Raw genomic sequence first — 57671 nt, forward strand, 5'->3', positions numbered from 1 at the left:
AGTCACCTACCGGCAGATTCTGTATTTCAGTTGACAGCCTGGCCCCTAAAAATTGTATTTCACGTTTTAAGTAAACTTCATCTGGTTTAATGACAATTCTTACAGGTTCTGGAATGATAGTCTCTTCATTTTTTTTGCATGAATTAAATAAAAAGCACAGTAAAAGTAAGTACGAGGAGATTTTGAATGAATGAAGCATTTATATGTTATAATTCAATTGATTTTTGTGGTATATATAGACTTATTTGTGTTACCAAATAAGTTTTTGTATTTGTAGTGAAATCGAGTGCAAATTAAATAAATATTGACTATTAATTCTCTTTATTTATTATTTAATTTTAGTTTTTGTGTCGATTGCCCTTATATTTCTTTAATTATGAATATAATTCTCCGTAATCAGTAATTCGTAAACATTCACCTCCCCATTCCCGCCATTCACCGAGTTTTCCCGATCGTTAGTCTAAAGCCCGTAGGCTAAGGGCCTATTGTGTTGTAGTTTTGAGTCAACAAATAAGAACAACAGAACTAACACAATAAAATAAAGACATTATGAGAACACTAGTAAAAACATTCGCCGCAGCAGCCTTAATCGCAGTATCAACTTTCGCTATGGCAGCTGAAGGACCTGGAGCAAAAGCAACAAAAGCTAACATCAACCTTTCTACAGCAGATTTCGCTTTAGAGCACTATGTTGCGGTAATCACGGAGGGCGAATCAGCAGGCCTAGAGCAGTTATTTGCAGAAGATTTTAATCAAAAGATCCAAGCTACCAATGTACAGTCTAATAGCCGTAGCGAAGTGGTTAAATCCTTGAAAAAACAAAAAGGCGAAAAGCTAAACTGTACAGTAAGCACAGCTATCATCGAGGAATCTGCAGATTATATGGTGGCTAAAGTAACGTTGAAATTTGAAAACTTCACCAAAACAGATTTAGTTACTTTGGAGCGTGTGGGCAATGACTGGAAAGTATCCAAATCAATCAATTCGTATAAATAGTATCTAATAACTAGTGGTTTGCCGTTAACAAAAGACAAACCACTAGTGAATCATATGTTTATTTAAGGCCAGGTCGAGAGATGTGGCTTTTTTACGTCAAAAGGGCCTGATTCTCATCAGACCCTTTCTCTTAGCGTTTATTTGTACAGCAATTTTTATGTTTCCTATCGTTTCCTCTTTTTTGTTTCGTCATCCAATGTTTTTAAAGACTATTGGATTTTCACTGTACGACGCCAATTTTTATGTTGAACCCTTCTTTCGAAAGGTAGCTTGTAGCCGTTTTGTATTATAAGAACAGCTGTCGATTTAAAATAGTTTTAAAAATAAATGTTTCGATGTTTTAAATTGACATTTTTGAAATAAGCTCTTACTCGTTAGACATTATTATCGAATTTCTAATTTAAATATCTCTTCGCTGTTTTTTCTATTAGCAATTTGATATCATCATAGCGGGCGATGCTCAAAAGCCAATCTTCAGGTATACTTTCCAGCCCATAGTACAAACCAGCTAATCCTCCCGCAATCGCAGCCCCGGTGTCTGTATCTTCACCAAGGTTTACAATAGATAATACCGTGTCTTTATAGTTGTCTTTTTCCATAAAAAGCCATAGGCTTGATTCTAGACTATCGATCACATAACCGCTGGACCTTAATTGATTATGTGTCTTAGATCGGATGTCATGCAAAATGGTGCTATTAAAATGAGTTATTTCCGACTCAGGGAAATTGATGTCCGTCCAGAACTTTGAAACTTGATTCCGCATTTCAGCATAAGCCTGCTCCTTGGCCAAACCTAGCAAAATGAGTTCGGCTAATTTAAGATAGATAAAACATGCCATTGCAGCGCGTATGTGCTTATGCGTTAGGGCGGAAATTTCCCAAATTTTCTCGAATTGTTCCGACGGACTAAGTCCCTTGATCTCAAATAAAAGGGGTAATATTCTCATTAACGAACCATTGCCGTTGTCTTGTTCTCTCGCCCGATATTTTAGCAAATGTAGCTCTCCGATTTGCCCGGATCCGATAATATCTTTAAGCTCACCAATCGATTTAGCCGTGGTGATACCGATATCAAAGACTTCTCCTCTTGCTGTCCATAGCTTACCTTCCCTCCAAGCTATAAATTTTTTGGAGATATCTACCAAATCATATCCAGCTAACAGCGAGTCTGCAAGACACAAGGTTAAAGATGTATCATCTGACCAGGTACCCCTAGGTTGATTATGGCTGCCAAATCCGATCATTTCGGTAGCTGGATTTTTTAGCATTTCTTCTTTCGACCTGAATTCAAATGGTACACCCAATGCATCACCAACCGCAATGCCAAACAATGCTCCATACATTTTATTTTTCGCTTGATTAGCAGCTGTATTAGACTGTATATTCATAAATAATTTGATCGTTGATTCATATCAATATAATAAAAAATATTCACCTCCCTATTTCCGCCATTCACCGAGTTTTCCCGAGCGTTAGTCTAAAGGCGATAGGCTAAGGGCGTATTGTGTTGTAGTTTTGAGTCATCAAATAAGAACAACAGAACTAACACTATAAAATAAAGACATTATGAAAACGCTAGTAAAAACATTCACAGCAGCAGCTTTAATCGTAGTATCTACATTCGCTATGGCAGCTGAAGGACCTGGAGCGAAAGCAACAAAAGCAAACGTTAACCTTTCCACAGCAGATTTCGCTTTGGATCACTATGTAGCGGTAACTACGGAGGGAGAATCAGCAGGTGTAGAGCAGTTATTTGCAGCTGATTTTAATCAAAAGATCCAAGCATCCAATGCACAAAGCAACAGCCGCAGCGAAGTGGTTAAATCCCTGAAAAAACAAAAAGGCGAAAAGCTAAACTGTACAGTAAGCACAGATATCATCGAGGAGTCGGCAGACTATATGGTCGCTAAAGTAACTTTGAAATTTGAAAACTTCACCAAGACTGATCTGGTTACTTTGGAGCGTGTGGGCAATGACTGGAAAGTATCCAAATCGATCAATTCGTATAAGTAGTATCCAATAACTGGTGGTTTGCCAGTAATAAAAGACAAACCACTAGTGAATCATATGTTTATTAAGGCCACATCGTAAGATGAGGCTTTTTTACGTTTGGAAATTTGGAATTAAATAACGGTTATTGTTTTTGCATAATTCCATATTTCTTGTTTTGATCACCTTTGGCGTTTGCTCCCGCATAGCTATTTAAAATTCGTATGGTAGCCGCTTTTAGGGAACGTCCGAATTCCGTGGGATGATAACCCGGTCCAGTAAAAAATTCCACCTCATGATTGATTTTTGAATACCATACTCTTCCTACATCCTTGGAACCTAGGGTATCTGGTCTCGTTATTTTCACAAATCCCTCGAGTTTGTTTTTATCTAAGCCTATCACTTGATAGGGCTGTGTCTTACTCTGACAATCTACCTCAATATATTTTTCTCCATTCCAGCACATGCAATCTTCAGGCGTCAGAAAATGCACGATAGTTAATATTGCCAATACCAAAAGTGCCACAGCAGAAAACCTCAATACAAGTTTATTTTTATAGAAAAATGATCGTGGATCATTTTGTTGACTCGCATTTCCTTTATTGCTGTTATCTAAAATTATCTCATCCGTATTAATTATATCACTTACAGGTCGAATTTCTTCTGTTTCTGAATTTCCACTGTTTTCATTTTTACTCTCACTTGAATCAATAATGTCTTCGATTTGATCTTCCGATTTTGTCGGAATGATATCGGGTATATGTTCAAAAATACTCACGCTACAAGTGTCTTCAGGACATAGAGGTCCTTGCGAATGATCGAGTGGTATGTCAGAGGCTAGCTCATTTATATCATTGACGTCAACTCCTAAGTGGTCCGAATTTTTGTCGTAAACTAATTCATCTTCGTTGTCTTGGTTAGAAGGTGGGAAAGTATTATCGTGAATGACCGCATCATCAACTGGTGCTGCACCATCTGTTTGGGCTTCGTTCCCATAATTAAAGTCGTAGGGTCGCGGTTGAAAATTAATTAGTACAGCGAGAAATTTCACGACGTCTCTGTCTGGGCTGCGTTTTGTATCTCCAATGATAAAATTTCTTAAAGCCCTGAATTTATCGGTATCCGAATCTTTAATTATTTCCCTTAGTGACTTACCAAGCTGCTTTTGTAATTTCTTTTCATTTTTTTCTCTGAAATAATCAGTGAATACAACTTCATCCGCTTCAGAGAGTCCCTTCTCAAAACATTGAATACACCAATTCTTAAGGTCCCCTGCTGAAGGCCATTCGCGGGAGAAATCAAGCTGTCTGTTTTTCTTTAAATCTAGGTAGCTGTCTCTTACAGCTTTTTGAAAATTCTCAAACATGATTCCAAAATTAATATCTATTCAATAATGAAAATACGGGAAACCGTACGCTTGATAGCGCTATAAATCATCTCGACCGTTTGGAAAAATTTGGAAGACCTTCCAGAGTTTTTGAAACATCATGAAATATCATGAAATGTTGTGAAGCATTGGAAGCGTTTGATAAAAAGGGTTTTAACGGCTATAACTTTGTTCTCGAAGTCAGATGATAGATCGATTAAAATATAAACTAAGATACTAATCTGATTTCACAATGAGAAGATCTCGCGGTAGTCTTTAGCCGGTTTGGGAAGCAGCTTCTGCCTCCCGCGATTGACACTCTTACTTCCCAAAAAATTCAGAAGGCCTTCTGAAAACATTTGTAGCAATCCCGTGCATGGTGCACGGGGCCTACCAGGTTTTTGACTTTTAAATTTTTTGAGTTATGTTCAGCTTATTATTATACCTTTTGTTCGGAATCGGTCAACCGTCGAATTCTCAACCAAATCCGCAGCAGCCAACAGTACAAACTACTAATGACGACGGTAATGATGGCGATGGAGGGGAAACCAGTACACCGATCCCACCTCGTCCACCAAAATCTTAATTTAAGTTTGTAATAGTGAGAAGACAGTATAAACTGTCTTCTCTTTTATTGCCAATTCTTTGATTTACCTTCTAATTTCAGTAAATTCGGGAAAAAGAAGCCATCTTGAGACCTTTACATATATTTCTTCTTATTCTTTTTCTTTCTTGTTCCAAAAAGGAAGCTAAAGAACGTTCGGTATTTAAAAATCCTTATTATGACGAAGCATATAATTTTCTTGACAAGGGAATATATGATAGCGCTTTTTTTTATTTTAATAAGGCCAAAGATGTATTTGTTGAAGTAAATGATAGCTTAAATGTAGCCAATTGCTTCATTGTAATGGCAATTGTTGAGAAAGATCAAGGCGATAATTTTGGCGCACAAGAATCTTCTTTGACGGCTATGGACTATCTTAATGAAAATAATCTAAACCATCATATTTATTTGGGGGCAAATTACAATAGTTTGGCTACTGCTACTTATAATTTGAAGGAATATCAAAAAGCAATCGGATTTTATGAAAAAGCATTAGAGTTTTCAACAGATACAGCTACAATAATAGCTATAAAAAATAATTTGGCATTGACATATCAATACCTTCATCGTTATGAAGAGGCTTTTAAATTGTATCATACTTTACTTAAGCAGACCAAAAATAATCCAAACGAATATGCGCGAGTGATATCCAATTTTGCAAAGGCTAAATGGCTGAAGGATAGTTCATATGTTGCGGCCCCCGAATATTTGACATCGTTGAAGATTCGGCAAAGGAGCGGTGATCTTTGGGGACAGAATGCGAGTCTAGCACATCTAACGGATTATTACACTCGGGATAAACCTGATTCAGCTTTATATTATGCTCAGAAACAATACGATGTTACGAAAAAATTGCACAATGCGAATGACGAAATTAGAGCATTATATAGATTAGTTCTGCTAAGTCCTTCTGAACAATCGAAGCATTATTTTACACGATTTAAGTATCTTAACGATAGTATTCAAGATGCCCGCGCCGCTGCCAAAAACCAATTCGCCCTTATCCGCTATGAAGTCGAAAAAAACAAGGCCGATAACCTGCGGCTAGAAAAAGAAAATTCCGAAAAGCAAAACCGTCTTGTCAGACAACGAGCCATTACTGGAGCAAGTATCTTTTTACTGCTGTTGGCTGTTGGTGGGGGAACCCTCTGGTACAAACGACGCAAGCAGCGTCTTGAACTCGAAGCCGAGAACAAGGTTAAAGAAACGCAACTTCATCTTTCGAAGAAGGTACATGATGTTGTAGCAAACGATATTTATCATGTGATGACGGAAGTTGAATATCGAGATGATCTAGATCGTGAAGTGCTTCTTGATAAATTAGAAATTATTTACAACCAATCGCGGGACATCTCACATAATGTCGAGCAACGATCTACCGTTGAAGTTCCATATAATGAGCAAATTTCTACATTGCTTAAACCCTATGGTACAAGCGATCGTCGTATATCGATCGTTGGAATTGACGCCGAACAATGGGTTGATGTTAGTAAGCGCATTAAAGAAGAAATAAAATATGTACTACAGGAACTGATGGTCAATATGAAGAAGCATAGTAGGGCCGAGCGGGTCGTCGTGCGCATTGAAAAATCAGACCAACAGCTTAAAATTTTTTATAAAGATAATGGTGTTGGCCTACCAGCAGAAAGACCTCAGGGAAAAGGTATGGCGAATACGGTTTCCCGTATTGAAAGTCTAGGTGGCGGAATTATCTTTGTCAGTGAACCGGGAGAAGGGCTCAGCATTACTGTCAATATCCCATTAATATAAAGATGATTGTTGTATGTTTAAAAAAGTACTTATTGCCGAAGACCACGATACAGAAAATTTTGCAGTACAAGTAACACTGCGTGACTTGGGAGTAGTTGATCCCGAATATGTTTATTATTGTGATCATGCCCTCGCTTGGATCAAGAATGCTATCCGTGCCGGAGAACCATATGACCTACTTATTACCGATATTAATTTTAAGGATGATGGTTCTGATCAGGAGATTCAGGATGGACTTTCGCTGATTAAAGCAGTTAAATCTATTCAGCAGGATATTAAAGTTGTTGTAATGACCGTGCAAGAGATCACGACAGTAGTCCATGAAATGTTCAAAGAAAAACAAATTGATGGTTATGTTTTGAAGGCACGCCGCGGAAGAGAGCATCTAAAGGAAGCCCTCCAGATGGTGTATCAAGGTAGAACATATCAATCTGCAGATAATAAGAAAGCTGTCCAAGATCTAAATGCATTTGAATTCTCCCAGCTTGACTTACAGATCGTTAATTTATTATATCAAGGTATTCCACAATATCAGATGCCTGAAATACTCAAACAGTTAGGTGCTAAAGCTTCCAGCCTGAGCACAATCGAGAAGCGCCTTAATCTGATGAAAGAATCTTATGGTTTCACCAACAATGCCCAGCTAATTGCACACTGTAGAGATGCTGAGCTGATATAACTTTTTCCATTACGGTTTTCCGTAAAGACTCTTGGGGGTATCGTGCTACCTTTGTGAAAGCAAGATAAATAACGAGGTAGGAATATTTGCTGAAAACGATATCTACTGCATTCAAGATATTTAATGCCATATTTTAACCAATAAGATGATGAGAAAAGGCTATCGTAGGATAGCCTTTATTTGTTTCATGATTATATGTGAAGGCTAGGCTTATAAGCGGCCTATCTGAATGCAATACTTTTAATCAGCCGGATTTGAAAAGGTATTTATTGAGTTTAGTGCATAGTAAGCGATTCCATTGTTAGGATATTGTTTCAGAATTTCTTCGTAGAGCGCTTTTGCTTTTTCGGCTTGCCCGGCCTGCACATAGCAGAATGCAATATTACAGAGCGCCATTTCCCGATAACACATTTTTGACGCACTCAACATCGTCACTGCACGATACTTGTCTACCCATGCGTTTCTAGTAAAAAAATCAAGACTCAGCTCAAAATGTTCTAAAGCCGCTTTGAAATCCTTCTGTTTGATAGCCTTCATTCCTTTGTTATGGCTTGAGGGAATAAGCTGTTGCAACAAAATAAATAACCCAGAAAATAAAACCACACCTATGAAAATTCCATGTTTTTGGAATAGAATAGTAAAAAATGCTATAAAAACAGCCCATACCAAGATGATGATTAGTATAGCAGACTGGGATACTTGCCGAACAATAGGAACATTTGCGCTCATACCGATGAATATATTGTTGGTTTTTATTTTTTTAAAGGTATCAAAATTTTCAAGAAATTCTCTCCTTCTTATCTCGATTACCTTAAGTTTTAAAGATTTTTTTATCTGATGTACCTCATGAGGTGTCTTTACGGGAAACCGTAGAATTAACCCGTAAGCATCCGCTAGATTTGCTGTCAACGTAGACTGATCGTATAAAATTAATCTAATATGAATATAAGCAAATACGGAATAATGGCATCGCTGGCTCTTTCATTGGGTCTCCTCTTTTACAGCTGTGCCCCAAAATCAAAATTGATTGAAAAGTTGGAAGAACTAAGTGCGGATGGTACGCTGGATTGCCAAGATTTGGAGCAATTAACAATGTATGTTCAGCAGAATAAAGAAGACCGCTCTTTTAAAAAATTAATCAAGAATGGTCAAGCTGATAAAATAGCGATCCAAAACTATATGCGCAAAAATGCGAATAAAGCTAAACTAAATATTGATCAATGTGGAGAAGTCAAAACAGCACCCACTTTCGCCATTTATTTAGAAAATTCAGCAAGTATGGATGGTTATGTCAATGGTGTTTCCAATTTCGAATCTGTCTTGTCGGATATTCTGATAGGCTTAAATTATCATTATGATAAGAATAACATCAAGTTCAATTTTATCAACTCAGAAATATATCCAACCGAAGTAACGGATGTCAACACATTCTTTAGTTCACTTGAGCCAGGTAAACCTCCTTTTAAAGTGGGAAATCAATTTGTATCCGAATTAAATCAATGTTTTGAAAAGGTGTTGTCGGAGACAAAGGATAATGATGTATCCATTTTCGTCTCCGATTGTATTTATTCTTTAGGAAAAGGACGATCTACACAACAAGGATTAATTTTAGAGGAAAATATGACCAAAAGTGCATTTATGCAACGTTTGAAACAATCGGATCTTTCAACGTGCATCCTTCAGTTTACCTCCGGTTTTAATGGCACATATTACGACTATAATAATCAAAAGACCAAATTGCAGCAGGCCGAGCGTCCTTATTATATCTGGATCATAGGAGCTGACAATAGCGTTCAGAATCTTCTCAGCAAAGTTCGATTTACTGACATGAAAGGCTATCAAAATAGCTATTTCCTAAAAGGGAATCATGGCACGGAGCCCTCCACTCAGTATCTATCAGGTACAAATAGAATTGGACGAGCAGTATATCGCTCTCAGGAGCCTAAGGATATCAAGGATATTCAATTTGCGAATGGTGTATTTCAATACAGCATTGCCGCAGATATGAGTTCTTTCCCTGATAGAAAGTCTATCCTTGAAAATCGCAATTATGTCTTAAGTCCAGGGGCGACATTGGTCAATGTCCAAGAAATTCCAGTCAATAACCAGTCTACTTTAATCCACCAAAACGATTGGCAGCGTATTAAAGACAATGAATTCACCCACCTGATCACAGTAAAAGTCAATCAAAAGAAATTTCCTGATGAACTGACTATTGCTTATAAAAATACCATACCCTCCTGGGTGGAAAGCTCTTCCAATACAGACGATTCAGCTATCAGCCAAACCACACAACAGACTTTTGGATTGCGAAATCTAATTCACGGAGTCACTGAGGCTTACAAAACGCATAACAACAATCAAGACATATTATTTCAAATTAAATATAATCTAGCAATTAAGTAATCATGAACGATTTATTTGCCCTATTTTATGAGAAGTTTTATTACGAGACAGACTTCTCTCTAGAAATGTTTGATAGGTTCCTCTATCAAAAGTATGCCATTATAGCCATAATAAGCGCGGCGATATTTTCACTGGTCTTTTATTTTTTATTGGATAGACCTCGCTTCGCTAAAATTGGACTGTGGTTTATTCTCCTTACGGTCGCATCATTTGTAAGTGCGGGATACTTGTATAATGACTCTAAGTCAATCATGGAGCGGGATAATCTTGTTTTCTCCAGTGAAGCCTATTTTGGGGTAGCGATTGGAAGTTTTGTGCTTACCTTATTCGTATTCTTTATCCTCTCATTATTTCTCAGAAAACTATCTAAAAACCTTTCTAGGACACCATTTTAGTTATGCCAAAATTATACGTATTTGCTATTGGCGGGACGGGGTCCCGTGTAGTCAAGTCATTGACCATGTTATTGGCTTCTGGAGTTTCAACAGGATACGAAGTTGTCCCGATCATCTTAGATCCAGATTCTTCTGCGGCTGATGTCGCTAAAACCGAACATTTGCTCAATGAGTACCGGAGTATTCATAAAGCTGTAGCACCTAATAATGAAAAGGTGTTTTTTAAGAATAAAATTGAATCTTTGGGCGAGGTGATAGGTGCTGTGGGTGCAAATGCATTATTTAATGAATTTCGTTTGGGAATTGAAGGGCTTAATGGCGGAAAGTTCAAAGATTTTATCGACTATAATTTATTGGAAGATGGTGGTAGTAATCAAGCTCTCGTTGATGTACTTTTCTCCGAATCCAACTTGAATCTTGATTTAGAAGTCGGTTTTCAGGGTAATCCGAATATCGGATCTGTTGTGCTCAATAAATTTACCGAATCGGAAGAGTTCAACCTCTTTGCAAATAGTTTCAGTAATAACGACCGAATTTTTATTATATCTTCCATATTTGGGGGAACGGGAGCCGCTGGATTCCCTTTGATATTAAAAAATATCCGCCATGGGCTGGTCAATGGGAAGCATTATGATCATCTCCGTAATGCGGTCGTTGGTGCTATTACGGTTATGCCTTATTTTAAGCTGGATGGGGACAATACTGATAACATTCAAAGTTCGACGTTTTATTCTAAGACCAAAGCGGCGCTGCACTACTATCACAAAAATATTAGTGAGAGCAAAGATATCAACGCCCTATATTATATCGCCGATGATAATAACAATGTGTACAAAAATGTTGTCGGTGGTACAGGACAAAAAAATGATAGTCATTTTGTCGAGCTTGCCGCTGCTTTAGCGATCGTAGACTTTGCAAATGATGGTTCTTTAAGCACACATGAGGCGAATGCCCAGAATCCTAAATACAAGGAATTTGGTGTCAACGATCTCTCGGCGTCAAATCCGGTGATTACGTTTAAGGATCTTTCCCATGAAACCCAAAATCAGATACAGCTCAATTTGACACAGCTCCTATTTTTCTCTCTTTATCTGGAGAGTGAACTAAAAGATAAATTGAGCGCTCCTTTTGCCAAAGAGACTGCACCAGTTATTGACCAGAACTTTTTGAGCTCGGTATTTTATGGAAGGTTGTTGCGCTTCTTAGATCAATACCGTATCTGGCTTGGAGAGATGAAACGCAATAAGATCAGCTTTTCACCTTATAACATCGCCGAGTTAATCGACAATCAGGGCGCTATTGTCGGAGTGACCCCTCAAAATGCAGATTTAATGCAGCTTGTTTCTGGTTTTGCCCAGCGGAGTAGCATATTCAAATTATTCAAGGAGAAAAGCTATGACCTGATGACTGCGGCGTTAAATGAACATCGTAAGAAAAAATACCCTACCGTAGAAAACAAACTGATGGTTCAATCGCATGATGCGACTGCAGAAATTATAACCAAATATTTATTCTAATCAACATGGCAAAAGTTTTTAGACTTTTTGACGATACGCCAATGACGCATTGGCAATCTCGCAGCACCGACTACAGCAGTGTTATTATCGAAAAGATCATTAGTCCCGATGGAGATCAAAGTTCGATATTGCCTACTTCGATACCTTCGCCGTTTGCTCGTCTAGATTTATTTAATACTGCTTTTCGTTACTTTAACGATGCAAATAATAGGCTTGATGGCTATACGAATAACCATAAATTGGTCAGCGACTGCCTTGATTTGCTTGAACTACTTTATAATAAGGATTCCATCAACGGAGAGTTGACAATTAAGGTGTGGGACAAACAGCGTGATTTGGCTAAATTAACTGATTCCAGCTATTCCCGTCACCAATTACTTGGCCGTACTTTGGACCTATTTCTTAAGCAAGATGATGAAGCATTCAATTTCAATCAGCTGCATCGCATCTATATTTTTTACTTCAATCATAAGATTATCGGTGCGACATCGCCTAAGACAATGGTGTTCACATCTGCTAATGATCTGAGTTTCGCACAGGTTACTTTGCATGACCGTAAACTATTCACTGAACCAGCATCGCTCAAGAATAGAGATGAAGATTTTATTTTCTATTTGATGGCTCTTTTCAAAGAAAATTTGTCGTTGAGCAGATATATGCCAACGTTTTACGATTACGTCAAACGTAATGTCAAGGAGAAGATGGAACAGGATAAGACTTTTATGACTGCAATAAATGCGCTGGATGTTCAATTTTTGGAAAATAAGACGACGATTGATGGAAATGATTATGTAGTTGAAGTATTTAATGTACCGTTTCGGACCAAAAGTGTAAAAAACATTCAGGAGCGTATCGGTCGAGAATCACAGTTTTTAATCCATGCTTCTAAAACAGTGTCGGGACTTCCTCCCATGGTACTCGCGACGAACGGGAATTTAGGGATGCTGGATTATTTGTATCAGGGCGTCAAATGGGATGTCAATACCAAAGTTCAGCATCCTGTAGATCAAATTTTGGATGTGCGGATCCTGCCGGGAAAAGATGTCAAATATCCTTATTTGACTGTCGATGATTTTCTGGAACCGGAGATTTATGAAACACCTTATGAGATTAATAAAGATGTTTTCTTTGATGGAAACTTCATAAATGAATCCGATCATCAGGAGATTGGTTATCTGTTACCTTTGAAAAGTACTTTCTTTACCTATTTTACGGAAGAGGACTTGATCAAACGTAGCTATTCAGGAAAGAAAATGATTGAGATCATTAAAAAGAAGAGCACAGTCAATGTTAAACTTCGAATCCCCATTGACGGAGGTCGACATGTGGTGGAATTGGAGAAGAAATATGAGGAAACTGATACCAATCCTCAAAAAGGGAAGATTATACCTTGTGCTAAGTATTTTCAACTATTTCCAATTCAAAGAGCAAATGTTAATCCCAATTACTACATGCAGGTGGTTGATGAGGGGTTGAATGATTATAGTCATTCCTTTCAACTTGCTTTTGATGGGAGACAGGCCGATTTTCGAAGTATGAAAGCAAAGCGTGATAGTCGTAATGGATCATTTTATAATACCTACTATTTCAGATGTAAAAAGGACTTTAATGCCATTTCTTTCAAGGAAGAAGATAGTGATAATGCTAATTATCTTATACCGCTATGGCGGAATGAACGTCATACAGGAGGGGCGTACACCTTTGCACTTGACTTTGGAACATCGAATACACATGTAGAGTATTCAGTTAATAATAGTGCCCCTTCGCCTTTAAATCTCCCATCAGATAAGAACGGTTTCGCAACATCATTTAATAAACTTGACACCAGCATTAGTAGTTTACATGAGATCCAAAATCACAAGGATATTGAATTCATTGTTGAAAATATTTCGAGCGAGTCGAATTACAATTTTCCGATACGCACCGTAATATTAGACTATAATAATTTTGATCCGACCAATTTCCAGACAATTCTGGATTATAACATCGGTTTTACTTATGAAAAAACTAGTATGCCGAGCCTCAATAATGTAAAGGCTATCACTAATTTAAAATGGGTAAATGGAATTGAGGATATAGAAGGTGAAGCTAGAATGCGTTCTTTTTTGGAACAACTTATCATCATGTGTAAAACCAAGGTACTCGTAGAGCGGGGAGATATCTCTAAAACCAGATTTACCTGGACATATCCATTAAGTTACGGACAGTATAAAATCAATTTGATGGCTGGCTTAATGGAGGAGCTTGCCGAACAGCATTTTGGTCCAGGGATAGAGTGCATTAAGCTTTCGGAATCTATTGCTCCATTCTATTCCATCGCAAGTACAGGTAAGATTTTGGGAACTTCAAATACCATCCTATCGTTAGATATAGGAGGAGGAACTATTGATAGCGTTGTTTATCAGAATCGTAAAGTTATTACTATTTCATCCGTCCTATTTGGGGCTAATTACCTTTATTCTGCAGGCTATACTACTGATCTAAGATCCAATGGGTTTTATAGACTTGGGTCGAAGTTTTTTACGGGATTATCAAATGTCAATAGCTATCATAATTTGAAAGAAATAGGGGAGACAATTGAACAGAGTGGAAAGATTGATGATATCATCGCTTATTATTTTTCTCTCGATAAAAAGAAAGAGCTGCAAAATGTAAATAATAAAAGCTTCAATGCTTTCTTGGCGATGCATGCCAATGAACGAGCTGTATTCCTGTTTTATCTTGCGACAATAATTTATAACAGTGTTACTGCTATGAAAATTGCAGGCATATCTGCGCCTAGCTACTTGACTTTTTCGGGTACAGGATCGAAGTTCCTGTCTATTATTGATAAATCAAGTTCAAAAGAAAGCATCGTGATCTATGCGACGGCAATTATTAATGCAGTATACGGATTGCAAGATTCTTCTGAAAAAATGAGAGTGAAAGTACTCGTCCCAGATAGTCCCAAAGAACTTACTTCTAAAGGAGCAATAAATGTTCTCGAAGAAGGAGAAGAGGTGCTTGCAGGACTTTCTATCAATAGTTTGGATGAAAAGTTTAGGAGCTATCTAGGAGACAAAGAGCAAACTATAATTTCGAATGATAATCGATTGACCTATGAGGATTTGGGAAGCCAGTTCAATGAAAGTGTATATCAAGCATATTCAGAATTTGTGTCTTTATTCTTTCAGCTACCGGGAATTAATTATAAAAATGATTTCGGTATCGATTATGATCTTAAACGGAAATTCGAAAGCATCCTGTTAGACAAGAAGGTCGCAATAGAATTCTTAGAAGCAGGTTTAGCGCAGCGTACAAAGCAAGTTTCAGCCACAGATATCGTATCGGACAATTTGTCTTTCTATATAGTGAGAGGCATGCTTGGTGAAATGTTAAATAAATTACAAGAAGATGAAAACTGGTAAAATATATAAAAGTTTAATCATACTAGGATTTCCATTGATTATGGCGCCATGTATGGTCATTGCCCAACAGGCCGGTGCACAGGGGCGAACAACATTTGTATCCGACTCGACTCTACAGTGGATCGTGATCGTATTGTTAATAACAGTATTTGTTATTTTGATGATGTTAATCTTTCAGGGAATAGGCAAGAACAAGGCAATTTCTAGATTAAATAGAAGGATTGACGTAATTGTAAATTTACAAAATAGCGAAAACCAGATGCAGCTAAGACCCCAGGTATCCTCGAGTTTACCTCGATATAACGAAGTGGCGGACGAAAAATTGAAAAATCAGCTTAATGAACTGACGCGAAAGCTAGAGGAATTGAATAAAAAGGTCGATGCAAACCAAACAAAATCTATGCAGATAAACTCTCTGGATAAACGTAATGCTGATGAAATCCAATCTGCTGATCTGGTTTTGGAAGCAGTCGTTCCGCAAGATCAGGATACCCTATCGGAACCGATAACACTTTCGATCCCTCAGCAACAAGAATTTGTTTCAAATTGTATGACAGCGGGTGCCTTTCAAGAACTGCTTCCGATAAGCAAAAAGAGTAGACATACGCCTTATATTATTTCAAAACGGGAAAATGAATACTATTTCCGTTTGGATGAGTCTAATTTGGATGCGATAACAACTGCAATCCAATATCGAAACAGTTATATAGATGGCTTCTGTGAATCCCTGAATAATTATTTTCCTGGAGCAAAATCCTTTACACAGGAATCTAAACTCGGTAAACTCCAACTTGTGGAAGACAAGCTGCAAGTAGTAGAAAAAATAAAGATCAGATATAGTTAATAACAGATGGACTGGATACATATTATTTTAGAATTAGCGGTTGTTGGTTATTTTATTTCGCAGCAAGTTAAGACAGGGATTCAGCTTCGAGCTGCCATCGTTCAATTTGGTCGTTTTATTCCATACAAAGATTATTTTAATACCCAAAGCATCACGGTTTCCAAGACACTTTTACAAGAAGGCCGGGTCGCCGAAATTTTCGAAACAATAAAAACCGATGAACGTACCGATTCGATACCCCAAAAAGGTTCGGTAAAGGTTACACTCATCAATCCAAGGGATAAGTCGGGGACCTACTTTGACCGCATTATTGAGTCACTGAATATCTATTTACTAAAAAACAATGGTGGTATAGCCGATTTTAATATTGTTAAAGATCTCGTCGAACGTAATGTGAATGTGGAAGAAGATGAGATTAAGGAAACTATCAATAAGCCCCTTTATCTGGGGCTTATGGCAACCATCGTCGGGATTATTTTTGGACTATTTGCCATGTTGATTAAGCTTTGGAACACGGATAATTCAGCGACTTCAGATTTGGTCAAACAGCTTGACCTGAATGATTTCCTTTTGGCAGTGTGTATTGCCATGGTTTCCAGTTTTCTGGGATTATTTATTACTTCGTTTATCGGATTAAATTCTTTTAAGAAAGCAAAGCGGGCAGTGGAGCAGAATAAAAATGAATTTTACAATTTCGTACAGACGGATTTGCTACCCGTAGTAAGCCAGGACTTTGGTTCATCCATCACCAAATTGACTAATACCATGAACTCATTCAACCTGGAATTTACAGCTAATATCAATACCCTGAACCATCTGTTTCAGAAGAATTATGATACCTTAAAAGTTCAGGATACAGTTTTGGGTCGGCTAGAACAATTGAATGCCAATGATTTCGTTAAGATGAACGCTAATGTATTGCTGCGTCTTGAAAAAGCAACCAATAGTTTTGACAAGTTTAACGTTTTTATGGAAAGTCTCAATAGCAGGCTTTCAGAAACACGTGTACTGAGCGATAGTATAGCGAAGTTACTTGACCGCGCAAATAATTTTGATAGTATTGCACACAAGATCGATGCCCGGGTAGATGATACTAACGCGATTATCTCATTCCTGAAACAACAGTTTTCAAGTCTGGACGATATGTCTTCAAGATATAAAGAGATGATCCTCCGTGTGGACGATAACCTGGACGAGACACTCAAGGTTTTTGAAAATCATGTGATCATGAAACGGGAAGGACTGACCAATCTGATTACTGAGCAGCATGATCTCCTGGAAAAGGCCTATACTGAAAACGTGACCAAGTTCGATAAATTGGACCTGCTTGAAAATCTGACTGTCTTGCAAGCAATCAAATCTGGTTTTGATAAGCATCAATCGGACATGCGGTCAGAACAGATCAATCATATCAATACCGTCAGCAAACTTGGAGCAGAAGTAAAGATCAATAAGGAACAGATCAGTACAATCGAAAAAACGCTGAAAGAAGTTAATGCTAAAGTTTCGGAAGCAACGGACCGGCGGGATGAGATAAACAAGTTGAATACCATATCGAATGTGCTCAGTAAATTGAAAGAAGAAGTCGAGAAAAGCAACGAGAGTATTTTTAAACGCATTTTCGGAAAAAAATAGGTCATGGCAAAAAAAGAAGGAAACAATATTTTCTGGGTCAGTTTTTCCGATCTGATGACGAGTCTGTTTTTTATTGTACTGGTTCTATTTGTTGTAACTTATGTAAACAACCGCAATACAATTATTGCCCAGGATGAACAGTTACAGGTATACAAAGAAGTCGAGGATTCACTAATGCCGTTGAAAAATAACAGTTCATTTCGGTATGAGGATAAGTACAAGCGATTCCTGCTCAATTTTGAAGTTAAATTCAAGCCCTCTGCTTTCGAGATTCAGGAGGGCAATTTGGAAAACTACGCGGTCACCCGCGCGAAAGTCATTGATGCCGGTAAAAAGCTTAAGGAAGTACTTGATGCGGTCGTCAGATCCGCGAAGGCGCAGAACCGTGTCGATGGAGAGAAGGTATCTTACCTTGTTATAATTTCCGGTTACGCCTCCAAATTGTACAATGCGGATACCTCGCCTCTGGGACGGAAAAAAGAGTATGAGCTGAGCTATAATCGGGCCTATGCACTGTCTAAATTCTGGAAAGCCCAGGGAATAGATTTTGAGGAGCAAGCTTACGGTGAATTGATTGATCTCCAGTTGTCCGGAAATGGCTGGGGCGGAGTGGGGCGGGATCAAGCTAATGAGGATAATAACCAACGCTTTATTATTCAGATCGTACCAAAAATATCTAATCGAAACCTCTAAAAACTTTCAAAAAAAATAGCTTAAGTAAACACTTAAGCTATTTTTTTACTCTTTCTCGTCCGTCGATTTAAGTTGAGCAATAGCCATATTGCCGTAGCGACATCAACGATGTTCCAGATTAATCTTCCCAATGGTAACCGAAGGATCGGTTGAAACAAAATAATCAGTATGATGCAGATTATAAATTCACTGTTTCGGGAATGTCGCTTGGTTTTGGGGATATTGATAAGCTGTAGGATAAAAACCAAGCAACCAAATATGCGAAGAATGGTAAAGTAACCATATGGTAAGGGTAAGAGGGCCAATATGAGGCCGCAGATCAAGGCAATTTTTAGTGATTTCAGATTCATTCAGTGATATTTTTAGACCAGAGTCCCAGACCTTTTTCCCGCGCATAATGTTGAGCCTCCTGAAAGCGCTGTTCATATTTTACATTAGGAGCAATCGTCATCAGGATGGCATAGCCATCTTTGACGATTTTTTCATTGATAAAAGTACCATCTATTAGATAGGCATAAGCCAAGGTTCTTCCATATTGGTCGAGCGAATCTACATCAAATTCCAGTCTGATGGTTTTATGCAACAGTAGATCTGTGGCGTACCGGGATGCTTCTTTTCCGAAAGCCTGCTCTTTTTTGCGAAAGTAATTGCGGGGCTCCGGTGCATCTATTCCGATGAGCCGTATTTTGATTCGTTGCTCCCTGTCGTTTTTGCACCAAAAAGTATCCCCGTCAGATACCTTTGTGACACGGTATATGTCATCTGGGAGACTTTTATTGTCCGTGATTCCACTGGATGAGAACCCTAACATTTTCTGTTTGTAATCTTCTGATTTTGAATGGCAGCCGACCAGGGGAGTTGATATCAGGAGAAGAGAGCAGACTACAAAGCTCCATTTTCGATAAGTACTTTTCATAGGACGTTTTTATTTACCTTCTTTTTCCTTTTCTTTTTTCTGCCGAATTGCGGCATCTTTCAGAGCAATAAGATTTGCCGAACATAAACGTAAGTACCTTCATAGCGAAACCTTTCCTTTATAACTCTTTTTTTCTTTTCCAGACTTAATTTCTTTGTTGCACCATGCGCATGGATCATACATGTTTTAATTATTTAAAGGTGAATAATAGGATGAATTATATGGCTCAAAATTAGGATTTACATTTTCCTGGATTTATGGTTTCCCGTAAAAAGCCCTCAGAGTGAGTAGCTACTTTTGAAGAATCGGAAAGCAATACACTTCTCAGGAAAAGTAGGGTAAGTTTTTCGAAAAGATATTTTTAACCTATTTATCATGATTTCATTACAAGAATTAGTTTCAGAAGAACAGGACCCTAAAGTCATTGAAAAAGTATTGCCTAAAGTACGGGAGTTTTGTACGGCCAACGAAGAAATCAAATATATTGCTGTCCAGAAGAAAACCATTGGCATAAATTTTTCCCCGGATTGCATCGTACTTACCGACCGTCGTATCATCTTGATACGTCCAAAGTCTTTTGGTTTTACGCTAGAATTTGCAGATTACTCCTGGATACAGGTAGCAGATGTACATCTCCGTGAAGGTGTATTTGCTGCTGATATTACGATCAAGACAATCAATGGTCGGATGGATAAGATGGAAAATATTCCTAAGGCTCAGGCGCGCAAACTTTATCGTTTTGCCCAGGAAATGGAAGAAATGAAGAAGGATGAACGTAGACAACGTGATCTTGAAGATAAGCGAGCGTTAGCCGGGGGCGGTATAGTTATCAATACTCCAGTTAGTCAACCTGTAAGTTCCCCGGTTTCTCAAACACCAATAGAAGATCCAATGGAGACACTCTCCAAATTGAAACGCATGGTCGATGCTTCATTGATCAGTCAGGAAGAGTATGATGTTAAAAAAGACCAGGTATTAGCCAGAATGTAGCGAAAAATAATAAAAAGACAAATATAATCATGGATTTTAAAGATGAGATTCGTCAATTTGCCAAGCGCGTTGACCGACTTTTACCACAGATCAAAACAGAAGAGGCTACAAAGACATCCTTAGTAATGCCATTTTTGAAAATATTGGGATATGACGTATTTGATCCCTTCGAAGTGCAGCCAGAATTTATAGCCGATATTGGTATCAAAAAAGGAGAGAAAGTTGATTATGCGATATTGCGTGAAGACAAACCTGTTATCTTAATCGAATGCAAACATTATGCGGACGGGCTTGATCCACACAATTCACAATTATTCCGTTATTTCCATACCACAGAAGCTAAATTTGGTTTGCTGACAAACGGCGTAGAATACCGGTTTTACACCGATCTGGTTACACCGAATAAGATGGACGAGAAACCATTTTTCGAGTTCAAGATTATGGACATCAAAGACAATGAGGTATCCGAATTGCGCAAATTCCATAAGACAGAATTTGATCTTGAAAGCATTTCCAGCGTTGCGAGCGAATTAAAATACTTTAATGAGCTGACGATTTTAGCGATGGCAGAAATGCAGAATCCGAGTGATGATTTCGTTCGTTTTTTTGCGAAGCAAGCCTATCCGAGTGTTGTTACAGCAAAGGTTTTGGAACAGTTTACGCCATTGGTAAAGCGCGTGTTTACACAGATTGTCAATGATCAGATTGCAGAGCGACTTAAAAGTGCGCTCAAAAAGGAAACTGAAGTCGAAGAAAAGAATGCTGCAATTGCACCGACAGAACCCGATGCCTTGGTTGTTACTACCGAGGAAGAGATCGAGGGGTACTTGATCATTAAATCCATCTTACGGAAGGATATCGAAGTGGGACGTGTATTTATGCGTGATAATCAGTCCTACTGCGGCATCTTACTAGATGATAACAATCGCAAACCGATCTGTCGATTCTATTTTACGCCCAATCGCTTACGCATCGGATTGTTTGACAAAGACAAAAAGGAGGCTAAATATGATCTAGATTCATTGGATGATATCTACAAATATTCAGAGCAGATCGTGGAAACCGTCATTAACTATTAATCAGGTGTGTTATGATAAGATTCTATTGTCTATTTTCGCTATTATTTCTATTTGCTTCCTGTACAACAAATTATTACTCGGTGTATCTCAAAGAAGATACACCGATCTACCATAAGAAAGATACCACAAGTACAATCTATACCGTCATCCCAAAAGGAACAAAGATCTCTTATACCGATGGTCCACGTAATTACTCAAAGATAAAATGGAAAAAATATAAAGGTTGGACAGCTCATTTGGCCTATTCTTATGTACCGGTTTCTGACTCTTCGAAGGCAGTTGTAAATGGCAGTTCCTATTCATCTGGATCAAGTCGCTTTACACCGAGTTCATCGACATCAAGTGGTGGAAGTGTTCATGTCAAAGGCTACTATCGAAAAAACGGTACCTATGTGAGGCCTCATACCCGAAGCTCGGGAAGAAGGAGGTAAAAACAGTTATAAATATATTGAAAGTATATTTTAGCTATACGGTTTCCCATAAGATTTAAAAATCAGACATAACTATGTTTGTTAGGTACAAATAAATCATATATTATGTCAAAAAGTCCAATTGGAACAAAGGTGAGTACAGGACATACTTGCCCCGAATCTGGCGTATGGAAGGTTGTCGGAACGCCTTCAACGACTGCGCCTATCGCAAAAGGCAATACGATGCCACCTTACGATGGGAAAGGTGTAACGTGGGAATTGATCCGTTACGCTTAGTGTTTTTGGTAGACCACGTCAGTGGTCTACCATTTAAAACGGTAAGAAATACATTAATGCCAGTTTACTGTTTATGATTAAGAAACAAAATGGGTATTAATTGTATCTTTATCCCACGGACAAGTGTTCAATCCCAAGCGCTGTGTTTACAGCGGTCACTTTAATTACCATTATTATTCAGCATGGTAGCAATATCGAAATAGCAAGCCAGTATTAAATATGTTAAGTTACGAAGCATACGAGAAGGGTGTTTTTGATTGGCTCATGGCCAAACATCAGGCAGATACCAATTTTACGTTTACAGTAAGGCAAAGTGCCACCAGAGATTCCGAGACCGACTATTTTATCGGGACCAAACGTTCGGGCTATTTTGCAACCACCTTTTGGTCCATCCCGGTCAATTTTCCCGGTTCTTCGGGCGATGCCATCAGCTTAATTTTTGTATTGGGCGAGTCTGCATACGCATACTATTTTGAATTTACGCAGACCCAAGATCCCAAAGACGATCAAAACCGAGCCGTACTTGAACTGATCAAGACCATCAAAAACCCTTTGGTCGAAAAGTATAAACTGGCGCGTAAGATCAATGAAAATGCCAAAATGTATACGGTTCGTATTGCAGGTTTAAAAGAAAACTATGCTTCCCTCGAAGATATGTGTCAGGATATCGATGCCCAGTTGTTCGATATAATCGCCATCGTAGACCAAGGAATTTTGAGCGTCAAGCAATCTATGCAACGGTTTACAGCCCATCGCGTTACACCACAGGAATTTGTCAGTCTGATTAATAGGCTAAATCAACGCATCGAAAAGCATCGCAATATCGTTAAGGAAATCGCAGCTGCGGAAACATCGGTTGACACTGAAAAAGCAATAAATTCCACCACTATGCCACTCAATCAGATTTTGTACGGCCCCCCAGGTACAGGGAAAACCTACAATAGTATCAATTATGCATTGTCCATTATAGAAGGTAAGCAAGATGAAGAACTTGCGCAAGAAGACCGGGCAACACTCAAAGCGCGCTTTCAGCAATATGTAGACCGCGGACAGATCCTGTTTACCACTTTTCATCAAAGTATGAGCTATGAGGATTTTGTCGAAGGGATAAAACCCCGTTTTGACGAATCCGAGGATGGCAGCAAGCAGCTTATCTATGAAGTGGAAAGCGGGCTTTTTAAAATCGCCTGTGCCCATGCGGCATATCACAAATATCAGGCGGCCCAGGATAATAGTCAGCAAAAGCGGCTTTACACCTTTGATGATCTATATACGAGCTTTATTGACTATGCACAGGAAAGCCTAGATAATGGCGAGCGGCCGACCTATAAAAGCCTGAGCGGTAAGGAAACCAGTATTGTCAAGATCAATCGAAATGGTTCAATCCATGCACTATCCAAAAAATCCTCAGGCAGTCGTGCACCAGCACCTTTGACAAAAGAAAATTTGCAGAAGCTCTATGACCGCTATGCAGATATCTCCGAGATAAAATCACTGGCCGAGGTCAGGGAAGTCGTTGGCGTAGTACCGCGGACGACAGAATTCTATGCCATATTTGGCGGGATCAAACAATACGAACATGATCACCTCAAGTCACTAGCAGAGACTGCCGAAGAGCAGCATTCCAGCGATGAGATTCCGGCAAGTACCGAATTGGTCAACAAGTTTAATTCAGGTGTGTTCCAAAAGGCCATGGCCGATCCAACGCTCAAGGCAAAGCCCGTTGTTTTAATTATCGACGAGATCAATCGGGGAAATGTGTCCGCCATTTTTGGAGAATTGATTACTCTGATCGAAGAATCCAAACGCGCAGGCCGGGACGAAGCACTTGAAGTTATCCTGCCCTATAGCAAACAGAAGTTTTCCGTTCCATCCAATTTGTATATCGTGGGAACCATGAATACTGCCGACCGTTCCGTTGAAGCACTGGATACCGCCCTACGCCGCCGATTTGCCTTTGTGGAGATGATGCCCCGAGCCGAACTACTGGCAGATATCCTTATCGAAAATATCAATCTCCAGCACATCCTGACACGGATCAACGAACGTATTAAGGTGCTATTGGACAAGGATCATCAGATCGGACATTCCTACTTGGTGAACGTGAAGTCGGCCAAAGATCTGGTCCATACGTTCAACAATTGTATTATCCCTTTATTAAAAGAATACTTCTATCGTGATGAGGAGAAAATAGCGTTGGTTTTGGGGGCAGGCTTTGTCGCGATTGAAAATGAAACAATGGGTGGCGATCTGTTCCCTGATGTCTTCAATCTCCGCAAGCCACAGTCGAAGCCAAAGATCCGTATCCTAGAAGTTTCCGAAGATCGTATTATCGATGTAGTAAACCAGATAATAGGCTAGTATGCAGTATGTCCTTCAAGTATATGAGCATGATACGCTATATCTTAATCAGTCTTATACAACTGTAACCGGAGACAATTTGCGTTTTGCAGAACTTTATTTCAATGTCCTGCTCAAATACAACGAGCTGCACCAGGGCAAATACTTTGCACCGGTCTACCAGGGAATCCGCTTTAAGAGCTATGTCGGTATTCTTCAGGTGGACGATCTGGTTATCGAAATCCTGCCCAAGATCCAGCGGACACCAACGACGGTCAACTGGCGTGATGTATTGATTGAGATGCTTCGCGAGACCGATCGATTAAAAATTACCGAGGTCGGCGAGGCTTTTGTAGATAAACAGCAGATCCATCTGTTGGATATATACTTTGATTGGTTTTTGACCGAGGTCGAAGAACTGCTGCACGGGGGACTGGTCAAACAATATTATCAGGAAACTAAAGATACTCTAGCGCTCAAAGGGAAGCTCGAGTTTGTCGGGCATCTACAACGTAATCTCATTCATCAAGAGCGTTTTTACAATACCCATCAAGTTTATGGGACAGATCATCGGTTCCACCAGATTCTTCATCTGGGATTGGAAGTTGTCGCACGCTTATCGCGTGGAACCTACCGTTATGGACGTTGTAAGACGGCCCAATTAAATTTTCCAGAGGTCAGGGAGATCCGGGCGGATGAACAACTCTTCGAACGACTTTCCTATAGCCGTAAGACAGAATCTTATCGCACTGCAATTGAATTAGCAAGATTGATTATCCTAAATTACGCCCCCAATGTCAAAGCAGGACAAGAAAATATGCTGGCCCTGCTTTTTAATATGAATGAGCTCTGGGAGCAGTATGTGCTTACGCAGCTGCTAAATTATTCGAAAGACTGGACGATATGGGGACAGGAGAGCAAACGGTTTTGGCGTGACAAAACCCTGCGCCCCGATATTCTGCTTAGACATCGCACTAGTGGTAAGCAGTTTGTTATTGATACCAAGTGGAAGAATTATAGCTACGATACGATTTCCTCACAGGATCTGCGTCAGATCTATGTGTATGCAGACTATTGGGATGCGGTAGGTGGTATGTTGCTTTATCCACATACCGAAACTTTAAAGAAGGACGAACTTTGCGCTACCTATCATGGCAAGGCGTATGTTGCGCAGATTGGCCTGTTGTCTATTTTGGATGAGGGGGGGAGTTTGAATAAGAATTTGGGAAAGGATATTCTTGGACTGATTGATTTTACCTAGTTATTCCCGCCATTCACCGAGTTTTCCAGTCCGTTAGTCTAAAGCCCGTAGGCTAGGAGCCTATTGTGTTGTAGTCTTGAGTCATCAAATAAGAACAACAGAACTAACACTATAAAATAAAGACATTATGAACCATCATGAGTGTATTCAAAATGCACTCATGATAGCTTTATCATCAAATAAAAAACAAATAATTTCGATAAAAAACGCTAGTAAAAACATTCGCAGCAGCAGCCCTAATCGCAGTATCTACATTCGCTATGGCAGCTGAAGGGCCAGGAGCAAAAGCAACAAAAACAAACGTTAACCTTTCTACAGCAGATTTCGCTTTAGAGCACTATGTCGCGGTAACTACCGAAGGAGAATCTGCAGGTGTAGAACAATTGTTCTCCGAGGATTTCAACCAAAAAATCCAAGCTTCCAATGCACAGAGTCACAGCCGTAACGCTATTGTTAAATCCTTGAAAAAACAAAAAGGTGAAAAGCTAAACTGTACGGTAAGCACCGAAATCCTTGAGGAGTCGGCGGATTATATGGTAGCCAAAGTGACGTTGACGTTTGAAAACTTTACCAAAACAGACCTAGTGACTCTTGTACGTGAAGGTAATGACTGGAAAGTATCTAAATCGATCAATTCGTATAAATAAGAGCCATCTCAAATAAATATATAAATGTTGTAGAGCCATGTCGAGAGATGTGGCTTATTTTCTAGCTATTTCATGATCGATCATCTCTCATGGCTTATGCTAATAGCATCATTTGCGTAATTGGGTTTGCGTTATCCTGTAGAGGCTGACAACAATAATAGCTGCAGCGACCGTCAGCACATGATGTGTTCCCCTGATAGAATAATGTATAAATCCACCGAGCCCCTGCAACATTAACACAAATTCATTCAAAAAGATTCCAACAAGTAAGCCATAAACGCCATAGTGAATGCCTTTTTCGATTTTTAACATACAAATCTGAAAAGCATACCCAATTAAAAAGAGTGATATTACCACCAAAAGGACGAGGTGAAGATAAGCAATAACAATTGGTCGAAATCCATAAGCTTGTTGGCTCAGAGCAGGTATGACCGATATGCCTTGCAATATCAGTTTGAGAAAAATGGCAAACAGGACACATAACCAAAGTTTAGATGTATCGGGGCTTAAGCGGAGTGAAATATTGCTTCGGACCAGTCGGACGACTCGTTGTGCTAATGTTCCCCACAGGACAAATTGCAATCCGACTGTAATGACTATAATAATATATAGCCACAGGGGTAAACCCTTCCACCATAGAACAGATAAGAAATAGGTTGGTATAACAGTCATGACATACACGAGCGAAAAACGCGGACTTATTGGTATTTTACCAGTACGTTTATACAGCCAACTGGCAAACAGAGCAATACAGCCAAAGAAAAACCAGCCATTATACTGAAAATGAAGATAAAAATAGACTGATGCAAGCTGTTTTAATGGATCCAGTTGGTGGCTCACTTTGAGATATGCCAGAAAATAGGTCCCTAGTGAACTAAATATATTGAAAAATAGTGCCGACTTAATTAAGATCGAAATGGCCGGAGGAAGCGTCGATGATTTAAGATCCCGCACTAATTGAAAGCAGAACCAATAAGAGACAAGTATCGATAAAAAGGATAATATAATCGAACATAGGTTATAGCCAGCAGCTGAAAAGGAAATAAGCATGCCTATCGAAACCGTCCAATTAGCCCATAGGATATGCTGATATTTCCTGCACAAAATCTGATTGGTTTTTATTCCCAGAACGGTCATTATGAGAAAAATCATAAGAGCTTGGGATACCCAGGCGGAAAAAGCAAAATGCGAATGCGCATGCATGAGGTTTTTCTGGTCGATCCAAGGAATGGGAAATAAAAATTTTAAGCGCATAATCAACCCGAAAATACCTACAATAAGTAAATTGAATAGGGTGATGACGATCCATTTCCTGATACTTAAATAGCTACTGATTTTATTCATACGTTGATTTCTTTCCGATAGCTGAAACATCGTTGTTTCAAGCTTCAATCAATACCATCGGCCGGAACAAAAACTTTTCCGCGGATAATGTTCAATTTATCTTCCTTGTCCATTTGCTTCATTGTCCGGATGATTGTTTCTACTCTTAACCCGGTCATATTAGCCAATTGTTGGCGCGTAAGCATAAGTCGGTTGCATTCCTGACAAACGAGTCTCTTGCTTTCATTTAACTTTTGGATCAGATTGGAGAGGATCTCCTCCGGTGAACGATTGTAAATTAATTTGATCATAAAGAGTTTAAAGTGTAGTTCGCGCGCCATCTTTTGTGATACCAAACGATGTAGGTTGCCATATTCATATATGATTTCGATGAATTTTTTCGAACTGATCTTCAGTAATGTACATGAACTGTCGGTAATTGCCGTCACTGTATAAACGCCATTGTCCAATATCGCTACTTCTCCAAAGCCCTCATTGGCACAGATAACATTGTGGAGGACCTCCCTACCGTCTGATAAGAAATTAGAAAGACGAACTCGCCCGCTTAACAACTGATAATAAAATGTGGCCATGCTATCCTCATGAAAAAGTATTTCACCAATATCGGCATGTAGGCTGCTCGCTCCCTTTTCGAGAAGTATTGCGGTTGGAATCATCGTTCGATATAAGTTAGTTTTTACTACACAGCGTAAAGATATAGTAGTGTCACAAAATAGATCTTGATGTTGATCACGGGAATGAGTGATGAAAATCAATATGGTGTTAATGTGCTTATATATAGTGTTTTATTGTTTTTGATTGATGGTTTGTTCTCACCGGAATCATTTTATGATTTGCCTCATAAAATGGCTACACGCTTCGATAATACCTTTGGATTAAGTAAAACACAATCAAGTTTGAACACAAAACCAAAATAAGATGAGAAAGCTAATTGTATGTTGTTTGATGGGATTATTTATCTATTCCTGTTCCTCAAACAATGGCGAGAAAAAGACCGTTGCCAACAGTGTTAATGAATCTGGGGCTTCGGCAAATGACGCCAGTGGATATGATCCTCACCGCGGTGAGGGAAAATTTGACAAAGTGGAAATCGCTGACCATTTGGATGCACCAATGGCCGCAGCCGGAAAATTGATTGTTGACCTGAAATGTGCTTCCTGCCACAAGCTAACCAACGAGAAACTAGTCGGGCCAGGATGGAAAGGTGTGACACAACGGAGAAAACCACAGTGGATCATGAATTTTATCACTAATCCTGATCCGATGATCGATAAGGATCCGGAATTACAGGCGCAACTTGAACTATGCATGGTCCGGATGCCTAACCAAAATCTAACGGACGAGGAAGCCCGAAAGGTATTGGAGTTTATGCGACAAAATGATGGTGTAAAATAATAAAAGCTGAATAAGAATCAACAAAGCTGCATAGGTATTAACCTTAAAATAAGAATAGAATGACTTTAACAAAATACATATTGACGAGCCTAATGGCGAGCGCGATGTTATCGACTTTCCATGCCTGTAAACCCAAAGGAGCGGGAGCCGCCGTGAGTGGTGATGCCGCTGAGAAGGTATATGTTGCCCCAGGGAAATACGATGAATTCTACAATTTCGTATCCGGGGGATTTAGTGGGCAGCTCTCCGTTTATGGACTTCCATCCGGCAGATTATTGCGTGTAATACCCGTTTTTTCACTAGATCCCGAAAAGGGCTGGGGTTTTAGTGAAGAAACTAAACCGATGCTCGAAACGTCCCATGGCAATGTACCTTGGGATGATTTACACCACGTGCAGCTTTCGAAAACCGATGGAAACTACGACGGCCGCTGGGTATTTGTCAATGCCAACAATACCCCCCGTATTGCCCGGGTGGATCTGACAACTTTTCGTACGGCTGAAGTACTCGAACTCCCCAACAGCGGTGGAAACCACTCTTCGCCGTACATTACTGAAAATACCGAATATGTTGTTGCAGGAACGCGATTTTCGGTTCCGCTGGACGGTGAGTCGGGCGATGTACCTATCAATACCTTTAAAAAGAATTTTCGCGGAACATTGAGCTTTGTCAGCGTCAATAAGGATAATGGCAACATGGAATTGGCTTTTCAGATTGAGACACCCGGTGTAAACTATGACCTGAGCCGAGCCGGTAAAGGGACTTCTCATGGTTGGTTCTTCTTCTCCACCTACAATACCGAACAGGCAAATACATTGCTGGAGGTCAATGCATCCAAAAATGACAAAGACTTTATATTGGCCGTCAACTGGAAAAAAGCCGAAGAGTATTTGAAAGCCGGAAAAGGGAAAAAGGTTACCGGGTTGAAGTATGCCCATAACACTTACGACGAGAAATCACATACCGCAAAAACATCTTTTAATACAGAAACGATCGTATTGAAGGCAGAGGAGCTGGAGGGGCTATGCTACTATATCCCTTGCCCAAAATCTCCGCACGGTGTCGACGTTGATCCTACAGGCGAATATATTGTAGGGTCGGGTAAACTGGCTGCGGTCATACCTGTATTCTCGTTCGCTAAGATGCAGAAAGCAATCCAGGAAAAACAATTCGAAGGAAAATTCGGTGGTATCCCAATTATCAAATACGAATCTGCGCTGTACGGCGAAGTCCAAAAACCTGGCTTGGGCCCACTGCATACAGAATTTGATGGCAGAGGAAATGCAATCACGTCATTCTTTGTGTCTTCCGAATTGGTGAAATGGAATATTAAGGATTTAAAGGTGCTCGACCGTACACCAACATTTTACTCAACAGGCCATTTAATGATACCTGGTGGAGATACCAAAAATCCAGAAGGCAAATATGTCATCGCCTATAATAAGATTACGAAAGACCGCTTTCTCCCTACAGGACCGGAGTTGGCTCAGAGTGCCCAATTGTTTGATATCTCGGGAGACAAAATGCAATTGTTGTTAGACTTTCCGACCATTGGTGAGCCACATTATGCGCAAGCTATCAAAGCGGAGAAAGTGAAAGACAAAAGTGTGAAGATTTTTAAAATTGAAGAAAATACCAGCCCATTTGTTGCCAAAGGAGACAAAGATGCACGCGTTGAACGTAAAGGTAACCAGGTACATGTATACCTGACATCCATCCGTTCACACTTCACTCCGGACAATATCGAGGGTGTACAACTAGGCGATGAAGTCTATTTCCATGTGACCAATATTGAGCAGGACTGGGATATGCCGCATGGCTTTGCTGTCAAAGGCGCAAAGAATGGAGAATTGCTCATTATGCCGGGAGAGACACAGACATTGAAATGGGTTCCAGATAGAGTAGGTGTATTCCCGTTCTACTGTACGGATTTTTGTAGCGCGTTACACCAAGAGATGCAGGGGTATATCCGTATCTCAAAAAAAGGAAACAATGTTCCGTTGATTTATAGTCTGGGAACCAATCAACCGCAAGAGAAGACCAATTAATATAACCTACAATGATGAAAACTACAAGTCACCTGTCAGCAGTACATCGGATTCTTTTGATCCTGAGTGGCCTGGCCCTGGTAGCGGTCATCTTCCTACCCATCTGGCGTATTGAGCTCGACGCAGCACAATACCCAGAAGGGCTAGAACTACAGATCTATAGCAACAAGTTGGCCGGACAAGTTGATATTATCAATGGACTGAACCACTATATCGGGATGAAAACGCTACATGCGGAAGATTTCATAGAATTTAAGGTCTTGCCCTATATCATCTTATTTTTTGCGCTTGCTTTTTTGCTTACCGGTTTCGTGCAGAATAGAAAACTGCTCTATGGCTTATTCTTTTGTTTTCTGCTTTTTGGAGTCGCAGCCCTGGTTGACTTTTATATCTGGGAATACAACTATGGGCATCAGCTCGATCCATCTGCACCGATAAAAGTTCCCGGAATGTCTTATCAGCCACCACTGATCGGATACAAACAGCTTTTAAATTTTGGCGCCTATTCTATACCTGATATCGGGGGATGGATCTTTATACTCTGTGGAATTATCTTGGCCTTTTGTACAGTGCGGGAGTGGCAAAATAATAAAACCCTAAAACTAAAATCATATGAGAAACTATAAATTATTTGCGTTGATCTGTAGTAGTATATTGCTGGTTCTATGTAGTTTGCAGGCCTGTCAGGGCAACAATAAACCCAAGCCTATTAAATACGGTAGCGAGCAATGTGCCCACTGTAAGATGACAATAACGGACGCGCGTTTTGGTACGCAGCTGCAGACAAAAAAGGGACGGGTCTTTAATTTTGATGACGTACAATGTATGATCGCCTTTGTCAAAGGGAACTCGGTCAAAAAAGAAGAGATTGCCGTTTATTACCTGCCGGATTATGTTAGCCATAAGCTCGTACCGGCTGAAGGTGCATATTATCTCAAAAGTGAAGCCTTGAAAAGCCCAATGCGAGGCAATGTTGCTGTATTTGAAAAACGGGTGGAACTGGATAAGGTCAAAGCAGAGATCGGTGGCACGGTGATGACCTGGAATGATCTGTGGAAATAAATGAATAACAATGAAGAATCTAGCTTTAGCGTTGTACTGTGCAATGGCTTGTCTTTGGCTCGTAAACGTGCCTGTATCGGCGACAACCATCCAGGTAGGAAAGGGGCAGTCGGTCAGAACAATAAAGGCTGGCTTAGCACAAGCGAAATCAGGTGATACCGTTTTAGTAGCGGCGGGTGTGTATAAGGAGGGGAATATTGTTATTGATAAGGCAATTTTCCTGAAAGGCCTGGGAAAACCTGTGCTGGACGGCGAGAAAAAATATGAACCGCTCTCGATCAAATCACCGCAGGTTACTGTTCAAGGCTTTTTAATACAGCATTCGGGACATTCTTCCATGAATGATATTGCCGGTATTAAAATTTACAATACAGCGCATATCAAAATTTTTGACAATGAGCTCGTGGACAATTTTTTCGGGATTTATGCGCAGAATGCTACAAACGTTGAAATACGGGGCAATATCCTCAAAGCTTTTGGTACAGCGGAGCAGCTGATTGGTAATGGTATTCATGCTTGGAAATCAGATAGTTTAAGTGTTGAAAATAATGAAGTGTCTGGACATAGGGACGGTATTTATCTTGAGTTTGTGACCCATACTCGAGTACAGGGCAATCTTTCTGAAAAAAATCTGCGCTATGGTCTCCATTTTATGTTTTCCCATGAGAACAGTTACATCTCAAACACCTTTCGCAGCAATGGTGCAGGTGTAGCTGTTATGTATACCAAGCATGTCCATATGGAAAACAATAATTTCGAAGAGAATTGGGGCGATGCCGCCTATGGATTGTTGCTCAAAGATATTTCCGATAGTCAGATCATCAACAATCAGTTTAGCCGCAATACCACGGGTATTTTTATGGAAGGATCGAATCGTATCCATATTGAACATAACAATTTTAAGAGCAACGGATGGGGGCTCAAGATTCAGTCGAGCTGTATGGACAATGTGCTTAAAGACAATAATTTTCTTCAGAATACCTTTGATGTTGCCACCAATGGTACCCTTACACTCAACAGCTTTGTGCATAACTATTGGGACAAATACGAGGGATACGATCTGGACAAAGACGGATTTGGGGATATCCCTTTTCGTCCCGTAAGCCTATTCTCGATGATGGTTGAGCGCTATCCTTCGGCGATGTTACTTTTTCGAAGTTTTATGGCCATGTTGTTCGACCGGACTGAAAAGCTATTACCAAGTCTGACACCCGAGGGGCTTAAAGACGATAAGCCTCGCATGAAATCAATAAAAGTATGATTAGTATCCAGCAGTTAACGAAAAGCTTTGGAAAATTCAATGCATTAAAGGGCATTGATCTGACCTTGAATGGCGGCGAATGCGTTGCCTTAATTGGCCCCAATGGCAGTGGTAAGACTACTTTGATCAAGTCTGTCCTAGGTATGGTCATGCCGAGTGCCGGACGGATCACTTTTGAAGGACAGGACATTGGACAGCAATGGGCTTATCGGAACCATATCGGCTATATGCCGCAGATCGGTCAATATCCTGAGAATATGTCCATCAAACAGGTCCTGGATATGATCAAAGATATCCGTAAACAGCCCCAGACGGATTCGGATCTTTATCAGGCTTTTGGCGTGGACAAGCTGTTGGAAAAACGGATGGCAACGCTTTCCGGTGGCACAAGACAAAAAGTAAGTGCCTGTATCGCATTTATGTTTGACCCCAAAGTACTCATCCTGGATGAACCTACAGCAGGACTGGATCCTCTGTCTACCGAAATTCTCAAGGATAAAATCAAAAAAGAAATCGGACGCGGTAAACTGATCATCATCAGTTCCCATGTGCTTAGTGATCTCGATGAATTTGTATCGCAGATTGTCTTTCTGCAGGAAGGAGAGCTGAAGTTTCATAAGAGTTTGCAGCAATTAAAAGAAGATACAGGTACTGAAAAGCTATCTAAAGCAATCGCTTATTTGATGCAGAACCGCGACCTGTCTAATTAGAGAAAAGATGAATAAAATTATACGCTACGTTTTTGTGGATCTCTTGCGCAACAAGACCATTTTATGCTACACCATATTACTCTTTGTACTTTCCATGACGGTCTATAGCATGGAGGACAACTATGAAAAGGGATTACTCAGTCTACTGAATATTGTGTTGTTTGTAGTTCCGCTGATGAGTATCATTTTTTCAGGCATCTATATCTACCAGAGTTCCGAGTTTATCAATTGCCTTGTCAGTCAGCCTTTGCAACGGCAAAGCATTTGGGGCAGCCTGTATGTGGGTCTGGCAGGTGCACTTAGTTTAGCTTTTTTTATTGGCGTTGGCATACCAACTTTTATCTATGCATTTAGCTCTTCGGGAATTACTTTGGTCGGTTGCGGACTGTTACTTTCTTTGATTTTCGTTTCGATCGCGATGTGGACATCTGTATTGATCAGAGATAAGTCGAAGGGGATAGGATTGGCAATTTTGCTTTGGCTTTATTTCACGCTGCTTTTTGACGCACTGGTGCTTTTCATCCTATTTCAGTTTGCGGATTATCCCATCGAACATGGAATGGTTGCACTGTCCATGCTCAATCCCATCGATATCTGTCGCATCCTTATTTTATTACAGGTCGATCTATCCGCGATGATGGGCTATACAGGGGCGATATTTCGGGATTTCTTCGGTAATACATTCGGCATTGCGATCACCCTGTTGGTCATGTTGCTCTGGTGCCTCATTCCTCTAGGGCTATCTATTCGCTATTTTAAGAAAAAGGATTTATAATAATTTATTGACCATTTAATACTATTATCATGATTAAATCACCGTTATTGGAGGTTTTCAATATAGAACCTCGACTTAAACACCCGACCATATTTGATCACTTCGATGCCCTGGATTCGGGCGAGTCATTTATTATCAAAAACGATCATGATCCTAAACCGCTCTATTATCAGTTGCTGGGTGAACGTGGAAAGGATCTCATTTGGAATTATCTTGAATCGGGGCCCGAATACTGGCAGGTTCGCCTTGGCAAACCGCTCGAAAGCGAAACACTGGAAACCGTTGGCCATATTGCTGCCAAGGATATCCGCAAGGCCGAAGTTTTAAAACAGCTTGGGGTAGATTTTTGTTGCGGTGGTAAGCAGACGCTTAAGGAGGCCGCTCATAGTGTTGGTCTCGATGAAATTGAATTGCGCAGACGGTTAAACCAATCCGAAGAGCTTCCTATAGCCGGCCCACCGCTAAATTTTAAAGATTGGGATATCGATTTTTTAAGTGATTATATTAAGAATGTTCATCATCGGTATGTCCGGGAAAAAGGACCGATTATTCAGGAACTTGCACATAAAGTGGCCGATGTGCATGCACAGCAGCATCCCGAGCTGGTCAACTTGTCCAAAGAACTCGATGCCTTTCTTGATGACCTTTACCATCATTTGGATAAAGAGGAGAAGCAGCTCTTTCCGGCAACCAAGAATGAACAAGAATTGACCAGCAAACAGGTAGAGCAGCTCATTCAATTTTTGATTTCCGAACACGAAGATTCAGGAAAGGAACTTCAGCAGTTGCGCAAAATTACCCAAAATTACACATTGCCAGCCAATGCCTGCAATTCCTACACGTCATTATTTTCACAGATCGAATCTTTCGAATCCGATCTTTTGCAGCATATCCACCTGGAGAATAATATTTTATTTCCAAAGTTGCTCGCGAGCTACGGTGTTCAAATGAATTAAAAACTAGAAAAGCCATGCGGATAAACCAGCATACCAAGATTTCAGAACTGATCAGCTATAATGACTTAAGCATTGAAGCCATTGCAGCTATTGCCAAACCCTTGCGTAAGATCCGGATCCCGGTGTTGCGTCGGATACTGGCCCCTCGGGTCTCCATAGGCGAAGCAGCAAAAATTGGCGGATGTTCGGTTGCAGATTTTCGTGCTGCGCTGGTACCGCTCGGCTTTATTTGGATGTCAGATGGAGCTGAGAAAGTCAATGATCCATTCGATGCAGCAGAGCGGCCAAGTTGGATGGATGATGCAGCAGTGACGGTTGTATTCGATGTGAGACCCCTATTGGAAATGGGGCAAGATCCATTAAAAGATATTTTTCAGTTGTATCGCTCACTCGTCGCAGGAGGGATTCTTTGCATCAGCAATTCATTTGTCCCCATTCCATTAATTAGGCGTATGGAGGAGCGTGGAGTGCCAAGCTATAGCCACGAATGGGCGGAGGGTGAATTCAGAAGTTACTTTTATAAAAAAGATACAGTGCTGTCCGTTCAGCCTGCTGAGGGCGATCATATTTCATTTGTGCCGAAACGACTTTTTGAGCAGAAATTAGCGCGACTTTCCGCGCTTCAACTTGTTACATTGGATGTCAGGACATTGCCTATGCCGCAGCCCATGGAATCAATTCTTGAGGCCCTTGCTCAACTGAAAGCCGATGAGGTTGTCTATGTAAAACATCGGAAGGTTCCGCTCCATTTACTAGAAGAACTGGATCATTTTTCTTATCGGATTTTCATCCATGAACAACATCCTGGAGATGTCCATCTGTTAATTTACCCCGTTAAATAAAATGGCACATATTGCTATTCATAAGAGCCCAGAAGCGTATGCTGTATTGCCGTTTTTTATCACTGCGGGCATTTTTTTTCTACTGTTCAGCTTCCTCTTGGTTTTTAGCGGGGGGCAGCTCTTTGGGCACCATTTTCAACCAAAAGTGCTGGCAATCGTCCATAGCCTAGCACTAGGTTGGGGCACGATGGTGATTTATGGAGCGGCGTATCAGCTGGTGCCGGTTATTTTTGAACGTTCACTTCGCTCTTCCAAATTGGCATTTTTCAGTTATATCCTATTGACATCGGGAACCTGTGTGTTGATTTATAGTTTCTGGTATTTCAAGATCGGTTTACTCATGTGCGTTGGAGGGCTATTGATTACGCTCAGCTCCTACCTGTACTTCTACTTGCTGTGGATGACGACTAAAGATGTGGAGCATCTATTTGAACTACGCCTTTATTTTACGTTCTCGGCCTTCTGGCTTTGTTTTACAACCACCTTAGGCCTTTTGCTTGCCATTAATTTAGCCCATGGTTTTCTAACAAAAAGTCACGTCGATATCCTAAAGCTACACGCCCACGTCGGTATTGTTGGTTGGTTTTTGCAGTTGATCCTGGGAGCGGGAGCGAAGATGCTGCCGATGTTTCTCTTGGGACAATCCACCAAAACAAAGTGGCTTTATGTTTCGGTCATTTTGATAAACCTTGGATTGGTACTTTTTTTATTGGACGGATACAGCCATCCTGTGGGATTAAGATCTCTTACCTTTGGAGCAATAGTGCTATTGGGAGTAGTTTGCTGGGCCGTTTTTGTCGTGGATTGTTTTGTGCACCGGGCGCGTAAGGTACTGGATATTCCGATGAAACATAGTTTCATTTCCTTTTTGAGTTTATTGTTCGCGTTTCTCACCTTACCTATGGTTGTCCGGCAGGAGTCTGGTAATTGGGTGAATTTATATGCCGTATGGGTGTTTTTTGGATGGTTAACGGGTATTATTTTAGGGATGACCTATAAGACCCTGCCTTTTATGATCTGGAATTGGCGCTATAAAGATCTCAATGGCATCAAAAAAATACCTTTGCCCAAGGAACTTTATAGTCAGCGATTACTTTCTATACAATATTATCTTTACCTAGTGGCGCTTGTCGTCATGGCGGTTGCTGTAGCCGGTCGATTCAGGTGGGCATTATACTGTGCAGCCTGGCTTTGGGCAGCACTTGCTGCTGTTTATGTTGTCAATGTCGGAAAAGTAGTTTTTCATCAAAGAAAAAGTAAATAAACTACGCACCTCGCCTATATATTTAATGAAAGATACCATGAAAATTGATCTAACAAAACCGGAGGCTTCCGATCAGTTAAAAGCTGTTCAGGTATTGATGCTTGTGATGGATCCCGAATTGGGGATCAACATCGTAGATATGGGCTTAATTTATGATATTAATTTAACCGATCCCAGTCGTATTGTTGTTACCATGACGTTATCTTCATCCTATTGCCCGATGGGCGACTCTATCGTTCATGGCGTTGAAAAAACATTGCAACAGCAATTTCCACAGCGGGCAATAATTATCGAGCTCGTTTGGGATCCTATTTGGACTCCCGATCGGATCAGCGAAGAGGGAAAGAGCCTATTGGAACGAGAATGATTTCTTGAAGAATAAATTCACCTCCCTATTTCCGTCATTTACCGAGTTTTCCCGATTGTTAGTCTAAAGTCAATAGGCTAGGGGCCTATTGTGTTGTAGTTTTGAGTCAACAAATAAGAACAACAAAACTAACACTATAAAAAAAGACATTATGAAAACTTTGGTAAAAACATTCGCAGCAGCAGCCTTAATCGCAGTATCAACTTTCGCTATGGCAGCTGAAGGACCGGGAGCAAAAGCAACAAAAGCTAATATTAACCTTTCTACAGCAGATTTCGCTTTAGAGCACTATGTTGCGGTAACGACTGAAGGAGAATCAGCAGGTGTAGAGCAGTTATTTGCAGCTGATTTTAATCAAAAGATCCAAGCTTCCAATGCACAAAATAACAGCCGTAGCGAAGTGGTTAAATCCTTGAAAAAACAAAAAGGCGAAAAGCTAAACTGTACAGTAAGCACCGATATCATGGAGGAATCGGCAGACTATATGGTGGCTAAAGTAACGTTGAAATTTGAAAACTTCACCAAAACAGATTTAGTTACCTTGGAGCGTGTGGGCAATGACTGGAAATTATCCAAATCGATCAATTCTTATAAATAAGAGCCATCTCAAATAAATATATATGTTGTAGAGCCATATCGTGAGATGTGGCTTTTTCCTTTCATTCCTAAACAATATTTCGGATATTTGGACAAAGACCAGTTTTTAGTTAAAAGATTTATCATGTCGGATATTCAGCAGTTAATAGCACAGATGAGAGCATTCAGAGATGCGAGAGATTGGGAACAGTTTCACAATTCTAAGGACCTCGCAGTTGCATTGAGCATTGAAGCGTCTGAGCTTCTGGAGCTTTTTTTGTGGAAAGGAAATGAAGATGCCAATCCTGACAAGTTGAAAAATGAGCTTGCAGATGTACTGATGTATGCGCTATTGCTTGCCGATAAGCAAGGGCTTGATGTTAAGCAGATCGTGGAGGACAAGATGAAACTCAACAATGAAAAATATCCAGTCGAAAAAGCCAAAGGAACTGCTAAAAAGTATAATGAACTGTAATTAATAACGCATGTCAGAATTGGATATTAAAGAAGTTCATATTGTTCCCGTCGGTAGCACAGGAGAGGTTAAGGATACAGATAGCAAACTAGATTTTTATAACAGCGCACTGGTTTATCTGCTCAACGATAAAAGGTCAATCTATATCGGTGAATCTATCGATATCAAGAACCGCTTTTCAAGCCATAATAGACACGACAGCAAGAAAGACCTATTAATCCGACATGCGATATATTCGCATTTGTTCAACAAATCCGTTACCCTACATTTAGAAGCATTCCTGATCAACCTTTTCTCAGCAGAAAAAGGCCTGAAACTGATCAATGCCAACCTTGGCAATAACGGGCACTACTATCACCAGAAGAAAGAATATGAAGTATTGTTTCCACAGATCTGGAAACAACTTGAAGAACTTAAAATAGCACGCACTTCTTTCGAAGAGATCATTAACAGCAACGTTTTTAAGTACTCACCCTACAAGAGTTTGAACCTAGATCAGCAGCAGGCAGTTCTGGCCTGTTTGAAAATGCTCGTGGACGACAAAAAAGGTATCTTTATACATGGGAATGCAGGTACTGGTAAGACTATCATTGCGATTTATGTGCTTAAATTGCTTGTTACGCCCATACGCTATTTTGAACAGTTTGAGATGAAGGATGAATTCTCTATGGAAGCATTCGGGTTGCTTAATGCATATCGAGACAAACATGGTATTACAGTAGAAAATGAAAAAGATCTTAAAGATCAAGTCGCTCTTGTCGTATCGATGACCTCCTTGCGCAGTACCTTGCAGAAGGTGTTTAAAGACATTGATCAGCTCAGTTCGAGTATGGTTATATCGCCAACAGATATTTCAAAACGAACATACAAGGTGGTTTTAGTGGATGAGGCCCATCGTTTGCGCAGACGCAAAAATATATCTGGTTATGGAGATTTTGATAAGAGTAATATGCGTCTTGGATTTGATATCAACGAAGGAACAGAGTTGGATTGGGTTTTGAAGCAGTCGGAAAATCAGATTTTCTTTTATGACAACAACCAATCTATCCGTACGACTGATTTACCTCCTTCAAGGTTTGAAGTTTTAAAGAACTCTAAGGCATATGATAGTGTACGCTTGCAGACGCAGATTCGCTCTGAAGGTGGTGACCTGTTCACTGATTTCGTCCATCGGTTGTTTGACTTGGAAATGTTGCCTAACGAAAGATTTGAATCGAATGATTTTGAGCTTAAGCTGTTTGACAGTTTTGTAGCGATGCGAGACCAGGTTTTCCACAAAGAAGCAGAGACGGGATTGTCGAGATTGGTTGCGGGCTTTAGTTGGGAATATAAGACCAAGGATAAAAAAAACAGGCATCTGTATGATATGACCATTGAGGGGATAGATCTTCGTTGGAATTCGACAGCTAAAGATTGGATCAATTCAAAAAATGCGATAAATGAAGTAGGAAGTATACACACCGTATTTGGCAATGACCTAAATTATATCGCCATTGTTTTTGGTAGAGAGATCGACTATGATCCTATTGCTAAAACTATCGTGGTGTATCGGGATGAATATAAAGATACGAATGGGAAGAATAGCACCGATGACCTGGATTTATTATTCTATGTTAAAAATATATACAAAACATTGATGTTTAGGGGGATTCGTGGAGTATATGTTTATGTGTGCAATTCGAATCTTAAAGCCTATTTAAGTCAACATATGGAGGTTGTGACAGGAAATAGCGGAAACGAGTCAAAAGTTATTCCTTCACGTCCTATTAGTTATGAACCTACAGCGAGTTCTATACCGTATTATGATCTTGAGATTGCAGCAGGCAATTTTTCCGAATTGCAGCAAAGTGAGACTTTGCAGTATATTGAAGTTGAAGGACGCTATCAGGATCCAAAACGTTATTTTGCCTGTAAAGTGATTGGGGAATCCATGAATAAGATTATTCCCAATGGTTCGATCTGTTTATTCGAGCGCTATCAAGGTGGTTCCAGAAATGGTCTGATCTGTCTGGTTGAATCCCGTAGTTTTGAAGATCGCGATTTTGGAGCAAACTATACCATTAAAGAATATTCGAGTAAGAAGACCATTACGGAAGAGGGCTGGCAACATCAGGAAATTATCCTCTTACCCAAATCTTCAGACGACTCATACAGTCCCATTGTATTGAAAGATGAGGAGGCTGTAGATCTCCAGGTGATCGGCGTATTTAGACAGGTGCTATAGTAAAGTTGCTTCATTAATCAATAACAATTGGAAGTATTTCCTTAAATTTGTATGATTAATCGATGTAAAGATATCGGTACATGCCAATTGTAAATAATTCACTTTAATGAATACCCACGTACTTGAAACACTCTTAAGTTTATCCTCGGAGAATGAGGTCGTTGAGTTTAAGGAAGCCAAAAATAACTATGACTTCACTAAACTGGGAAAATACTTCTCTGCTATCAGCAATGAAGCTAATCTTTGTGGTAAACCATTTGGATGGTTAGTTTTTGGTGTTGAGGATAAGAAGCATACTGTTGTTGGTACCAATTATCGGATAGGGCGCTCCGATCTAGATAAGCTTAAGGGAGAAATAGCAAGCAAAACCACCAATCGGATTACCTTTATCGAGATCCATGAGGTTATTAAAGGAGGAGGACGTGTGCTCATGTTTCAGATACCAGCAGCGCCACGTGGTATTCCTGTAAGTTTTGATGGGCATTATTATGCTCGAGATGGCGAAGAATTGGTGCCTCTTAATCTTGAAAAGATAGAACGAATTAGAGCACAGGCGACTCAACATGACTGGAGCGCAGCGGTAATTCCAGATGCTACGATAGAAGATCTTGATGAAGAAGCGATAGCTTTAGCAAGAAGAAACTATAAGAGTAAGTTTCCGGACAAAGCGGAGGAAATGGACAAATGGGATGATATCACCTTTCTCAACAAAGCTAAAGTAACCGTCAAGGGGAAAGTCACTCGGACTGCTGTTATCCTGTTGGGTAAAGACGAGTCTGAGCATTTCTTAAATCCAGCGGATGTCAAGATACGTTGGAAGTTAGTGGATACGGAAAATAACGATATTGATTACGATATATTTGGCCTTCCACTCATTCTTTCGGTAGAAAAAGTATTTGCCAAGATACGAAACATTAAATATCGCTATATGCAAGAGGGGACGATTTTCCCTGCCGAGGTTTCTAAGTATGAGCCTTTTTCCATTCGCGAGGCTATAAACAATTGTATAGCCCATCAAGATTACACAAAAGGAGCACGCGTTAATGTTGTCGAAATGGAGGATCAGTTGGTTTTTACCAACTATGGTAATTTTATTCCTGGTAGTGTAGAAAAGGTTGTCATTGAAGATGCACCAGAAGAATTCTATCGAAATAAGTTTTTAGCCACCGCTATGTTCAATCTTAAGATGGTCGATACTGCGGGAGGGGGGATCAAAAAGATCTTTAATTTTCAACGGGAACGCTACTTTCCTCTGCCCGACTATGATCTGTCGGATGACAAAGTTAAGGTCACTATCTCAGGTAAAGTCTTGAATTTGGACTATGCCCGTTTATTAGCGCAGCATAAAGATCTCTCCCTGGAAGATATTATGGCACTGGATAAGGTGCAGAAGAAAAAGCCTTTAAGTAACTACGAGGAGAGTGAGTTAAGGCGTAAAAAACTGATTGAGGGGCGAAAACCTAATTATTTTATTGGCTTACATGTCGCTCAGAAATCTGGTGATAAAGTAGGCTATACGAAAAATAAGGCCTTTGACAATCAATATTACAGAGATCTTATCTTAAAAGCAATATCGCAGCATCATAGTATGTCACGTTCGGAAATAGATGAATTGTTATGGAATAAATTGCCGGACTGGATGACGGATGAGCAGCGGAAAAGGAAAGTCAACAATTTAATAACTAAACTTAAAAATCATAATAAAATTGTCAATAAAGGCACTTTCAAATATTCTATGTGGGAGTTAGCGAATTGATCGCAGTAGAAAGATTAGGAGAAGAACAAGTAGAAAGATTAGGAGAAGAACAAGTAGAAAGATAAGTAGAAGAGCAAGTAGAAAGATAAGTAGAAGAGCAAGTAGAAAGATAAGTAGAAGAGCAAGTAGAAAGATAAGTAGAAGAGCAAGTAGAAAGATAAGTAGAAGAGCAAGTAGAAAGATAAGTAGAAGAGCAAGTAGAAAGATAAGTAGAAGAGCAAGTAGAAAGAGAATTAGAAAGATAAGTAGAAGAGCAAGTAGAAAGATTAGGAGAAGAACTAGGAAAAAGATAAGTAGAAGAGCTTGGAGAAAGATTAAGAAAAGAATTAGGAGAAGTTGGGGAATATGATTAAAGGGAAAGAATCGGAATATGTAATAGTATCATATGTTAATGGAAAGTAAGGAATATTTGATAGAATTATTAAAAGAAAAGTATCATTATGAACTTGGTAGAAGAGATAAATTCGAAGATAATTTATCACTGCCGGTCACAGTGTTAGGCTTAATTATCGCTGGGTTATTTTATGTAATCAATGAGGTTTATTCAGACACGTTATCTCCGTGCTCAAAAGCTACTTTTATAGGCATGATCGGATCAATGTTAATAATTATTATAGGTGCTATATTATCACTTGTGTATGTCTTTTTTGGTTTTAAAAGAGAATATTGTACATTTCCAGAAAGTAAAGCAATCCTAGAGAGGTATCAAGAGATTAAGGCATACTCTGCAAAACATAAAGAGGATAATTCTTTTATAACTTCTTCTTTGAAAGAAGACACAATTAAATGGTATTCAGATTGCAATGAGAATAATACGCGTACGAATGACAGACGAGCTAACGCGTTCCATACTTTTAAAATGTTATTTTCAATTATAATAATTTTAGGAGTTTTATTGATGTTTTTAGTATTCTATTTAAAAGTTAATTGATATGAGTAAAAACCCAAAGCCAAGTTTACCACCGCCGCCGCCGGTGCGAAGAGAAAAATCTGAGGAATATCCAGTAAGGCCAAAGACAGATAAAAAATAATATTTAAATTTTTAGATTATAAATTACGGAGTTCTGCTATCATTAAGATATTGATCTCCGTAATTTTAGGTTTCAAGATTTGTATTGATATTAATATTATCAGTTAAAAAAAATATATTCATGCTCTCTATTAAACTGCATGGCGCGTTGAAACGTGTATGGAGTAGAAGTAAGTTTATAAATAACGTCAGTGATATCATTTTTCAAACGTTCATGATAAAACCGGTTGTTATTTTTAGGATCATCAAAAGGCACAATATCCTCAAGACCTTTGAGAATATATTTGCTAGTTTCCAGTCCATTTTTTTTTCCAATACATACAAATACCTCGGAGATTTTTGTGATTGGCTTAAACCAGCCGTTGAAGATATTATCAAGGTCGGGTAACGAAAGGCAATGTTTTATAATTTCCAATAACGTCCGTATAGAATTAGGATTTGAATAATTTTGATATTCTAGATCATAGTAGGTGTCGCCAGCATTTTTTGTTTTAGCTATAATGTATGCCTTCAGTTTTATAAAGGCAAATTCTCCATTTGTTTTCACAAGATGTCTAACAGCGGTAGGCTCATCTAGTAGTTTTTTGTCAATGAGTAATTGATAGTTGTCTGTTATAAAATTTCTAATAAAATCATATTCCCGTAGATCTGATAATGTATTTAAGATAAAGGGGAGAAAGTAATAATCTTCATCTTTCTCAAGATATAAGTTGGCTACCGATTTTAAGATAGGTGGATTATCTATATAACAAAGCTCAACAACTTTCCTTGCACAATCGTAATTCTTTCCAAGAATACTGTTTTTTAGATCTTCTTCAATTCCATATTCATCTTTATCAAAAGAAATTTCTTTTGATCTTAGATAAGCTAGAAAAGGAAGCTTTATCTCAAGATCGGAGATTGATTTCAACTCTTCTAATACTTTTAATACAACTTTCTCTGTTCCTAATATTTCATCAATAAAATCAAAATCAAACAATGTATATTTTGAAAAATCAATCAACTGAAGTAAAAAACTCTCTTCAAATCCCGAAAATTTTAAATAACGGACAAAGTTGAGAAATGAATTAATAGTTCTTAACTCATTAGAAGTTATCCTGGATTCGGGGTTATCTAAAAAGCACTCTATCATTGGCTTAATGTCTATTATCCAGGATTCAATATGTTTTTTTTGAAAATCTTGAACGACAATAGACAATTCGTTATTTTCTGATAGAGTTTGATAAATATCTTCGAAACGATCTAGTCTTCTATTTTCAAGAACTTTGTCAAGATCTTCAATTTTTAGTTTTTGATCCGCCCTATAGTCTTCTCTGAGAATTTTCCAAAGGAAGTGTTTGGCGTATTCACTTATATTCTTTTTCAATTCAATAATATCGTAATACTCATCCCAGAATCTGTCAACTTCCTCAAAAGAAAGAGAGGATGTATTATAGTGTAGAAAGATATTTTCCATTTGCTTTTTTAGCAGTGGCAAGTCAAATTTTACATCAAATTCTCTTTGAATTGAACTTCTATTAAAAGCAATTTCGTCTTGAACAGTAGACTGTTCGATCCGATCTGGAAATATAAATCTTGTATTGTCTTCAATAAATTTTTCAAACTGTATTGCTTTTTCTAAACAGTCGTATTGCATTGTATTGCGAACTTTGATTAGAAAAAGGTCCTCTAAAACACCATTTTTATAAACGTCAACAATATGAGCATAATATTCTGCCTTTAATATCGTCTCCAGAAAATAAATATTACTATTATTTTCTGTTTCTAAAGCTATTAATTTCTTAAATAGTCCTTCATCAACTAAACAGTCTTTTGCTAGGGATGCCAAAAGGTCTTGTTCTAAATGATAAATTCTGTCAGTGGTTATAACATCACAAATTATTTCAGTTAATTTTTCTCCATAGCTTTTTGTTGCTGGACGAATTATCGAAGAACAGTGTTTAATAAATTTTGCTACATATTTTTCTCTTAGTTTGTGGTTGCCTATACGTTTGAGAATAAATTCCAATAAATAAATGAGAGCTTCATTGTCTTTGATTTGGCTAAAAAGTGTAAATATTTTTTCTTTTGTGGAAATTACTGATCCATATTTTGATTTTTTGTTCCATGATATTTCATTGATGGATTTTTTTAGAATATGAAGAATAAAATCTTGATGACGGTCAAAGTTGTTTTCGTTAGTTAGATTGATTACTTGATTGACAAATTCCTTATAATCATAAATAGAAACAAAGCTTTTGATCTGTTCTATTAGTTTCTCTTTTTTATCGTTATCAACTCGTTTTATAAGCGCTATGGTTCTCTCCATAATTTGAAGAAAATCAACCTCGTTGTCCTGAAACTCATTCATTATTTGGAACAAAAGGGATTCTAGCTTTGTAGCATTATCTTTATTAGACAATGACATATGATTGAGTAAAATAATAGCAGACTGGCGTGTCCGTAAATTTAGTTCTTTACTCATCGCCTTATCAAATAAATACTCAATATTTGGTAACGTATCGCTAAATGTTCCAAGTGTGCCATCATCGCTGACCCATAGTGTTTTTTCTATACAGTGATCTTGGAAATACTTTTGCAATACTGTATTTCGAATTTCATCGGACACTAATTCGGTATCTGCTTGGAATACCATTTCGATGTCGTTTTTGATAAGCCAATTAATAAGCTTTTCATAAGCGTTTACTTGCTCAAACTCCATATTTAATAAAAGTGTTACTACGTTATACCATGCAGGATGCACTTTACAGATTTTATCATCTATTTTTATTAGATCAAGAAGTTGGTCAATATCCATTTGGGTCAATATTTGCGCTACGAAATATTCTTGTACGCTTTTCAGTTCAAAGCTCCATTTCTTATCTATAGACTGTTCGATAAATGGATTTTTAGCTAGAGTATCTATTTCTCCCAATATAGCCCGTGCCTTAGAATCCTCAATAGACGTTATTTGCATTGTTTCCATTGCAAAAGCAAGCTTTCTTGCTTGTTCTAAATGAAGACCTTCGCTATAATTTGTATTTCTGAATTTGTCTTTTTCATCATGATCGAGCCTATTTTTGATGTATTGCGATATCAATTTAGAACGTGATATTTCGATAACCCCAGTTTTTAAATAGTTTTCACCTATAAGTTCAAGATAGAAGGGTGTTTCTAAGAGATCTGCATATTTCCAAAAATTGAATTTTCGATGCTCGTTAATAAAGTCTATCCCAAATTTATCCCTTAAGAATCTTATCGCTTGTCCATCCACAATTGGGTTAAGATATGCTTCGGTAAATCCATCTAAGTTTTTGACTATTTTATTGTAAATAGAAGTCCGGCAACTGATGATAAATTTAATGTTGTTTTTCCTCGGCGAAACTTTCTTACTATCGATAAATGATCGCAACTTATTGCTAAAGTCTGTAACGTCATAGACTTCGTCGAGTCCATCTAAAACCACAAGTAGGAAGGGGATTTTCTCATAACGATTGGGTAATATCTCAGAGATTGTAGAATTAGAATTAAAATTTTTGAGTGATTTAAAATAAGGTATGATTTCGTTGCTATTACGTTCATCCCATAGTGAGACAGCCATAAAATTTAATTCCGTTGTTTTTCCTGAACCGGGATTTCCTAATATTACAACACCATTCTGACTACTCGATATTAATGTATCTATTTCTAGAGTATTCTCTGGATTACTCCATAAATATGGATCCCGTAGAGGAGCTGTTCTAAAAGACCTTTCCATATGAAAAGGTTGTTGTTGAATTGAACTTATATAAATATGCCTATCCGTTTCTTCGATTATTATTTTAGCGAGATTCCTATCAGAAAATATAAGTTTATCGAATTTATTTAGTAATAATTGCCGTTCTTTTTCGATAACTTGTCCTATATCTCCATCGTAAACTTTTTTAAACAAATCAGGATACAAGCTAAAAAATTCTTTTATATGGTATTCAGGCGTAAGGAATTGAACTGGACATTCAGGTGCTATTTTATCATAAAACTTTTCAAGTTTGGAAGGTTCGTTCGGGTTTTTAAAATCTTCAAAAGGTGAAACGAATAATAGAAGGTCTATTGTCTTATGGGTAGAAATTATATGAGGAATTTTTTCAAGCGCCAGCGTGTAACTTAAATTGCTATTATAGTCTTTACATTCTGCATAAACAGTGTAGCTTTTATATTTACTTGTTACAATTTCTATCAGTAAATCATATCCGTCTTGTGTTCCAGTTTTCTGATTTCTCCTTCTGGTAATTGTATATCCAAGTTCTATAAAAATTCTTTCTAGGAATTCTAATGCTATTAATTCAAATTCTAAACCTTTTTTAATCATTTGTTGAAATATAATATGGAGATACCTGCTATATTGTTGTATTTATTTTTCAAATAAGTCTTCAATCATTTGAATTTCTTCATTACGACTATAGTCTATATCATGTGTAATTTCCGAGCTATAATCGTCTTCTTCATAGCTATAACGATCTAAAATTTTATGTAATAAACTGTAAGAGTCAATATCTAAATCATGATTGAAATTTTCATAGAAATCTATAAGTCCACAATCACTGAAGAAAGAGTCATATGATTCCCAATACTTATCGTTAATATAAGATCTTGTATAGGTTTCATCTGTATCGTGATATGTCTTTAGCACATCATTGTCAGATACTACTAATTCATAATCTTTGACATATTCATCGAACAAGCTGTTGATTTTAAGGGTCAGCTCCTCCTTTATTTCTTGAACACTTATTGTTTTGAATAAATCAATTTCATAAAGTTCATGAAGTTCTCTAACCTCTGAGAGATGATCTGATTCATATGCATTTTTTATTACTAAAAACATTAAAAGATTCCAGTTATCAGTGACTATTTTTATTATATTTTCGGGATAACAGGATTTAACACTTTTAAGAATAGTAATTAGCCGTGGGGAGAAGACATAAGCCTCGTATCCTAAGTTTAATAGGTCGTTGAAATATTTTATGAAAATATTTGTGTCATTAATTGTTTTAGGGCTAAAGAATTGATCTAGGCAATATATTATGTCAAAAATTACATGGCCGTAATGTTTGTTCATTACGTTATTTAAACAATTAACGAACGTTGGATAGTATTCTTTTATAAAATAATCATCGAGAATTATCTTATCTTTTCTTGTTCTGTCGAAATAACCTAGAAGTTGATTGGGCGAACTTATCGAAAATATGACTCTATTTCTTTCCTCTTTGCTTTTTTTTAGATAGTTTATTAAAAAATCAGCGATTGATGGATTCAAAAGTTGATATTCGTTAGTTCCATCTTTTGTTTTTATAGATGAGGCAAAACTTCCTAATAATTTTTTTAAGGATCTATTAAAAGGATCTAATTTTTTATGTATTCCATTTTCCCGAATTTCGTAGTTATATCGACAGTTGAACGCATGCTCTAGTTCATCATGACGTACGCGAGTTTTTGCAAAAGAAAAAAGTGATAATAATAAAAATCTGTCTTCATCCTCAAGTTGCCGTTCGAACGCAACTTTCCATATTTCGCGGGGATTGTCCAAATTTTTAAAGATAAATTCATCCACTGTGGTATAATATTCATGATCATAATTCTTTTGGTCAGTAATGAATTCAATTAACCTTGGGAAATAATTTTTATGCTCAATAATTTTTAAATAACTTTTGTTTTCAAAAAAGTGAATCTTATATTCATCACCCATATTGTTAAAGTAAAGGTGGTTGTATACAATTTTAGCTTTATCTAAAAGAGTGTAATTGTTTAATACAAGTTCATATTTAGATCTTTTATCAAATTTTTGGCGTGCAAAATGCTCATAATTATCTTTAGCTTGATTAAGGATAGTAGTTCTTGAAGTTAAGATAAGAAATTTGTTTTTTGATGATTCTATTTGTTCAATAAGGCTTATAATTTTATTCTCTGTATTTTTCGGATTAAGTATCGCATTAATGTTTGCTCCCAAAAAATCATCAAAAAAAAGAACCTGTTTAGTTTCAGGATCTTCGGACAATAAATGTAATGCGTCGCTGATTTTCTCATCAATATTGATTAGTTCATACCCCTTTCCAAGTAAGTCACAAATTAAGATATAAGCTAGCGTTGTTTTTCCAACCCCGGGTTCTCCTGAAATTATTACAAATTTATTCTCATTTAATTTGTCTATAGCATTTTGTAGGTTTTTCGTAGGTACATAAAGACTGGCATTCTTTAATATTTTAGTTTGGTGAAAATCTGACTGCGACCGCTGTCCGTTATGAAGTATAGCCTTTAAAACATTTGTACTGGTAAGCCAAAGCTTATAATATTTTTTTTCAATATCATGATGATCACTAATCAGCGATTCTATTCTATCTCGCCCATAAATATCTTGAGCTGATTTAATAAATGGATGCATTATGTTGATAATGTCATCGACTTGTTTGGGTGATAGATGGCAGGTTGTTGTTAAGATATATCTTTGAGGTTGCGGAGAAAGCATAGACATTTTTTCTTTCTCCTTTTTTAATGTTGATTTTAAATTAGAATAGGTCGATTTCGTATAGGCCTTGGCTTGAATGATGATCTCATTAATATTATAGGTAGAATATCTTAAATCTATTCCATCATCTTTTCCTGTTTTAAAATTTTGAAGTCGAACTCCTAATATCTTTTCAAGCAGATCCTTCGACATGCTCTCAAATTCTTTATCATTTAATACTTCGAGATTATAATTCATTTTAAGATTCTCTATTATTTATTCCATCTATCCTTATCTTTCCATTCGCATTTCTATAATTTCAAACAAGAGATACTATATAAGGATAGTTTTAGATAACATTTATTAAATATCATTTTTTGTCATAGGGCCTTGCCTTTTTTATCCTAATTTACAAGATTTCTTAAAAACCTAGATATTGTTCTAACTTTAGTATCTCCCCAAGGCATTAACCGTTTCTTAGGATAACTGACATATAGAAACCGTTTTGCTCTTGTGAAAGCAACGTAAGTGTTGTTTTTTTCTTGCTGTAACTCTTCGCCCCCCTTGTTAACGGATCGGTAATCCGGAAATGTGCCATCGTCAACCCCAATTAAGAATACAATTTCACTTTCTTGTCCCTTCATTGTGTGAACTGTGCTTAAACAAATCCCAATTTCTTTGTTTGTAGAAATATTCATCAATCCCAAGGCTAAAGCAGATTTAAAGCCTTCAAGTGTTGGTTTGAGGTTTTGCTTTTTGTATTGAGTTAGTTGATTGGAAAAATCCACTAATTCATCAATTGTCCTTTTCTTCTCATCATCTTCCAAGTTAGCTTCTTGAAATATATTTCTCAATTCGCCAATTTTCAGATGAATATTGTCCATTACGATTGAGTCGAGAATATTTTTAATGTTTGACGCTATTGGAAAATTGGAAGACTTTAACTCCTCGATATTATTTACATCTCTAACTTTTAAAATGTCTTCCAAACGCTTTTGGTGCAATTTGTCCAACGGATTAATTTTAATTCTAAAAAACAAGTCGAATATCTTCATAGCGTTAGAACTAAATTTAATACCAGTATTACTAGACTTATAATAAAACGGGAGGCCCTCGTTAGTTAATAGTTCTTCAATATGTTTGAATACAAACTTATTCCTACCAAGTATTGAAATTTTGTCAACATCAATATTTCCCTCAATATCTCGATGTGATTTAAGATCAAGAAGCTCGTTTATTTTTGTGAGTACAAATTTAGCTTCATCATGCTCAGAGGAAGCTTGATATATCTCAAACACTCCTGGTATAACATAATTGACAGCTTCAATTTTAAGATTCATAAGAATGTTCGATGCCTCAATTACCGACTTGGAACATCTATAATTCTCATCTAGTACAATCTTAATCGCTTGAAATTCATTAACGAAATCCTTCTGCATGAATGAAGATGAAGAACCGTTAAAGCCGTAAATTGACTGATTAGGATCTCCAACCATCATTATGTTTTTTATCATGTTACCACATAAAGATTTTAGGAGAAAGTATTGCAACTTATTAAGATCCTGACATTCATCGATACAAATATGAGAGTAGGATTTCCTGTAAAGATTTGCGACTGACTCATTGTTCGTAAATAATTCATACACCAACCTAATTATATCGTCAAAATCAATTGCATTGTTTGATTTCAAAATGTCTTGATAAGTTTCATACAAATATTGATATTCATTATTTTCTGAGTTTTCCGCCAACTCCTCCGCAGATAATATTTCTCGTTTTACAGTTGAAATAAACTGGAGGGCGTTATACGTATATTCATTCTTTTTTTTAGGGTCTAAATCATTATAAATTGAGTCAAAATAGGGAACAGATTTTATTGCCTGTTTTATTAATTCAATACGATCTGCGTCATCTTCAAAAATGTGTGGCATTTTTGAATAACCTAAAAGTTTAAATCTTAACTCAAGGATTGATTGACAGAAATTATGAAAAGTACCTACAAACACATTTTTCTTTATTATGTCACTTGTGCCTAGTCTCTCCCTGATTTCAGCAGCAGCCTGATTTGTAAAGGTTATAGCTAATATTTTTCCGTAAGATGAATCAGAAAGACGTTTGATTCTTTCTGTCAATACCCTGGTTTTTCCACTACCAGCACTAGCTAAAATAAGAAATGCACCTTCATTCAATTCGACGATTTCCTGTTGTTTTGGCGATAAATTAATCTGAAGCATCTATATTAGAATTTAAAATTACATTAACTCTCTCGAAAAGATCAGCAATTTTTGTCGGTAAAGATTTCTCTGAATTATATATTAATTCTGATAATGAGTCCGGATATTTAGTCTTATTTTGAGACAGTAAATCATTTAAAGCTCTTAAGTATCCCTCATCTCCATCATAGTCTCTCAACTCTTCTTGAAAAATATTTTGACTACATGTTTCACATATATCTTCCGTTTTTACTCGGCCTTTTGAAGTCCCATTTCTGTTAGCAATAAGTTCTTCTAGGTCTTCGATATCAAGGATTTTTTTTAAGCAATTTTCAATTTCTTCAACGAATCCATTATTAGTTAAATATGATTCAAAATCATTTTCGTCATCAAAGTGAATTATATTAGATGGCAAAATAATATCATTAATATTAGCTCCTGAGCCAGATAATTTTTTATAATCTTTTTTTAACTTTTTTATTATGTTAGCTTCACCGTCACTTAAAATAAACCATTTTAAATTGTGTTTCTCGGCAAAGTGGATAAATGGAAAATAATTCCCTCCACCATCAATGCCAACAATATCAATACCTAGTTCAATTGTACTTTTTCTAAAGTGTTTTTTTATCAAAAGGGGAAGAGTCTGTTCTTCAGTTTCACCTTCGCATAATATTACTACTTTTGAAAAGTAAAGCTCTCCGCGAGTATTAATTACTTGACGATAAATCTTTCTTATTTCTTCTGAGGTCAATTCCGCTTCATCTATTTTACCAATTTTCGTAATGGTCGCAGATTTTATTACACTCCTAACCTCTTTCAATTTGGCACTTCCTGCAATATAAGCAGAATGAGTTGAAATTATTTTCTGACCAACTATGTCATTAATCTGTGAGTATAACTTCTTCTGAGCATTTGGATGCAAATGAGACTCAGGCTCCTCAATTGCGATAATTGGATAATATGCTACTTCGTTGTCATCTGCTAATTTTTTGTTTTGCAGAATAAATGCTTTTAAAATTAAAAGTGAAGACCAACTACGAGTTCCCATCCCATGATATTCCATTGAAAACTGAGAGTAATTTATCTTAACTCCTTTGTTTAAATCTCTGATTTTCTTCGTGAATGGAGCTATATCCACAGTATTTTGAGGATTATCCATCGCTGTGTCCAATTCTGTTAATGTTGTGTGAAGGTTTGTTAGAACTTCACTTCGTTCGATGGTCTCTTTATTGAGGTCTCTAATGAGAGTTTCAATCAAATTTTTATCGTCATTATTGTATGTAATTGAAGACAAAATCTTACCTAGGAAAGACGTTTTATTTTTTAAATCATCGAGAATGTCTCGGTTTGCATCTAAATAAAAAAAAGGAATTTCATCGAAATAAAAACTCAATTCATTGGGATATTCTTTCATATACCAATATTCGTCTGCCTCATCGCAAAATGGTACCCATTCATCAATAATACACTGCTTTTTCTTGTAGGTTTTCCTAATCAGATTTTCTTCAATTACCGTTCTAAAAGCAAGAAACTGGTAACCATTTTCGTCAATTCCAATTCTGTCTGTTGTGAAAACAGTAGCCCATTTATCTTCAAATTCTGCAATATGTTCCCCATCATCATTGTTACTTATGAATAATACGTCAACTATAATTTTGTTTCTGATCACTGCATCAGAGAAATGGAAATCATCATCAGTAATCTGCAATGTATTTGATAAAGCTAATTGCAAAGACTTTAATAGAGTTGTTTTTCCCGCATTATTTGTTCCTACAAGCACCGTTGTTGGCTCAAAGTCAATCTCAATATTGTCCAATCCTCGAAACCCGTGCACCCTCAACTGTTTTAATTGTATTGCCATATAGCTTCTATTTAGCCTAATTTTTTATTACAAAGTCAATGAAAAATTATATTTACTCTTTTGTCAATTTCATTAAATGGAGTTGTTATTAACTGTATACTGGGGTTTCAAGTAGTGTTTTTTCATTACTTAGTGTTTTTCTAATTATTTTCCCTTCAACTTCCTAACCTCATCCGCCAAATCAGCAACTACCTTCGTTAAATCCAGAATCGCTTGTGTCTTAACCTCATCGTCCTGAACGAGTTTCTCTAAAAGTGCCTCCAATTTATTGTCAGATTCATAAGTAATTTTAGGGAAGTGATTAAGACTGTTTTGCTTAGATGAATCTTGGTTATGTTGTATATAATAAATAGCCTTTTCTTCATTGAAGGCACGAATAAATTCGACAGTTACCCCTAAAGCGTCAGCCAACTCCTTTAAGGCTGGTTCTGAAATAGTCCAGGAGTTTTCAAACTCAGAAATGCGTCGTTGGTCAAATTTGCTTTCGCATTTTTGTCCTAAAGCCTCCTGTTTTATACCCATGATTTCACGAATTCTCTTTAGATTTTTTCCTTCGTGTATTTTCTCTTCTTGAAATGCAACGCCCATTTTTTATAGATTTTAATAAGTTCGGTAATTTACCGGTATTTTACCATTTTGCTCTAAATAATTGGTTCCTTACCTTTGATATAAAGATACGATTATTTGTCGATAAAATGAGCTTTATACATAGTCTAAAGGCACTTTTAAAGTGAATTATTTGTCTTTAGTAGATTAAAACAATACATTTGCACCATCTTAGGTGGCTGCACTTATGAGTCTTGTCTGTGAAACGTGAGAAATTTCAAATGGAGCAAGGCGATAAGTGGATCAAAACGCCCGTCAGCAATGGCGCGGCGTCCGCTTACTCGTTCCATCGGCTTCTCACGGCCGCACAGACGGTAGGTTGGATGTCGCGCCATTGCCATTTCTGATACCTGCTAAGGGACTCGTTTTTATAAACAAACGAGTTATGAACAAAAAACAACAATCAAAAAGCATCATCACTGCCCCCGAGTAGCTCGGCTGGTGTGGCCAAATTAGATTTGGCTTCTCTTTGCCATGGACCGCGTAACGCCAATATTATACACCTGTGTGACCCCTCATTCAAACGCGCTCTGGCTCCCAGAATGAATTAATTATTACTAATGTGAACTGAGTAACATCAGGCTCCCAATAAAAAGCTGATTTCGATCGGAGAGGGGATGCTATGTACTTTCGGTTAAAGATTACAGACTGAAAAATGAAAAGGATTTTAGCGATGCAATTTGCTTTTGATTGGTTTATTTATGAAGTCCATAAGGTTGATTACAGCCCTATAAACGAGATTGAAGCATTTTGGAATCACTATGCACTAGAGACTGTATCTGCTAATATACTCCAGCTTTTGAGCACATATCTTGATGGTGGCTTAGGAGAAAATAGGCTTCTAAAAGATGAGGAAATGCAAGAATTTGCAACCGCATTGTATCGGGTGTTGATCGCCTACAATGTCGCCAATTATCGCAATATAGACCTACGTAAAATGCAGCTGTCAGCAGAAGCTGAAGAGCGCATCGGAAAAGAGCTAGAATTGAGCAAGAAAGTCGCTGAGTTTTTCAGTAGGTTATCGAAATAACCTCCAACAAACTAAATAATGAATATCCTGAAATTTTTAGCCTTTTTAAGGGGCTATATAACCTATATATTTCAAGTACCTGTGAAGCACTACTTAAGCACAGATATAGTACTAATTACGCAAAATTTGCGTAAGAAAATTAGACAAGGAAAAACGTACTTCAAAGGTACTTCGATCCTGCTAAAAAAGCGCTGTGAGATTAGCGCTCAAAATCTTCTAGAAAAAGCAGATTCTTCGGGCAGCCTTCGGCTTTTTTTTGAGTGTCCTTCGACACTGCGTCGTACCAGCGTCGCCTCATCTTCGGGAACGCCTCGACTGTTGTTCGACTGCGCTTCGGGTAGGAGTCGAAGCGTACTCGAAGCCCTGCCGAAGCCCAGCCGAAAGGGTGCCAAGCCTGTCTCGAACATGTCCCGAAGAAGTCTCGAAGCTGAGTCGAAGGCCAGCCGAAGAGGGGGAAAGGCATCACCTTCTTCGGACTTTTGCCTGACCAACTTCGCCCCAACTTCTGCCTTTCATGCAGTCGGCCTTGAGTTTTCATCGGGATCTCATCGGGCCACACCGATCAAAACGCGATGCGGACTCGATGAAAATCCGATGAAATGTAAAAATTCGACAGGAATTGCTCAAAAGATGGTCGAAGATTTTCAGCAGGTGGGAGATGCTAGATTGACTTATGGAGTAGAATCTGAACGATCTGTTTTAAGGTTCTTTAAGTCGATCTGTAAGGCTTTGGTGTTTCAAGCCAATACTTTGCTTGGATTACTAGGTCCAGTTGTTCAGCGGGCTTTAAAATACTTTTTATTCGTTGCAGATTATAAGCGTGCCTATCTTATGATTTTGACATGCTTGTTTTTATGTTTAGTTTCTATGTTTAGTTTACCAGCTCAGACGCCCCGCAAGGACAGCGGGGCCGATGGGCTATCCAGTCTCGCTGCGCTAAAACCGGGCGATAAGATCCCGGATGCGGTATGGAACCAGCCGCTTGAACTCAATTATTTCAATGGGAAAAAGAAAACAATCAAATTCGCTGATCTGAAAGGGAAGCTGATCCTGCTGGATTTTTGGTCCACTGGCTGCCCAAGCTGCATTGAAGGAATTCCCAAAATGGAATGGATACAGCAGCGTTTTACGGGTAACATACAGATCATAATGGTCAATAGTAAGCGGAATAAAGATAC

50 protein-coding genes (2 of these 50 cut by a window edge) are annotated in these 57671 nt (G+C 38.2%); 37 read left to right on the forward strand and 13 right to left on the reverse strand.

The features are described from left to right. A protein-coding gene (locus tag ACLCDV_RS06315; protein WP_411973171.1) for a S8 family peptidase crosses the window boundary here: on the reverse strand, positions 1 to 199 show its 5' portion. It extends 1484 nt beyond the left edge of the window; 199 of the gene's 1683 nt are visible here — the first part of the coding sequence; it begins with the start codon at positions 197 to 199; its stop codon lies beyond the left edge, outside the window. Between the two features lie 350 nt (positions 200 to 549). On the opposite strand from ACLCDV_RS06315, the gene ACLCDV_RS06320 reads away from it, so the two are divergent. Beyond that, positions 550 to 996 (forward strand): nuclear transport factor 2 family protein, encoded by a 447-nt coding sequence (locus ACLCDV_RS06320; RefSeq protein ID WP_411973172.1) that lies wholly within the window; start codon positions 550 to 552, stop codon positions 994 to 996. A 395-nt stretch (positions 997 to 1391) separates the two neighbouring features. Here the strand turns inward: ACLCDV_RS06320 and ACLCDV_RS06325 are convergent, their stop codons facing one another. Continuing rightward, a complete protein-coding gene (locus tag ACLCDV_RS06325; RefSeq protein ID WP_411973173.1) occupies positions 1392 to 2384 on the reverse strand; it encodes an ADP-ribosylglycohydrolase family protein in 993 nt (330 codons plus the stop codon). Between the two features lie 178 nt (positions 2385 to 2562). On the opposite strand from ACLCDV_RS06325, the gene ACLCDV_RS06330 reads away from it, so the two are divergent. Next, a complete protein-coding gene (locus ACLCDV_RS06330; protein WP_411973174.1) occupies positions 2563 to 3009 on the forward strand; it encodes a nuclear transport factor 2 family protein in 447 nt (148 codons plus the stop codon). Between the two features lie 121 nt (positions 3010 to 3130). On the opposite strand, the gene ACLCDV_RS06335 is transcribed toward ACLCDV_RS06330, so the two are convergent. Further along, positions 3131 to 4351 carry a hypothetical protein gene (locus ACLCDV_RS06335; RefSeq protein ID WP_411973175.1) on the reverse strand — a complete coding sequence of 407 codons (1221 nt, stop codon included), beginning with the start codon at positions 4349 to 4351 and terminating at the stop codon, positions 3131 to 3133. A gap of 424 nt (positions 4352 to 4775) precedes the next feature. On the opposite strand from ACLCDV_RS06335, the gene ACLCDV_RS06340 reads away from it, so the two are divergent. From ACLCDV_RS06340 to ACLCDV_RS06350, 3 genes are all read left to right on the forward strand, one after another. Further along, positions 4776 to 4937, forward strand: a complete 162-nt coding sequence (locus ACLCDV_RS06340) for a hypothetical protein (RefSeq protein ID WP_411973176.1) — start codon at positions 4776 to 4778, stop codon at positions 4935 to 4937. A 105-nt stretch (positions 4938 to 5042) separates the two neighbouring features. After that, positions 5043 to 6725 (forward strand): tetratricopeptide repeat protein, encoded by a 1683-nt coding sequence (locus ACLCDV_RS06345; protein ID WP_411973177.1) that lies wholly within the window; start codon positions 5043 to 5045, stop codon positions 6723 to 6725. Between the two features lie 13 nt (positions 6726 to 6738). After that, positions 6739 to 7404, forward strand: coding sequence for a response regulator (locus tag ACLCDV_RS06350; RefSeq protein WP_394676409.1), 666 nt, complete (start codon positions 6739 to 6741; stop codon positions 7402 to 7404). A 240-nt stretch (positions 7405 to 7644) separates the two neighbouring features. Here ACLCDV_RS06350 and ACLCDV_RS06355 read toward each other — a convergent pair whose 3' ends face one another. Beyond that, positions 7645 to 8133 carry a tetratricopeptide repeat protein gene (locus ACLCDV_RS06355; protein WP_411973178.1) on the reverse strand — a complete coding sequence of 163 codons (489 nt, stop codon included), beginning with the start codon at positions 8131 to 8133 and terminating at the stop codon, positions 7645 to 7647. A gap of 210 nt (positions 8134 to 8343) precedes the next feature. Here ACLCDV_RS06355 and ACLCDV_RS06360 point away from each other — a divergent pair, with 210 nt between their 5' ends. Genes ACLCDV_RS06360 through ACLCDV_RS06390 form a run of 7 tightly spaced genes read left to right on the forward strand, consistent with a single transcriptional unit; the run spans position 8344 to position 18301 of the window. Then, positions 8344 to 9810, forward strand: coding sequence for a hypothetical protein (locus ACLCDV_RS06360; RefSeq protein ID WP_411973179.1), 1467 nt, complete (start codon positions 8344 to 8346; stop codon positions 9808 to 9810). A gap of 2 nt (positions 9811 to 9812) precedes the next feature. Further along, on the forward strand, positions 9813 to 10205 hold the full coding sequence (locus ACLCDV_RS06365) for a hypothetical protein (RefSeq protein WP_153846599.1): 393 nt from the start codon (positions 9813 to 9815) through the stop codon (positions 10203 to 10205). Between the two features lie 2 nt (positions 10206 to 10207). After that, complete coding sequence (locus ACLCDV_RS06370; protein ID WP_411973180.1) at positions 10208 to 11722, forward strand: hypothetical protein; 1515 nt, start codon at positions 10208 to 10210, stop codon at positions 11720 to 11722. A gap of 5 nt (positions 11723 to 11727) precedes the next feature. Next, a complete protein-coding gene (locus tag ACLCDV_RS06375; RefSeq protein WP_411973181.1) occupies positions 11728 to 15129 on the forward strand; it encodes a hypothetical protein in 3402 nt (1133 codons plus the stop codon). Next, on the forward strand, positions 15116 to 15973 hold the full coding sequence (locus tag ACLCDV_RS06380) for a hypothetical protein (RefSeq protein WP_336827947.1): 858 nt from the start codon (positions 15116 to 15118) through the stop codon (positions 15971 to 15973). Before ACLCDV_RS06375 ends, ACLCDV_RS06380 begins: the two co-directional genes overlap by 14 nt. Before the next feature lie 6 nt (positions 15974 to 15979). Next, on the forward strand, positions 15980 to 17608 hold the full coding sequence (locus tag ACLCDV_RS06385; RefSeq protein ID WP_411973182.1) for a hypothetical protein: 1629 nt from the start codon (positions 15980 to 15982) through the stop codon (positions 17606 to 17608). Positions 17609 to 17611: 3 nt separating this feature from the next. Then, positions 17612 to 18301 (forward strand): hypothetical protein, encoded by a 690-nt coding sequence (locus ACLCDV_RS06390; protein WP_411973183.1) that lies wholly within the window; start codon positions 17612 to 17614, stop codon positions 18299 to 18301. Between the two features lie 32 nt (positions 18302 to 18333). Here ACLCDV_RS06390 and ACLCDV_RS06395 read toward each other — a convergent pair whose 3' ends face one another. Beyond that, entirely contained in the window at positions 18334 to 18651 is a 318-nt protein-coding gene (locus tag ACLCDV_RS06395) for a DUF6804 family protein (RefSeq protein ID WP_411973184.1), read from the reverse strand. Then, the gene (locus ACLCDV_RS06400; RefSeq protein ID WP_336827950.1) at positions 18648 to 19217 is read right to left on the reverse strand and encodes a thermonuclease family protein; all 570 of its coding nucleotides are present in this window, start codon (positions 19215 to 19217) and stop codon (positions 18648 to 18650) included. Before ACLCDV_RS06400 ends, ACLCDV_RS06395 begins: the two co-directional genes overlap by 4 nt. 375 nt (positions 19218 to 19592) lie before the next feature. Between ACLCDV_RS06400 and ACLCDV_RS06405 the strand changes: the two genes are divergently transcribed. The 7 genes from ACLCDV_RS06405 to ACLCDV_RS06435 all read left to right on the forward strand — a co-directional run bounded on the left by ACLCDV_RS06405 (position 19593) and on the right by ACLCDV_RS06435 (position 26241). Continuing rightward, entirely contained in the window at positions 19593 to 20207 is a 615-nt protein-coding gene (locus ACLCDV_RS06405) for a PH domain-containing protein (protein ID WP_336827951.1), read from the forward strand. Positions 20208 to 20236: 29 nt separating this feature from the next. Further along, positions 20237 to 21286, forward strand: coding sequence for a type I restriction endonuclease (locus ACLCDV_RS06410; RefSeq protein WP_336827952.1), 1050 nt, complete (start codon positions 20237 to 20239; stop codon positions 21284 to 21286). 11 nt (positions 21287 to 21297) lie between these two features. Further along, positions 21298 to 21717, forward strand: coding sequence for a hypothetical protein (locus ACLCDV_RS06415; RefSeq protein WP_336827954.1), 420 nt, complete (start codon positions 21298 to 21300; stop codon positions 21715 to 21717). A 105-nt stretch (positions 21718 to 21822) separates the two neighbouring features. Then, entirely contained in the window at positions 21823 to 21993 is a 171-nt protein-coding gene (locus ACLCDV_RS06420; RefSeq protein ID WP_336827955.1) for a hypothetical protein, read from the forward strand. 219 nt (positions 21994 to 22212) lie between these two features. After that, a complete protein-coding gene (locus tag ACLCDV_RS06425) occupies positions 22213 to 24354 on the forward strand; it encodes an McrB family protein (protein ID WP_411973185.1) in 2142 nt (713 codons plus the stop codon). A 1-nt stretch (position 24355) separates the two neighbouring features. After that, positions 24356 to 25594, forward strand: coding sequence for an McrC family protein (locus ACLCDV_RS06430; RefSeq protein ID WP_411973186.1), 1239 nt, complete (start codon positions 24356 to 24358; stop codon positions 25592 to 25594). Positions 25595 to 25854: 260 nt separating this feature from the next. After that, complete coding sequence (locus ACLCDV_RS06435; RefSeq protein WP_411973187.1) at positions 25855 to 26241, forward strand: nuclear transport factor 2 family protein; 387 nt, start codon at positions 25855 to 25857, stop codon at positions 26239 to 26241. 108 nt (positions 26242 to 26349) lie between these two features. Here ACLCDV_RS06435 and ACLCDV_RS06440 read toward each other — a convergent pair whose 3' ends face one another. Beyond that, a complete protein-coding gene (locus tag ACLCDV_RS06440; protein WP_411973188.1) occupies positions 26350 to 27585 on the reverse strand; it encodes a hypothetical protein in 1236 nt (411 codons plus the stop codon). Between the two features lie 44 nt (positions 27586 to 27629). Beyond that, complete coding sequence (locus tag ACLCDV_RS06445) at positions 27630 to 28241, reverse strand: Crp/Fnr family transcriptional regulator (protein ID WP_075991501.1); 612 nt, start codon at positions 28239 to 28241, stop codon at positions 27630 to 27632. A 262-nt stretch (positions 28242 to 28503) separates the two neighbouring features. On the opposite strand from ACLCDV_RS06445, the gene ACLCDV_RS06450 reads away from it, so the two are divergent. The 16 genes from ACLCDV_RS06450 to ACLCDV_RS06525 all read left to right on the forward strand — a co-directional run bounded on the left by ACLCDV_RS06450 (position 28504) and on the right by ACLCDV_RS06525 (position 44227). After that, positions 28504 to 28980, forward strand: a complete 477-nt coding sequence (locus ACLCDV_RS06450; RefSeq protein WP_313157349.1) for a cytochrome c — start codon at positions 28504 to 28506, stop codon at positions 28978 to 28980. Positions 28981 to 29039: 59 nt separating this feature from the next. Then, complete coding sequence (nosZ, locus tag ACLCDV_RS06455) at positions 29040 to 31028, forward strand: Sec-dependent nitrous-oxide reductase (protein WP_083295916.1); 1989 nt, start codon at positions 29040 to 29042, stop codon at positions 31026 to 31028. 11 nt (positions 31029 to 31039) lie between these two features. Further along, entirely contained in the window at positions 31040 to 31654 is a 615-nt protein-coding gene (locus tag ACLCDV_RS06460; protein WP_198386050.1) for a hypothetical protein, read from the forward strand. Next, a complete protein-coding gene (locus ACLCDV_RS06465; RefSeq protein ID WP_083295915.1) occupies positions 31641 to 32090 on the forward strand; it encodes a nitrous oxide reductase accessory protein NosL in 450 nt (149 codons plus the stop codon). The genes ACLCDV_RS06460 and ACLCDV_RS06465 overlap by 14 nt, the downstream gene beginning before the upstream one ends. Positions 32091 to 32100: 10 nt before the next feature. Further along, complete coding sequence (locus ACLCDV_RS06470) at positions 32101 to 33351, forward strand: nitrous oxide reductase family maturation protein NosD (RefSeq protein WP_070565743.1); 1251 nt, start codon at positions 32101 to 32103, stop codon at positions 33349 to 33351. Further along, positions 33348 to 34061, forward strand: coding sequence for an ABC transporter ATP-binding protein (locus ACLCDV_RS06475; RefSeq protein WP_075991503.1), 714 nt, complete (start codon positions 33348 to 33350; stop codon positions 34059 to 34061). The genes ACLCDV_RS06470 and ACLCDV_RS06475 overlap by 4 nt, the downstream gene beginning before the upstream one ends. A gap of 7 nt (positions 34062 to 34068) precedes the next feature. Continuing rightward, positions 34069 to 34836: an ABC transporter permease subunit gene (locus ACLCDV_RS06480; RefSeq protein WP_070565740.1), complete on the forward strand. Its 768-nt coding sequence runs from the start codon at positions 34069 to 34071 to the stop codon at positions 34834 to 34836. A gap of 29 nt (positions 34837 to 34865) precedes the next feature. Further along, a complete protein-coding gene (ric, locus tag ACLCDV_RS06485) occupies positions 34866 to 35792 on the forward strand; it encodes an iron-sulfur cluster repair di-iron protein (protein WP_075991505.1) in 927 nt (308 codons plus the stop codon). A 14-nt stretch (positions 35793 to 35806) separates the two neighbouring features. Beyond that, a complete protein-coding gene (locus ACLCDV_RS06490; protein ID WP_075991506.1) occupies positions 35807 to 36634 on the forward strand; it encodes a DUF2249 domain-containing protein in 828 nt (275 codons plus the stop codon). A gap of 1 nt (position 36635) precedes the next feature. Continuing rightward, positions 36636 to 37898: a hypothetical protein gene (locus tag ACLCDV_RS06495; protein WP_411973189.1), complete on the forward strand. Its 1263-nt coding sequence runs from the start codon at positions 36636 to 36638 to the stop codon at positions 37896 to 37898. A gap of 37 nt (positions 37899 to 37935) precedes the next feature. Further along, positions 37936 to 38265 (forward strand): metal-sulfur cluster assembly factor, encoded by a 330-nt coding sequence (locus ACLCDV_RS06500; protein ID WP_070565732.1) that lies wholly within the window; start codon positions 37936 to 37938, stop codon positions 38263 to 38265. Positions 38266 to 38416: 151 nt separating this feature from the next. After that, positions 38417 to 38863, forward strand: a complete 447-nt coding sequence (locus ACLCDV_RS06505; RefSeq protein WP_411973190.1) for a nuclear transport factor 2 family protein — start codon at positions 38417 to 38419, stop codon at positions 38861 to 38863. Positions 38864 to 38986: 123 nt separating this feature from the next. After that, positions 38987 to 39316: a nucleotide pyrophosphohydrolase gene (locus ACLCDV_RS06510; protein WP_411973191.1), complete on the forward strand. Its 330-nt coding sequence runs from the start codon at positions 38987 to 38989 to the stop codon at positions 39314 to 39316. 10 nt (positions 39317 to 39326) lie between these two features. Then, positions 39327 to 41540: a DNA/RNA helicase domain-containing protein gene (locus ACLCDV_RS06515; RefSeq protein ID WP_411973192.1), complete on the forward strand. Its 2214-nt coding sequence runs from the start codon at positions 39327 to 39329 to the stop codon at positions 41538 to 41540. Between the two features lie 106 nt (positions 41541 to 41646). Beyond that, positions 41647 to 43296 carry an RNA-binding domain-containing protein gene (locus tag ACLCDV_RS06520; protein ID WP_411973193.1) on the forward strand — a complete coding sequence of 550 codons (1650 nt, stop codon included), beginning with the start codon at positions 41647 to 41649 and terminating at the stop codon, positions 43294 to 43296. Positions 43297 to 43687: 391 nt separating this feature from the next. After that, on the forward strand, positions 43688 to 44227 hold the full coding sequence (locus ACLCDV_RS06525; RefSeq protein WP_075991512.1) for a hypothetical protein: 540 nt from the start codon (positions 43688 to 43690) through the stop codon (positions 44225 to 44227). Between the two features lie 199 nt (positions 44228 to 44426). Here the strand turns inward: ACLCDV_RS06525 and ACLCDV_RS06530 are convergent, their stop codons facing one another. The 5 genes from ACLCDV_RS06530 to ACLCDV_RS06550 all read right to left on the reverse strand — a co-directional run bounded on the left by ACLCDV_RS06530 (position 44427) and on the right by ACLCDV_RS06550 (position 55445). Next, positions 44427 to 48653, reverse strand: a complete 4227-nt coding sequence (locus ACLCDV_RS06530) for an NACHT domain-containing protein (RefSeq protein WP_411973194.1) — start codon at positions 48651 to 48653, stop codon at positions 44427 to 44429. A gap of 42 nt (positions 48654 to 48695) precedes the next feature. Further along, the gene (locus ACLCDV_RS06535; protein ID WP_411973195.1) at positions 48696 to 51041 is read right to left on the reverse strand and encodes a restriction endonuclease; all 2346 of its coding nucleotides are present in this window, start codon (positions 51039 to 51041) and stop codon (positions 48696 to 48698) included. A 146-nt stretch (positions 51042 to 51187) separates the two neighbouring features. Further along, entirely contained in the window at positions 51188 to 53017 is a 1830-nt protein-coding gene (locus tag ACLCDV_RS06540; protein ID WP_075991515.1) for an ATP-dependent helicase, read from the reverse strand. After that, entirely contained in the window at positions 53004 to 54857 is a 1854-nt protein-coding gene (locus ACLCDV_RS06545; protein ID WP_411973196.1) for an AAA family ATPase, read from the reverse strand. Before ACLCDV_RS06545 ends, ACLCDV_RS06540 begins: the two co-directional genes overlap by 14 nt. A gap of 144 nt (positions 54858 to 55001) precedes the next feature. Continuing rightward, a complete protein-coding gene (locus ACLCDV_RS06550) occupies positions 55002 to 55445 on the reverse strand; it encodes a helix-turn-helix domain-containing protein (protein WP_075991517.1) in 444 nt (147 codons plus the stop codon). Positions 55446 to 56118: 673 nt separating this feature from the next. Here ACLCDV_RS06550 and ACLCDV_RS06555 point away from each other — a divergent pair. Both ACLCDV_RS06555 and ACLCDV_RS06560 read left to right on the forward strand, forming a co-directional pair. Beyond that, positions 56119 to 56493, forward strand: a complete 375-nt coding sequence (locus ACLCDV_RS06555) for a hypothetical protein (RefSeq protein ID WP_157625954.1) — start codon at positions 56119 to 56121, stop codon at positions 56491 to 56493. 126 nt (positions 56494 to 56619) lie between these two features. Beyond that, positions 56620 to 57671 carry the 5' portion of a TlpA family protein disulfide reductase gene (locus tag ACLCDV_RS06560; protein WP_411973197.1) on the forward strand. The gene runs 973 nt beyond the window's last position, so 1052 of the gene's 2025 nt are visible here — the first part of the coding sequence; it begins with the start codon at positions 56620 to 56622; the stop codon falls past the right edge of the window.

The organism is Sphingobacterium sp. Lzh-3 (assembly GCF_046764375.1).
Classification (GTDB): domain Bacteria; phylum Bacteroidota; class Bacteroidia; order Sphingobacteriales; family Sphingobacteriaceae; genus Sphingobacterium.

What these genes read in the sequence shown, in the direction of transcription:
- ACLCDV_RS06320 (WP_411973172.1), top strand. Translation starts at nt 550, where the DNA reads ATGAGAACACTAGTAAAAACATTCGCCGCAGCAGCCTTAATCGCAGTA.
- ACLCDV_RS06325 (WP_411973173.1), bottom strand. Translation starts at nt 2,384, where the DNA reads ATGAATATACAGTCTAATACAGCTGCTAATCAAGCGAAAAATAAAATG.
- ACLCDV_RS06330 (WP_411973174.1), top strand. Translation starts at nt 2,563, where the DNA reads ATGAAAACGCTAGTAAAAACATTCACAGCAGCAGCTTTAATCGTAGTA.
- ACLCDV_RS06335 (WP_411973175.1), bottom strand. Translation starts at nt 4,351, where the DNA reads ATGTTTGAGAATTTTCAAAAAGCTGTAAGAGACAGCTACCTAGATTTA.
- ACLCDV_RS06340 (WP_411973176.1), top strand. Translation starts at nt 4,776, where the DNA reads ATGTTCAGCTTATTATTATACCTTTTGTTCGGAATCGGTCAACCGTCG.
- ACLCDV_RS06350 (WP_394676409.1), top strand. Translation starts at nt 6,739, where the DNA reads ATGTTTAAAAAAGTACTTATTGCCGAAGACCACGATACAGAAAATTTT.
- ACLCDV_RS06355 (WP_411973178.1), bottom strand. Translation starts at nt 8,133, where the DNA reads ATGAGCGCAAATGTTCCTATTGTTCGGCAAGTATCCCAGTCTGCTATA.
- ACLCDV_RS06360 (WP_411973179.1), top strand. Translation starts at nt 8,344, where the DNA reads ATGAATATAAGCAAATACGGAATAATGGCATCGCTGGCTCTTTCATTG.
- ACLCDV_RS06365 (WP_153846599.1), top strand. Translation starts at nt 9,813, where the DNA reads ATGAACGATTTATTTGCCCTATTTTATGAGAAGTTTTATTACGAGACA.
- ACLCDV_RS06370 (WP_411973180.1), top strand. Translation starts at nt 10,208, where the DNA reads ATGCCAAAATTATACGTATTTGCTATTGGCGGGACGGGGTCCCGTGTA.
- ACLCDV_RS06375 (WP_411973181.1), top strand. Translation starts at nt 11,728, where the DNA reads ATGGCAAAAGTTTTTAGACTTTTTGACGATACGCCAATGACGCATTGG.
- ACLCDV_RS06380 (WP_336827947.1), top strand. Translation starts at nt 15,116, where the DNA reads ATGAAAACTGGTAAAATATATAAAAGTTTAATCATACTAGGATTTCCA.
- ACLCDV_RS06385 (WP_411973182.1), top strand. Translation starts at nt 15,980, where the DNA reads ATGGACTGGATACATATTATTTTAGAATTAGCGGTTGTTGGTTATTTT.
- ACLCDV_RS06390 (WP_411973183.1), top strand. Translation starts at nt 17,612, where the DNA reads ATGGCAAAAAAAGAAGGAAACAATATTTTCTGGGTCAGTTTTTCCGAT.
- ACLCDV_RS06395 (WP_411973184.1), bottom strand. Translation starts at nt 18,651, where the DNA reads ATGAATCTGAAATCACTAAAAATTGCCTTGATCTGCGGCCTCATATTG.
- ACLCDV_RS06400 (WP_336827950.1), bottom strand. Translation starts at nt 19,217, where the DNA reads ATGAAAAGTACTTATCGAAAATGGAGCTTTGTAGTCTGCTCTCTTCTC.
- ACLCDV_RS06405 (WP_336827951.1), top strand. Translation starts at nt 19,593, where the DNA reads ATGATTTCATTACAAGAATTAGTTTCAGAAGAACAGGACCCTAAAGTC.
- ACLCDV_RS06410 (WP_336827952.1), top strand. Translation starts at nt 20,237, where the DNA reads ATGGATTTTAAAGATGAGATTCGTCAATTTGCCAAGCGCGTTGACCGA.
- ACLCDV_RS06415 (WP_336827954.1), top strand. Translation starts at nt 21,298, where the DNA reads ATGATAAGATTCTATTGTCTATTTTCGCTATTATTTCTATTTGCTTCC.
- ACLCDV_RS06420 (WP_336827955.1), top strand. Translation starts at nt 21,823, where the DNA reads ATGTCAAAAAGTCCAATTGGAACAAAGGTGAGTACAGGACATACTTGC.
- ACLCDV_RS06425 (WP_411973185.1), top strand. Translation starts at nt 22,213, where the DNA reads ATGTTAAGTTACGAAGCATACGAGAAGGGTGTTTTTGATTGGCTCATG.
- ACLCDV_RS06430 (WP_411973186.1), top strand. Translation starts at nt 24,356, where the DNA reads ATGCAGTATGTCCTTCAAGTATATGAGCATGATACGCTATATCTTAAT.
- ACLCDV_RS06435 (WP_411973187.1), top strand. Translation starts at nt 25,855, where the DNA reads ATGGCAGCTGAAGGGCCAGGAGCAAAAGCAACAAAAACAAACGTTAAC.
- ACLCDV_RS06440 (WP_411973188.1), bottom strand. Translation starts at nt 27,585, where the DNA reads ATGAATAAAATCAGTAGCTATTTAAGTATCAGGAAATGGATCGTCATC.
- ACLCDV_RS06445 (WP_075991501.1), bottom strand. Translation starts at nt 28,241, where the DNA reads ATGATTCCAACCGCAATACTTCTCGAAAAGGGAGCGAGCAGCCTACAT.
- ACLCDV_RS06450 (WP_313157349.1), top strand. Translation starts at nt 28,504, where the DNA reads ATGAGAAAGCTAATTGTATGTTGTTTGATGGGATTATTTATCTATTCC.
- nosZ (WP_083295916.1), top strand. Translation starts at nt 29,040, where the DNA reads ATGACTTTAACAAAATACATATTGACGAGCCTAATGGCGAGCGCGATG.
- ACLCDV_RS06460 (WP_198386050.1), top strand. Translation starts at nt 31,040, where the DNA reads ATGATGAAAACTACAAGTCACCTGTCAGCAGTACATCGGATTCTTTTG.
- ACLCDV_RS06465 (WP_083295915.1), top strand. Translation starts at nt 31,641, where the DNA reads ATGAGAAACTATAAATTATTTGCGTTGATCTGTAGTAGTATATTGCTG.
- ACLCDV_RS06470 (WP_070565743.1), top strand. Translation starts at nt 32,101, where the DNA reads ATGAAGAATCTAGCTTTAGCGTTGTACTGTGCAATGGCTTGTCTTTGG.
- ACLCDV_RS06475 (WP_075991503.1), top strand. Translation starts at nt 33,348, where the DNA reads ATGATTAGTATCCAGCAGTTAACGAAAAGCTTTGGAAAATTCAATGCA.
- ACLCDV_RS06480 (WP_070565740.1), top strand. Translation starts at nt 34,069, where the DNA reads ATGAATAAAATTATACGCTACGTTTTTGTGGATCTCTTGCGCAACAAG.
- ric (WP_075991505.1), top strand. Translation starts at nt 34,866, where the DNA reads ATGATTAAATCACCGTTATTGGAGGTTTTCAATATAGAACCTCGACTT.
- ACLCDV_RS06490 (WP_075991506.1), top strand. Translation starts at nt 35,807, where the DNA reads ATGCGGATAAACCAGCATACCAAGATTTCAGAACTGATCAGCTATAAT.
- ACLCDV_RS06495 (WP_411973189.1), top strand. Translation starts at nt 36,636, where the DNA reads ATGGCACATATTGCTATTCATAAGAGCCCAGAAGCGTATGCTGTATTG.
- ACLCDV_RS06500 (WP_070565732.1), top strand. Translation starts at nt 37,936, where the DNA reads ATGAAAATTGATCTAACAAAACCGGAGGCTTCCGATCAGTTAAAAGCT.
- ACLCDV_RS06505 (WP_411973190.1), top strand. Translation starts at nt 38,417, where the DNA reads ATGAAAACTTTGGTAAAAACATTCGCAGCAGCAGCCTTAATCGCAGTA.
- ACLCDV_RS06510 (WP_411973191.1), top strand. Translation starts at nt 38,987, where the DNA reads ATGTCGGATATTCAGCAGTTAATAGCACAGATGAGAGCATTCAGAGAT.
- ACLCDV_RS06515 (WP_411973192.1), top strand. Translation starts at nt 39,327, where the DNA reads ATGTCAGAATTGGATATTAAAGAAGTTCATATTGTTCCCGTCGGTAGC.
- ACLCDV_RS06520 (WP_411973193.1), top strand. Translation starts at nt 41,647, where the DNA reads ATGAATACCCACGTACTTGAAACACTCTTAAGTTTATCCTCGGAGAAT.
- ACLCDV_RS06525 (WP_075991512.1), top strand. Translation starts at nt 43,688, where the DNA reads ATGGAAAGTAAGGAATATTTGATAGAATTATTAAAAGAAAAGTATCAT.
- ACLCDV_RS06530 (WP_411973194.1), bottom strand. Translation starts at nt 48,653, where the DNA reads ATGATTAAAAAAGGTTTAGAATTTGAATTAATAGCATTAGAATTCCTA.
- ACLCDV_RS06535 (WP_411973195.1), bottom strand. Translation starts at nt 51,041, where the DNA reads ATGAATTATAATCTCGAAGTATTAAATGATAAAGAATTTGAGAGCATG.
- ACLCDV_RS06540 (WP_075991515.1), bottom strand. Translation starts at nt 53,017, where the DNA reads ATGCTTCAGATTAATTTATCGCCAAAACAACAGGAAATCGTCGAATTG.
- ACLCDV_RS06545 (WP_411973196.1), bottom strand. Translation starts at nt 54,857, where the DNA reads ATGGCAATACAATTAAAACAGTTGAGGGTGCACGGGTTTCGAGGATTG.
- ACLCDV_RS06550 (WP_075991517.1), bottom strand. Translation starts at nt 55,445, where the DNA reads ATGGGCGTTGCATTTCAAGAAGAGAAAATACACGAAGGAAAAAATCTA.
- ACLCDV_RS06555 (WP_157625954.1), top strand. Translation starts at nt 56,119, where the DNA reads ATGAAAAGGATTTTAGCGATGCAATTTGCTTTTGATTGGTTTATTTAT.